General features: G+C 72.9%; 51 protein-coding genes and 1 riboswitch (1 of these 52 running past the window's edge). Of the genes, 13 read left to right on the plus strand and 38 right to left on the minus strand.

Annotated elements, in window-relative coordinates; genetic code table 11:
• Nucleotides 1-43: 43 nt before the first annotated feature.
• The 10 genes from AB0B14_RS33060 to AB0B14_RS33105 all read right to left on the minus strand — a co-directional run bounded on the left by AB0B14_RS33060 (nt 44) and on the right by AB0B14_RS33105 (nt 10,534).
• Nucleotides 44-973, minus strand: a complete 930-nt coding sequence (locus AB0B14_RS33060; protein ID WP_357073016.1) for a sporulation protein — start codon at nt 971-973, stop codon at nt 44-46.
• A 242-nt stretch (nt 974-1,215) separates the two neighbouring features.
• Nucleotides 1,216-2,280, minus strand: coding sequence for a hemolysin family protein (locus AB0B14_RS33065; protein WP_357073019.1), 1,065 nt, complete (start codon nt 2,278-2,280; stop codon nt 1,216-1,218).
• Nucleotides 2,277-3,632 (minus strand): hemolysin family protein, encoded by a 1,356-nt coding sequence (locus AB0B14_RS33070; RefSeq protein ID WP_357073022.1) that lies wholly within the window; start codon nt 3,630-3,632, stop codon nt 2,277-2,279. The genes AB0B14_RS33065 and AB0B14_RS33070 overlap by 4 nt, the downstream gene beginning before the upstream one ends.
• A gap of 171 nt (nt 3,633-3,803) precedes the next feature.
• Nucleotides 3,804-4,163, minus strand: coding sequence for a monovalent cation/H(+) antiporter subunit G (gene mnhG, locus AB0B14_RS33075; protein ID WP_357073270.1), 360 nt, complete (start codon nt 4,161-4,163; stop codon nt 3,804-3,806).
• Entirely contained in the window at nt 4,163-4,426 is a 264-nt protein-coding gene (locus AB0B14_RS33080; RefSeq protein WP_357073025.1) for a monovalent cation/H+ antiporter complex subunit F, read from the minus strand. Before AB0B14_RS33080 ends, mnhG begins: the two co-directional genes overlap by 1 nt.
• Entirely contained in the window at nt 4,423-5,034 is a 612-nt protein-coding gene (locus AB0B14_RS33085) for a Na+/H+ antiporter subunit E (protein WP_357073028.1), read from the minus strand. Before AB0B14_RS33085 ends, AB0B14_RS33080 begins: the two co-directional genes overlap by 4 nt.
• Nucleotides 5,031-6,536 carry a Na+/H+ antiporter subunit D gene (locus AB0B14_RS33090; protein ID WP_357073031.1) on the minus strand — a complete coding sequence of 502 codons (1,506 nt, stop codon included), beginning with the start codon at nt 6,534-6,536 and terminating at the stop codon, nt 5,031-5,033. Before AB0B14_RS33090 ends, AB0B14_RS33085 begins: the two co-directional genes overlap by 4 nt.
• Nucleotides 6,536-7,015 (minus strand): Na(+)/H(+) antiporter subunit C, encoded by a 480-nt coding sequence (locus tag AB0B14_RS33095; protein WP_357073034.1) that lies wholly within the window; start codon nt 7,013-7,015, stop codon nt 6,536-6,538. The genes AB0B14_RS33090 and AB0B14_RS33095 overlap by 1 nt, the downstream gene beginning before the upstream one ends.
• Complete coding sequence (locus tag AB0B14_RS33100) at nt 7,012-9,846, minus strand: Na+/H+ antiporter subunit A (protein ID WP_357073037.1); 2,835 nt, start codon at nt 9,844-9,846, stop codon at nt 7,012-7,014. Before AB0B14_RS33100 ends, AB0B14_RS33095 begins: the two co-directional genes overlap by 4 nt.
• Nucleotides 9,847-10,147: 301 nt before the next feature.
• Entirely contained in the window at nt 10,148-10,534 is a 387-nt protein-coding gene (locus AB0B14_RS33105) for a hypothetical protein (RefSeq protein WP_357073040.1), read from the minus strand.
• 177 nt (nt 10,535-10,711) lie between these two features.
• On the opposite strand from AB0B14_RS33105, the gene AB0B14_RS33110 reads away from it, so the two are divergent.
• Nucleotides 10,712-15,424, plus strand: coding sequence for a DEAD/DEAH box helicase (locus AB0B14_RS33110; protein ID WP_357525971.1), 4,713 nt, complete (start codon nt 10,712-10,714; stop codon nt 15,422-15,424).
• Nucleotides 15,425-15,594: 170 nt separating this feature from the next.
• Here AB0B14_RS33110 and AB0B14_RS33115 read toward each other — a convergent pair whose 3' ends face one another.
• Nucleotides 15,595-16,200 carry a hypothetical protein gene (locus AB0B14_RS33115; protein WP_357525974.1) on the minus strand — a complete coding sequence of 202 codons (606 nt, stop codon included), beginning with the start codon at nt 16,198-16,200 and terminating at the stop codon, nt 15,595-15,597.
• Between the two features lie 154 nt (nt 16,201-16,354).
• Here AB0B14_RS33115 and AB0B14_RS33120 point away from each other — a divergent pair, with 154 nt between their 5' ends.
• Together AB0B14_RS33120 and AB0B14_RS33125 are read left to right on the plus strand one after the other, a co-directional pair.
• A complete protein-coding gene (locus AB0B14_RS33120; RefSeq protein WP_357073049.1) occupies nt 16,355-17,155 on the plus strand; it encodes an SAM-dependent chlorinase/fluorinase in 801 nt (266 codons plus the stop codon).
• Between the two features lie 25 nt (nt 17,156-17,180).
• The gene (locus tag AB0B14_RS33125; RefSeq protein ID WP_357073052.1) at nt 17,181-17,423 is read left to right on the plus strand and encodes a CPCC family cysteine-rich protein; all 243 of its coding nucleotides are present in this window, start codon (nt 17,181-17,183) and stop codon (nt 17,421-17,423) included.
• A gap of 25 nt (nt 17,424-17,448) precedes the next feature.
• Here AB0B14_RS33125 and AB0B14_RS33130 read toward each other — a convergent pair whose 3' ends face one another.
• Entirely contained in the window at nt 17,449-18,717 is a 1,269-nt protein-coding gene (locus AB0B14_RS33130) for a hypothetical protein (protein WP_357525975.1), read from the minus strand.
• Between the two features lie 109 nt (nt 18,718-18,826).
• Between AB0B14_RS33130 and AB0B14_RS33135 the strand changes: the two genes are divergently transcribed.
• Nucleotides 18,827-19,630, plus strand: a complete 804-nt coding sequence (locus AB0B14_RS33135) for a DNA-formamidopyrimidine glycosylase family protein (protein ID WP_357526009.1) — start codon at nt 18,827-18,829, stop codon at nt 19,628-19,630.
• A 115-nt stretch (nt 19,631-19,745) separates the two neighbouring features.
• Nucleotides 19,746-23,363, plus strand: coding sequence for a hypothetical protein (locus tag AB0B14_RS33140; RefSeq protein WP_357525977.1), 3,618 nt, complete (start codon nt 19,746-19,748; stop codon nt 23,361-23,363).
• 27 nt (nt 23,364-23,390) lie between these two features.
• On the opposite strand, the gene AB0B14_RS33145 is transcribed toward AB0B14_RS33140, so the two are convergent.
• From AB0B14_RS33145 to AB0B14_RS33175, 7 genes are all read right to left on the minus strand, one after another.
• Nucleotides 23,391-24,176 carry a hypothetical protein gene (locus tag AB0B14_RS33145; RefSeq protein ID WP_357073060.1) on the minus strand — a complete coding sequence of 262 codons (786 nt, stop codon included), beginning with the start codon at nt 24,174-24,176 and terminating at the stop codon, nt 23,391-23,393.
• Between the two features lie 23 nt (nt 24,177-24,199).
• Nucleotides 24,200-25,072 (minus strand): PspA/IM30 family protein, encoded by an 873-nt coding sequence (locus tag AB0B14_RS33150; protein ID WP_357073063.1) that lies wholly within the window; start codon nt 25,070-25,072, stop codon nt 24,200-24,202.
• A gap of 200 nt (nt 25,073-25,272) precedes the next feature.
• Complete coding sequence (locus tag AB0B14_RS33155) at nt 25,273-25,707, minus strand: helix-turn-helix transcriptional regulator (protein WP_357073066.1); 435 nt, start codon at nt 25,705-25,707, stop codon at nt 25,273-25,275.
• Between the two features lie 268 nt (nt 25,708-25,975).
• On the minus strand, nt 25,976-26,536 hold the full coding sequence (locus AB0B14_RS33160; protein ID WP_357073069.1) for a CinA family protein: 561 nt from the start codon (nt 26,534-26,536) through the stop codon (nt 25,976-25,978).
• 128 nt (nt 26,537-26,664) lie between these two features.
• Nucleotides 26,665-27,255, minus strand: coding sequence for a CDP-diacylglycerol--glycerol-3-phosphate 3-phosphatidyltransferase (pgsA, locus tag AB0B14_RS33165; protein WP_357073072.1), 591 nt, complete (start codon nt 27,253-27,255; stop codon nt 26,665-26,667).
• Nucleotides 27,256-27,332: 77 nt separating this feature from the next.
• A complete protein-coding gene (gene rimO, locus AB0B14_RS33170) occupies nt 27,333-28,841 on the minus strand; it encodes a 30S ribosomal protein S12 methylthiotransferase RimO (protein ID WP_357525979.1) in 1,509 nt (502 codons plus the stop codon).
• A gap of 103 nt (nt 28,842-28,944) precedes the next feature.
• Nucleotides 28,945-29,868 carry an ornithine cyclodeaminase family protein gene (locus tag AB0B14_RS33175; protein WP_357525981.1) on the minus strand — a complete coding sequence of 308 codons (924 nt, stop codon included), beginning with the start codon at nt 29,866-29,868 and terminating at the stop codon, nt 28,945-28,947.
• 114 nt (nt 29,869-29,982) lie between these two features.
• A riboswitch (guanidine-III (ykkC-III) riboswitch) is annotated at nt 29,983-30,047 on the plus strand.
• A 61-nt stretch (nt 30,048-30,108) separates the two neighbouring features.
• Between AB0B14_RS33175 and AB0B14_RS33180 the strand changes: the two genes are divergently transcribed.
• A complete protein-coding gene (locus AB0B14_RS33180; RefSeq protein WP_357525983.1) occupies nt 30,109-30,423 on the plus strand; it encodes an SMR family transporter in 315 nt (104 codons plus the stop codon).
• An 82-nt stretch (nt 30,424-30,505) separates the two neighbouring features.
• Nucleotides 30,506-30,748 (plus strand): hypothetical protein, encoded by a 243-nt coding sequence (locus AB0B14_RS33185; RefSeq protein ID WP_357073084.1) that lies wholly within the window; start codon nt 30,506-30,508, stop codon nt 30,746-30,748.
• A 131-nt stretch (nt 30,749-30,879) separates the two neighbouring features.
• Here AB0B14_RS33185 and AB0B14_RS33190 read toward each other — a convergent pair whose 3' ends face one another.
• Nucleotides 30,880-33,336 (minus strand): DNA translocase FtsK 4TM domain-containing protein, encoded by a 2,457-nt coding sequence (locus AB0B14_RS33190; RefSeq protein ID WP_357525985.1) that lies wholly within the window; start codon nt 33,334-33,336, stop codon nt 30,880-30,882.
• Nucleotides 33,337-33,449: 113 nt separating this feature from the next.
• On the opposite strand from AB0B14_RS33190, the gene AB0B14_RS33195 reads away from it, so the two are divergent.
• Nucleotides 33,450-33,929, plus strand: a complete 480-nt coding sequence (locus AB0B14_RS33195; protein ID WP_357525987.1) for a YbjN domain-containing protein — start codon at nt 33,450-33,452, stop codon at nt 33,927-33,929.
• A gap of 80 nt (nt 33,930-34,009) precedes the next feature.
• A complete protein-coding gene (locus tag AB0B14_RS33200) occupies nt 34,010-35,668 on the plus strand; it encodes a YbjN domain-containing protein (RefSeq protein ID WP_357526010.1) in 1,659 nt (552 codons plus the stop codon).
• Between the two features lie 63 nt (nt 35,669-35,731).
• Here the strand turns inward: AB0B14_RS33200 and AB0B14_RS33205 are convergent, their stop codons facing one another.
• The 5 genes from AB0B14_RS33205 to AB0B14_RS33225 form a co-directional block, all read right to left on the minus strand.
• The gene (locus tag AB0B14_RS33205; protein WP_357073093.1) at nt 35,732-37,420 is read right to left on the minus strand and encodes a ribonuclease J; all 1,689 of its coding nucleotides are present in this window, start codon (nt 37,418-37,420) and stop codon (nt 35,732-35,734) included.
• Nucleotides 37,421-37,472: 52 nt separating this feature from the next.
• Nucleotides 37,473-38,399, minus strand: a complete 927-nt coding sequence (gene dapA / locus AB0B14_RS33210) for a 4-hydroxy-tetrahydrodipicolinate synthase (protein ID WP_357073096.1) — start codon at nt 38,397-38,399, stop codon at nt 37,473-37,475.
• Nucleotides 38,400-38,446: 47 nt separating this feature from the next.
• Nucleotides 38,447-39,187 carry an FAD-dependent thymidylate synthase gene (thyX, locus tag AB0B14_RS33215; protein ID WP_357526012.1) on the minus strand — a complete coding sequence of 247 codons (741 nt, stop codon included), beginning with the start codon at nt 39,185-39,187 and terminating at the stop codon, nt 38,447-38,449.
• A 211-nt stretch (nt 39,188-39,398) separates the two neighbouring features.
• Nucleotides 39,399-39,920 (minus strand): DUF2752 domain-containing protein, encoded by a 522-nt coding sequence (locus AB0B14_RS33220; RefSeq protein WP_357073282.1) that lies wholly within the window; start codon nt 39,918-39,920, stop codon nt 39,399-39,401.
• Between the two features lie 64 nt (nt 39,921-39,984).
• On the minus strand, nt 39,985-41,214 hold the full coding sequence (locus tag AB0B14_RS33225; protein WP_357525989.1) for a crosslink repair DNA glycosylase YcaQ family protein: 1,230 nt from the start codon (nt 41,212-41,214) through the stop codon (nt 39,985-39,987).
• 79 nt (nt 41,215-41,293) lie between these two features.
• Between AB0B14_RS33225 and AB0B14_RS33230 the strand changes: the two genes are divergently transcribed.
• Nucleotides 41,294-41,845 carry a GNAT family N-acetyltransferase gene (locus tag AB0B14_RS33230; RefSeq protein WP_357073102.1) on the plus strand — a complete coding sequence of 184 codons (552 nt, stop codon included), beginning with the start codon at nt 41,294-41,296 and terminating at the stop codon, nt 41,843-41,845.
• Here the strand turns inward: AB0B14_RS33230 and AB0B14_RS33235 are convergent.
• On the minus strand, nt 41,744-43,018 hold the full coding sequence (locus tag AB0B14_RS33235; protein WP_357073105.1) for a glycosyltransferase family 87 protein: 1,275 nt from the start codon (nt 43,016-43,018) through the stop codon (nt 41,744-41,746). The two genes, AB0B14_RS33230 and AB0B14_RS33235, sit on opposite strands and share 102 nt — an antisense overlap.
• Nucleotides 43,019-43,053: 35 nt before the next feature.
• Between AB0B14_RS33235 and AB0B14_RS33240 the strand changes: the two genes are divergently transcribed.
• Complete coding sequence (locus AB0B14_RS33240) at nt 43,054-43,638, plus strand: GNAT family N-acetyltransferase (RefSeq protein ID WP_357525991.1); 585 nt, start codon at nt 43,054-43,056, stop codon at nt 43,636-43,638.
• Nucleotides 43,639-43,798: 160 nt separating this feature from the next.
• Here AB0B14_RS33240 and AB0B14_RS33245 read toward each other — a convergent pair whose 3' ends face one another.
• From AB0B14_RS33245 to truB, 7 genes are all read right to left on the minus strand, one after another.
• A complete protein-coding gene (locus tag AB0B14_RS33245; protein ID WP_357525993.1) occupies nt 43,799-44,269 on the minus strand; it encodes a GNAT family N-acetyltransferase in 471 nt (156 codons plus the stop codon).
• A gap of 121 nt (nt 44,270-44,390) precedes the next feature.
• Complete coding sequence (dapB, locus tag AB0B14_RS33250; RefSeq protein WP_357525995.1) at nt 44,391-45,143, minus strand: 4-hydroxy-tetrahydrodipicolinate reductase; 753 nt, start codon at nt 45,141-45,143, stop codon at nt 44,391-44,393.
• 108 nt (nt 45,144-45,251) lie between these two features.
• Nucleotides 45,252-46,649 carry a pitrilysin family protein gene (locus AB0B14_RS33255; protein ID WP_357073117.1) on the minus strand — a complete coding sequence of 466 codons (1,398 nt, stop codon included), beginning with the start codon at nt 46,647-46,649 and terminating at the stop codon, nt 45,252-45,254.
• A gap of 47 nt (nt 46,650-46,696) precedes the next feature.
• Complete coding sequence (locus AB0B14_RS33260; RefSeq protein ID WP_357525997.1) at nt 46,697-49,099, minus strand: polyribonucleotide nucleotidyltransferase; 2,403 nt, start codon at nt 49,097-49,099, stop codon at nt 46,697-46,699.
• 226 nt (nt 49,100-49,325) lie between these two features.
• Complete coding sequence (gene rpsO / locus AB0B14_RS33265) at nt 49,326-49,595, minus strand: 30S ribosomal protein S15 (RefSeq protein ID WP_030337594.1); 270 nt, start codon at nt 49,593-49,595, stop codon at nt 49,326-49,328.
• Nucleotides 49,596-49,794: 199 nt separating this feature from the next.
• On the minus strand, nt 49,795-50,724 hold the full coding sequence (locus AB0B14_RS33270) for a bifunctional riboflavin kinase/FAD synthetase (RefSeq protein WP_357525999.1): 930 nt from the start codon (nt 50,722-50,724) through the stop codon (nt 49,795-49,797).
• Between the two features lie 62 nt (nt 50,725-50,786).
• Nucleotides 50,787-51,671, minus strand: a complete 885-nt coding sequence (gene truB, locus AB0B14_RS33275) for a tRNA pseudouridine(55) synthase TruB (protein ID WP_357526001.1) — start codon at nt 51,669-51,671, stop codon at nt 50,787-50,789.
• Nucleotides 51,672-51,829: 158 nt separating this feature from the next.
• On the opposite strand from truB, the gene AB0B14_RS33280 reads away from it, so the two are divergent.
• A complete protein-coding gene (locus AB0B14_RS33280; RefSeq protein ID WP_357073129.1) occupies nt 51,830-52,801 on the plus strand; it encodes a hypothetical protein in 972 nt (323 codons plus the stop codon).
• A 35-nt stretch (nt 52,802-52,836) separates the two neighbouring features.
• Here the strand turns inward: AB0B14_RS33280 and AB0B14_RS33285 are convergent, their stop codons facing one another.
• Nucleotides 52,837-54,162: an MATE family efflux transporter gene (locus AB0B14_RS33285; RefSeq protein ID WP_357526003.1), complete on the minus strand. Its 1,326-nt coding sequence runs from the start codon at nt 54,160-54,162 to the stop codon at nt 52,837-52,839.
• Between the two features lie 179 nt (nt 54,163-54,341).
• On the opposite strand from AB0B14_RS33285, the gene AB0B14_RS33290 reads away from it, so the two are divergent.
• The gene (locus AB0B14_RS33290; RefSeq protein WP_357526005.1) at nt 54,342-55,187 is read left to right on the plus strand and encodes a hypothetical protein; all 846 of its coding nucleotides are present in this window, start codon (nt 54,342-54,344) and stop codon (nt 55,185-55,187) included.
• Nucleotides 55,188-55,627: 440 nt separating this feature from the next.
• On the opposite strand, the gene AB0B14_RS33295 is transcribed toward AB0B14_RS33290, so the two are convergent.
• From AB0B14_RS33295 to rbfA, 4 genes are all read right to left on the minus strand, one after another.
• A complete protein-coding gene (locus AB0B14_RS33295) occupies nt 55,628-55,837 on the minus strand; it encodes a DUF6186 family protein (RefSeq protein ID WP_357073285.1) in 210 nt (69 codons plus the stop codon).
• A complete protein-coding gene (locus tag AB0B14_RS33300; protein WP_357073138.1) occupies nt 55,837-56,244 on the minus strand; it encodes a hypothetical protein in 408 nt (135 codons plus the stop codon). Before AB0B14_RS33300 ends, AB0B14_RS33295 begins: the two co-directional genes overlap by 1 nt.
• A 103-nt stretch (nt 56,245-56,347) precedes the next feature.
• Nucleotides 56,348-57,397 carry a bifunctional oligoribonuclease/PAP phosphatase NrnA gene (locus AB0B14_RS33305; RefSeq protein ID WP_357073141.1) on the minus strand — a complete coding sequence of 350 codons (1,050 nt, stop codon included), beginning with the start codon at nt 57,395-57,397 and terminating at the stop codon, nt 56,348-56,350.
• A protein-coding gene (rbfA, locus tag AB0B14_RS33310; RefSeq protein ID WP_357073144.1) for a 30S ribosome-binding factor RbfA crosses the window boundary here: on the minus strand, nt 57,394-57,671 show its 3' portion. Its footprint extends 223 nt past the window's final position; the window shows 278 of its 501 coding nt (coding positions 224-501); its start codon lies off the right edge, out of view; it ends in the stop codon at nt 57,394-57,396. Before rbfA ends, AB0B14_RS33305 begins: the two co-directional genes overlap by 4 nt.

The raw sequence follows: 57,671 nt of genomic DNA on the forward strand, positions 1-57,671 counted from the left end.
GGGGGGGGGGGGGTGGGGGCGGGGGTGGGGGTGGGTGGGTGGGTTAGGTTCCGTCGCCGCCGGAGCCTCCTCCTCCTACGCCGGCGCCGCCGGCGGTGCCGCCCAGGCCGTAGCCGGACTGGACCGGCTCGTCGGGGTGGCGACTGACGTGGGCGGACCCGGCGATCTGCGCGGACCAGTCGGCCTGGGCGGCAGCGGCGGCGTGCCTGTTGATCGCCTGGCGGATCCAGCCGTCGACGGTGGCGACCCAGTCCCGCCGGTCGGTGTCCGTGTGCCAGATCCGGAACCGGCTGATGCTCTGGTGGGTGATGCCGGCCAGCGCCAGTCGGCGATCCATCCAGAGGATCGCCTCCAGACCCGCCGAGTTGGTCACGAAGATCACCTCCAGCTCGGTGATCGGGCCGGCGTAGAGGGGTCCCACCCAGTAGCCCCAGCGCTGGTGCAGCGGCAGGGTGTGCTCGACCCCGGGCAACCCGCCCTCCTGCAAGCCGGACTGGCGGATCAGGAAACCGAGCGTGTCCAGCGCCGCCAGCACGTGCTGCTGGGTGGGGAGCGGATGCACGAAGACCGGCACCATGGCCCCCTGGTCGAGATCGGGATCGAGGGACACCTCGGTGCGCAGACCCATCCGCAGGCTCAGCAGCGGCACCCCGCCGAAGATGGTCACCGGGGTCTCCCACGGCAGCGGCAGCGCGAAGTCGACAGCCCGCCGTCGACCGGCCGGCACGACGAAGCGGCCGGCGATCGGTAGTTGGTGGAACTGCACGAGACGCCGGGGAGCCGCCGGGTCGTCCGGTTCGACGGTGGTGACCAGGCCGAGCCGGATGTGCCGCACCAGTACGTCCTCGGGGCCGGCCGCGAGGGTCACCCGCCCGGGCAGGCGCAGGCCCGGGCGGGTGCTCGGGTTGGGCAGCGTGGTCTGCACGGAGAGGCCGGTCCGGCCGGACTCCCGGGACACGCCTGTCAGCCGCACCGCGGGCCTCCTTCCGGACGGGGTCCCCGTCCGGAAGGAGGCCCCACCCGGCGCGCCTACCCGGTCGAGCTGACGTCAAGCCCGCCCGCGCCGAGCAGCGTCACCGCGCGGACCCGGCCACACCGACATCAGCGCGACCAGGCCCGGCACGTCAGCGGCAACCGCCGCCCCGGCGAGAGCACGTCAGCGGCAACCGCCGCCCCGGCAAGAGCACGTCAACGCAACCGCCGCCCCGGAGCACGTCAGCGCAACCGCCGCCCGCGCGGCACCGTGTCGGTCTCGTCGTCGAACTCCCCGATGACCTCCTCCAGGAGGTCCTCCAGGGCCACGAAACCGATCGGCCGGGCCGGGCCACCGCCGTTGCGTACCAGCGCGAGCTGCGACTGTCGGGCCCGCATCGCCCCCACCGCCTCGGTCACCGAGGACGTCGCGGGCAGGGTGAACGCGGGCGTCATCAGCTCCCCGGCGGTGGCGACCCGGCCGGTGGTGACCACCCGCACCGCCTCCCGGACGTGCACCAGGCCGCAGACGTCGCCCGCCTCGTCCAGCACCGCCAGTCGGGATCGACCGCTGTCCCGGCTGACCTGTTCGATCCGTTCGGCCGGGTCGTCCCGACGGACGGTGACCATGGTGGCGAACGGTTCCATCACCTGCGCCACGGAGGTGCCCTGCAACTCCAGCATGCTGGTCAACAACTGGTGTTGCTCGGCGCCGAGCAGCCCGTGCTCGCGGGACTGTTCCAGCAGGATCCTCAGCTCGTCCGGGCCGTGCACCTGGGCGAGTTGGTCCTGTTGGTTCACCCCGACCAGCCGCAGGATCGCGTTGGCCAGGGCGTTGAGCGCGGAGAGCACCGGCCGGGACACCCGGGCGAAGGCACGGAACGGCAGCGCGAGCAGCGTCGCCGAACGCTCCGCGTCGGTGATCGCCCACGACTTCGGTGCCATCTCCCCCACCACCAGGTGCAGGAAGGTGACCACCCCGAGGGCGAAGACCAGGGCGATCAGGTGACTGGCCGCGTCCGGCAGGCCCACCGCGTGCAGCAGCGGGCTGAGCAGGTGCTCGATCGCCGGCTCGGCCAGCGCGCCGAGACCCAGGGTGCACAGCGTGATGCCGAGCTGCGCGCCGGCCAGCATCAGCGACAGCTCGCGGACGCCGTCCAGCGCGGCGCGTGCCGCCCGACCGCCGTTCGCCGCGGCCTGCTCCAGGCGGTACCGCTTGCTGGCCACCAGGGCGAACTCGGCGGCCACGAAGAACCCGTTCAGCGCCAGCAGGATCACCGAGCTGAACAGCGCGATCCCGGGGCTCACGCGCTCACCCCCGGCTTAGTCAACTGCAACCGCACCGAGTCGGCCACGTGCCGGTCCACGGCCAGCACCTCGACCAGGGCCCGGGGCTCCGTCTCGTGGTCCTCACCGTCGGCGCCCTCGGGTAGCAGGCTGATCTCCAGCCGGTCACCGACCTCCGGCACCCGGCCCAGCTCCCGCATCACCAAGCCGGACAGGGTGTCGTACTCCGGGGCCTCGGGCAGCGCGATGCCGGTGCTGTCGGCGACCTCGTCGATCCGCCAGCGGGCTGGCACCACCCACGACCCGTCGTCCTGCCGGGCCGGCGCGCGGTCCGGCGGGTCGTCTTCGTCCCGGATCGGGCCGACCAGTTCCTCGGCGATGTCCTCCAGGGTGATCACCCCGGCGAAACCGCCGTACTCGTCGACCACGCACGCCATCTGCCGGTGCCCGGACCGCAGCCGGTCCAGCACCGTGGGCAGGGCCAACGTCTCCGGTACGAGCAGCGGCGGCCCGGCCACCGCGCTCACCGGGGTGGTGGCCCGCTCCGCCGGGGGTACGCCGAGCACGTCGGCGATGCCGACCACGCCGAGCAGGTCGTCGACGCCCTCCGCACCGCGCACCGGGAAGCGGGAGTGGCCGGTGTCCAGCAGCTCGACCACCCGGCTGACCGGCTCGTGCGCCCGTACGGTGTGCACGTCGACCCGGGGCACCATGGCCTCACCGGCGGTCAGCTCGCGGAAGTCCAGACCTCGGTCGAGCAGCGTGGACATCTCGGCGTCGAGGCTGCCCTCCTCGCGGGACTCGGCGATGATCTGTTCCAGGTCCGCCGGGGTGGCGCCGCTGGGCAGCTCCTCGATCGGCTCGATGCCGAACCGGCGCAGCAGCCGCACCGATGCCCGGTCGAAGAGCCGGATCACCGGCCCCGCGACGGCCAGGTAGAGCAGGGTGGATCGGCTCAGCGCCCGGGCCAGTTGCTCGGCTCGGGCGATGGCCAGGTTCTTCGGGGCCAGCTCACCGAGCACCATCTGCACGACGGTGGCGATGACCAGGGCCAACGCCACCGACAGCGGCAGGCTGACCGCTTCGCTGACGCCGGCCACGCCGAGCAGGTCGGCGAGACCACCGCCGAGGTACGGCTCGGCGACGTAGCCGACCAGCAGGGCGGTGACGGTGATGCCGAGTTGGGCGCCGGAGAGCACGAAGGAGAGCCGGCTGGTGACGGTCAGCGCCCGGGCGGCGGCCTGGTCGCCGTCGTCGGCGAGCTGGCGCAGCTTGCCCCGGTCCACGGCGACGTAGCCGAACTCCTGCGCCACGAAGTAACCGGTGGCGGCAGTGAGAAGAATGATCAGAAGAAGGCCGACGACGATCAGCACGGGTCGCTCAGGGCTCCCGGGGTCGTCGGGACGGGGAGATGCCGGGCACGACCCGGCTGGCTACTGCTGCCCTCCTGGGCAGAGGAGTCGATCATGCCGCTATTTTATCCGCGCTGGCTGGGACTCCGCTGGGGGTGGGCCGAAGGGGCAGCAACGTCCGGTTCGCCCCCGTCACGCCGCTCCGGTCGACCCGCCACCCGAGCCGTGTTCGGCCAGCTCGTCGGCGTCGAGCAGACTCCGGTCCAGCCGCCCCGACCGGTACGCGGCCCGCCCGATCATCTGCGCCGAGACCGGCGCGGTCGCCAACTGGAAGACCGCCACCAGCGCGACCATGCCCAGATCCGCCGGAGACCGCAGGCGCAACGCGATGCCCAACAGCAGCAGGAGCACCCCGAGCACCTGCGGTTTGGTGGCCGCGTGCATCCGGGACAACGCGTCCGGGAAACGCAGCACGCCGATCCCGGCGGCCAGGCCGAGCAGCGCGCCGGCCACCAGACAGGCGGCACCGAGCCAGTCCGCGATCGTCGCGATCACTGCTGCTCCCGAACGGCGAAGCGGACGAGTGACACCGAGCCCACGAAGCCGAGCAGGGAGAGCACCACCAGCACGGGCAGTGTGGTGGCATGCCCGTTGACCGCCGCCTCGGCGCCCACCGCGCCGACCATGGTGGCGAGCAGCATGTCCGCCGCGATCACCCGGTCCACAAGTGACGGACCACGGTAGAGGCGGGCCAGCGCGAGAAGCGCGGTCACCGACAGCAGGACGGTAAGGACGACGGCCAGGAACGTGGTCACGGGCTGGTACCCCTCTCGGATTCGTCGGTCTCGACGCGGCGCAGTTCGGCGTCGGAGCCCACCGCGCGGATGACACGCCGTTCGACGGTGCGGGTGCGTTCCCGGGCCACGTCCAGGTCCGCCGGCCCGTGGGTGTCGAGCACGTGCAGGTAGAGCGTCCCGGAGTCCCGGTCCACCTCCAGGATCAGCGTGCCCGGCACCAGCGAGACCGCCTCGGCGGTGAGCGCCAGGTTCAGGTCGGTGGGCACCCGCAGCCGGACCGCGATGATGGCCCCGCGCGGCCGGTAGCCGGGCTGCACGGCGATCCGGGCGACGTGCAGGCTCGCGCTGACCAACTCCACGGCGAACCGCGCCGCGAACACCAGCAGCCCCCGGAACCGCAGCCGACCGCCGTAACTGACCGCCGGCAGCGGGAAGAAGGCCAGCACCGCGCCGCCCACCAGCACACCGCCTGCCGCGTTGGCCCAGTTGACGTCGCCCCAGAGCAGGTTCCAGACCACCACCAACCACCCGAGTGCCGCCGTCTGGTCCCGCCAGCGCCCGAGCCGGCCGCGCCCCGACGCCGGCGGCCCGGGGGCGTCGCGGGCCGACTCGGAGGGGCCGGTCACGGCACGCCGTTCGGCAGCACGGCATCGACGTACGGGGTACGCAGGCGCAGGTCGGCAGCCGCGTCGGCGGTGACGTCGAAGAGCGGACCGGCCAGCACGGTCAGCGCCAGCCCGAAGGCGACCAGGGCCACCGTGGCCCCGACCATCAGCTTCGGCAACCGGACGGCCGGCTCGCTGGTGGCCAGTCGCGGCGCGCGCCAGAAGGCGATGTTCCACACCCGCGACGCCACGTAGAGGGTGAGCAGGCTGGTCAGCGTGCCCGCCGCGACCAGCGCCCAGGGCAACGGACCGCCGGCCGCCACCCCGGCCTGGAGCAGGCCGAGCTTGCCGAGGAAACCGGAGAACGGCGGCACCCCGGCGAGGTTCATGGCCGGGACGAAGAACAGGACACCGAGCAGCGGCGCCACCCGGGCCAGCCCGCCGATGCGGCGCAGGTCGGTGCTGCCGGCGCGCTCCTCGACCAGCCCGGCGACGAGGAACAACGTGGTCTGGATGGTGATGTGGTGCACCACGTAGAAGATCGCGCCGGAGAGGCCGGCGGCGGTGCTCAACGCCACCCCGAAGATCATGTAGCCGATGTGGCTGACCAGGGTGAACGAGAAGAGCCGCTTCAGATCGGACTGGGCCACCGCGCCGAGGATGCCGATCACCATGGTCAGCCCGGCGACGACCATGAGCAGCACGTCGGCGTGCCCACCGGGAAACAGCAACGTCTCGGTGCGGATGATCGCGTAGACGCCCACCTTGGTGAGCAGACCCGCGAAGACGGCGGTGACCGGGGCCGGTGCGGTGGGATAGCTGTCCGGCAGCCAGGCCGACAGCGGGAAGACCGCCGCCTTGATCGCGAAGGCCAGGAGCAACATCAGCTCCAGTGTCAGTCGTACGCCGTCGGGCAGGTCGTCGAGGCGCCGGGCGAGCTGCGCCAGGTTGAGCGTGCCGGTGGCCGCGTACACCAGACCCACCGCCGTCAGGAAGATCATCGAGGAGAGGATGCTGACCACCACGTACGTCGACCCGGTCCGGATCCGGGCCTCGGAGCCGCCCAGGGTGATCAGCACGAAGCTGGCGGCCAACAGGATCTCGAAACCGACGAAGAGGTTGAACAGATCACCCGCCAGGAACGCGTTGGTGACGCCCGCGGTGAGCACCAGGTACGTCGGGTGGAAGATGACCACCGGTGAGCTCTCCCCGGTCTCGCTGCGCCCCTGGCCGATCGAGTACAGCAGCACGCAGAGGGTGACCGCCGACGAGACCACGAGCATCAGCGCGGCGAGCTGGTCGGCGACCAGCACGATCCCGAACGGTGCCGGCCACGCCCCGACCGCCACCACCACCGGCCCGTGCCGGTACGCCTGCACCAACAGCAGCACCGCCACGGTGAGGGTGCCACCCAGGCAGAGCACGCTGACCACCCGCTGCAGGCGGGGCCGCGCGGCCAGCAGCAGGGTCAGCGCCGCACCGAGCAGCGGCACCACCACCGGCAGCGGCACCAGGGTGCTCATCACGCCTCCTCCCCGCGGCGCAGTCGGCGGCGGGCGGGCTCGGGATCGACCTGCTCCGGGTCGTCACCCGGCCCCTCCCCGCCGAGGTCGGCGGTGCCCACCTCGTCGCGCACCGCCCGGCGGATGATCTGCCGGTCCTCCAGGTCGTCGGGCACCTCGTCGTCGCCGGTCAGATACCAACTCCGGTACGCCACCGCGAGCAGGAACGCACTCAGCCCGAAAGTGATCACGATGGCGGTCAACACCATCGCCTGCGGCAGCGGATCACTCATCCGCTCGATCGGGCCGGTCCCGACGATCGGCGCCGCACCGGGCCGCCCGCCCAGCAGGATCAGCAGATTCACCCCGTTGCCGAGCAGGATCACCCCGAGCAGGATCCGGGTCAGGCTGCGCTCCAACAGCAGGATCACCCCGCACCCGACGAGCACCGCGACGGCCAGCACCAGCACCAGCGTCGGTCCCGCGCCGGTCGCCGTCATGCCCTTTCACCCTTGTCGACGGCCAGGCCGCCGGTGGCCGTCCCGGTGGCCTCGATGTGCCGGTCCACCTCGGCGCCGAGGCTGCGCAGGATGTCCAACACCAGCCCGATCACGACCAGGTACACGCCGATGTCGAAGAAGAGCGACGTGACCAGGTGGGCGTCACCGACCAACGGCAGGGACCCGTCGACCTTGGCGCTCTCCAGCACCGACCCGCCGACCAGCAGACCCACCACGCCGCTGCCCACCGCCACGGCCAGTCCGGCGCCCAGGATCACTCCGGCGCCGATCGGGGCCGCCTCGGTCAACTCGTACCGGCCGCCGGCCAGATAGCGGACCACCAGGGCGAGACCCGCCACCAGACCGCCGGCGAAACCGCCCCCCGGCGCGTTGTGCCCGGAGAAGAGCAGGAACAGGGAGAACAGCACGACGGTGTGGAAGATCAGCCGGATGACCACCTCCAACACGATCGAACGGCGTTCCTCGTGGAGAGTGGGGCCGCCCCGCAGCCACACCGGCCGACCGGGTCGGTTCACCCGCGCATCCGACTCGGGCCGACGCGGTCGCGGCCCGGTGCGGGACCGCTCGAAGATCAGGCTGGCCACCCCGGTCGCGGCCACCACCAGGACCGCCAGTTCGCCCATCGTGTCCCAGGCCCGAATGTCGACAAGTGTCACGTTGACCACGTTGCGGCCGTACCCGTGGGCCACCGCCAGATCCGGAAAGGCGGCGGAGATGTCCGGTGCCCGGCGGGCACCGGCGGCGGTCAGGGCCAGCCCGGCGGCCACCACGCCCACCGCCACCCCGACCGCCCGGCGGGTCCACCGGCTGCGGCGCAGCGGGCGGGCCGAGAACCGCTGCGGCAGGCGACGCAGCACCAGCACGAAGACCGCGATCGTCGCGGTCTCCACCAGGAACTGGGTGAGCGCCAGGTCGGGTGCCCCGTACAGGACGAACAGCATCGCGGTGCCGTAGCCGGTCATCCCCACCAACAGCATCGCGGTCAACCGACGGCGGGTGCCGACCGCCAACACCGCGGCCACCGCGATCACCAGCACGACCACCGGTTGGAGCAGGTTGTCCCAGAGTGGGAGCCGAGCCCGCCACGGGCCGGCGGAGAGCATCGCCGCACCGGGCACCAGCACGAGGGCGACCAGGATGACGCCCAGATACTGCGGCAGGGAGCCGCGCTGCGTCGTACCGGTGACCTCGATGGCCAGTCGGTCGAACCGGCCCACGACCCACTCGTACCCCTGGTTGCCACCCACCGGCGAACGCAGCCGGGCCAGCACCGGGGTGAGCGGCCCGCGCACGGCGAAGAGCAGGCCACCTCCGGCGAGCGCCAGCGCGGACAGGCCGAGCGCCGGGGTCGGCCCGGACCACAGCGCCAGGTGCGCGTCGACCCCACCGAGCAGATCGGCGTACGGGCGCAGCAGGTCGTCCAGCACACTCGCGGCCGGGCCGGCGAGCAGACCGAACCCGGCCAACACCGCCGGCGGCACCAGCAGCGACGCGGCGATCGGGTCCGGTCGGGTCGGTGCCACACCCGGGCGGTCGGCGAACGCTCCCCAGAGGAAACGTGCGCTGTACGCGACAGTGAGCACCGTCCCGGCGACCAGACCGGTGAGCAGCACCGGCTGGTCGGTGAACGCCCCGAACACCGCCTCCTTCGCGACGAAGCCGACAAGCGGCGGCACACCCGCCATCGACGCCGCGGCCAGCACCGCGACCACGAACAGCGGTGTCGACCAGTGCCGCAGCCCGGACAACTCGCCCAGGTCACGGGTGCCAGCGCCATGATCGATGATGCCGACGACCAGGAACAACGCCGCCTTGAACAGGGCGTGCGCCAGGAGCATCGCGGTGCCGGCCAGCGCGGCGTCCGGGGTACCGGAGCCGGTCACCGCGACCAGCAGGCCGAGCTGACTGACCGTCCCGTACGCCAGCAACAGCTTCAGATCGGTCTGCCGCAGCGCGGCCCAACCGCCGAGCAGCATGGTCGCCACGCCGGCGATCTGCACCACCGGCCGCCACGGCCCGACCGTGGCGAGCACCGGCGCGAGCAGTCCGACCAGGTAGACGCCGGCCTTGACCATGGCGGCGGCGTGCAGGTACGCGCTGACCGGCGTCGGCGCCGCCATCGCGACCGGCAGCCAGGAACTGAACGGCAGCACCGCCGACTTGGACAGCGCACCGGCCAGGATCAACAGCACGGCGACCGCGAGGTACGCACCGCCGGGCGGTGGCTGGGCGGCGATCGCCGACCAGCGGTAGGTGCCGGCGTGCTCGCCCAGCATGATGAACCCGACGAGCATGGCGAGCCCGCCCAGCGTCGTGACGGTCAACGCCTGCGCCGCCGCCCACCGACTGGCACGCCGCTCGGTGCTGTGCCCGATCAGCAGGTACGAGAGGATCGTGGTCAGTTCCCAGCCGACGTAGAGCAGTAGCAGATCGTCGGCGAAGACCAGGACGAGCATCGCGCCGGCGAAGGCGACCAGCACACCGACGTAACGTGCCAGTCCGCTCGACCCGGCGCTGAAGTAGTGGGCGCTGTAGACCAGCACCAGCGCGCCGACACCCCCGATCAGCAGCGTCATCAGCCAGGACAGCGTGGTGAGCCGGAACGCGAGGTCGAGGCCCAACTGCCGGATCCACGGGTACGTCTCGACCACCGCCCCGCCGTCTCCGACGGCCGGGGTGTGGGCCAACGCCCAGCAGAACGCGGCGGCCGGTGCCAGCGCCAACGGGTAACACGCGCGTCGACCCCACCACCGGACGAGCAGGGGTGCGACGAGGGCCCCCACGAGGTGAAGGACGAGCAGTACCAGCACCTGCGCTCCTGATCGAGGTGGCCAGCGCCCGTGCAGCGGTGGCGCCTAGGGCCTGTTTCACCAGGGCGGTCGAGCCGAGGCGGAGTCCGGGCGGCGATCCGGCAAGGCGCGGTTTCGTCCGGATACCGGTGTCGTATCCGGACGAAGCCGCAACGCCGCCGGTCGTCGTCCGGGCCCGCCGCAGGCCGGCCAGTCCTGGTGAAACAGGCCCTAGCAGCGATCAGACGTCAGTTCGTCGCCCGCCGTGCGGTTTTGCCGGAATTCACCCACAGAGCCCGAAACGCGGCCCTCGTCCGCGGGGTCAGCGGTGTAGGGCGTTGTTGCGGGGGTGGGGGCTGTCGGGGGTGGGGCGGTCGTGGCCCAGCTCGGCGAGGAGGTCGACGCGGCCGAGTTGGCGTGCGACCCGGTCGACCACCCGCTCGGCGGCGGCCAGCGACCGCACCGAGAGCAACCGACCCCGACTCTCGCGGCGCAGCACGAAATAGTGGACGGCGACGCGTACCTGGCCACGATCGGCGGCGCTGGCCTGGGCGGTGCACAGGACCAACTCCCGCAAGCAGTGGGCGAGGCGTTCGGCGAGCTCAAGCTCGGGGCCGTGCAGGCCCGCACGGAGGGCCGCAAGGTGGCTGTCGACCTTGCGAATCAGCACGTCGGTGCCGGGTTCGATGGTGTGCTGCTCGCCGGCCATCAAATCCCCTCACCCCGGTTCGCGTTGGCAGTGAAGTTACTTTATGTTGCTCCTTAGAAGCAAGCAGTTAAGTCAGACTTAACGTATTAACCGCACGTTCCATGCTTTTTACTTTTGTCCGGCACATTCCACTGTCGGCCGGTCGTCGTTGTCGTACGGGCGGGGCAGGATGGACCGGTGACCGGGGCAGACGCAGACACCGGCGCGGTGCTCGCCGGCTTCGGCCCGGCCACCCGCGCCTGGTTCGAGGCCGCCTTCGCCGCACCCACCGCCGCCCAGACCGGCGCCTGGCGGTCGGTCGCCGCCGGCCGCAGCGCCCTGGTGGTCGCACCCACCGGTTCCGGCAAGACGCTCGCGGCCTTCCTCTGGTCACTGGACCGGCTGGCCCGCGAGCCCGCGCCGGCCGAGGCACGCCAGCGGTGCCGAGTGCTCTACGTCAGCCCTCTCAAGGCCCTCGCCGTCGACGTGGAGCGCAACCTGCGCGCCCCGCTCGCCGGCATCCGGCAGGCGGCCACCCGGCTGGGTGTCGCACCTCCCGACATCACCGTCGGCATGCGCACCGGCGACACGCCGGCCGACGAGCGGCGCGCCTTCGCCCGCACCCCACCGGACATCCTCATCACCACGCCCGAGTCGCTGTTCCTGCTGCTCACGTCCGCCGCCCGCGACTCTCTGCGCGGCATCCAGACGGTGATCGTCGACGAGGTGCACGCGGTGGCCGGCAGCAAACGCGGCGCCCACCTCGCCCTCTCCCTCGAACGCCTCGACCAGCTGCTGCCCGCACCGGCCCAGCGCATCGGCCTCTCCGCCACCGTCCGGCCGATCGACGCCTGCGCGCAGTTCCTCGGCGGCGCCCGCCCGGTCGACGTGGTGCAGCCGGCCACCCCGAAGACCATCGAGGTCAGCGTGCAGGTCCCGGTGGAGGACATGACCCGCCTGGACGAGCAGGAGCAGCCACCGGAGGACGACCTGGGCGGCCCCGGGCCACGCCGCGCGTCGATCTGGCCGGCCGTGGAGGAGCGGGTCTTCACCCTCATCGGGCAGCACCGCTCGACGATCGTCTTCACCAACTCCCGCCGCAGCGCCGAGCGCCTCTGCGCCCGGCTCAACGAGCTGGCCGCCGAAGCGCTGACCGCCGAGGCAGGGGCCTCCGGAGCGGCGGTCGCCGGAGCAGGTGCCTCCGCCTCGGCCGAGGGCGCGATCGGCGTACCCGAGGGGTTGTCGGCGGGTGACGACCCGGCGGCCGACGACGGCCCGGTGCCCGGCGCGCAGCGGTGGGGTGGTCCCGCCGGTCCGCTGCGCAACCGGCCGCCGGCCGAGATGCTGGCTCAGTCCGGCGCGGCCACCGGCGCGGCGCCGGTGATCGCCCGCGCCCACCACGGCAGCGTCTCCCGGGAGGAGCGCAAGCACATCGAGGAGGCGCTCAAGTCCGGCCAGCTCCCGGCCGTGGTGGCCACCTCCAGCCTGGAGCTGGGCATCGACATGGGCGCGGTCGACCTGGTGGTGCAGATCGAGGCGCCGCCGAGCGTGGCCGCCGGGCTGCAACGGGTCGGCCGGGCCGGGCACCAGGTGGGTGCGGTCTCCCGTGGGGTGGTCTTCCCCAAGCACCGTGGCGACCTGCTCTCCTGCGCGGTGGTCGCCGAGCGGATGACCGACGGCGCGATCGAGGAGTTGCACTACCCGCGCAACCCACTGGACGTGCTGGCCCAGCAGATCGTCGCGATGGTGGCGCTGGAGCCGTGGCCGCTCGGCGACCTGGCCGTGCTGGTCCGGCGGGCCGCGCCGTTCGCCGAGCTGCCCGACTCGGCGTTGCACGCCGTGCTGGACATGCTCTCCGGCCGTTACCCGTCCACCGCGTTCGCCGAGCTGCGTCCCCGGTTGGTCTGGGACCGGGCCACCGACCTGCTCACCGGTCGTCCCGGCGCGCAGCGGCTGGCGGTGACAAGCGGCGGCACGATTCCCGACCGGGGGCTGTTCGGGGTCTTCCTGGCCGGCGCGGAACGGGCCGCCCGGGTCGGCGAGCTGGACGAGGAGATGGTCTACGAGTCCCGCGTCGGTGACGTGTTCCTGCTCGGTTCGTCCTCGTGGCGCATCGAGGAGATCACGCCCGACCGGGTGCTGGTCTCGCCCGCCCCGGGGCAGGCCGCGCGGATGCCGTTCTGGAAGGGCGACCAGTTGGGCCGGCCGGTGGAGCTGGGCCGCGCCATCGGTGCCCGGGTGCGCACCCTGCTGCGGCAGAGCGACGAGGCGGCGCTTGCCGCCTTGCGCGACGGCGGGCTGGACGACTGGGCCGCCGGCAACCTGATGGCCTACCTGCGCGAGCAGCGGGAGGCCACCCGGTCGCTGCCCGACGACCGCACCATCGTGGTCGAGCGGTTCCGCGACGAGCTGGGTGACTGGCGGCTCGCCGTGCACAGCGTCCTCGGTGCCCGGGTCAACGGGCCGTGGGCCCTGGCGGTGGGCCGCCGGCTGGCCGAACGCTACGGGGTGGACGCCCAGGTGATGCCCTCCGACGACGGCATCGTGGTGCGCCTCCCGGACACCGCCGACGAGCCGCCCGGCGCCGACGTGGTGGTCTTCGAGCCGGACGAGATCACCCAACTGGTGGAGGAGTCGGTCGGCACCTCGGCCCTCTTCGCCGCCCGCTTCCGCGAGTGCGCCGCCCGGTCACTGCTGCTGCCCCGCCGTGACCCGCGCCGCCGCCAGCCGCTGTGGCAGCAGCGGCAACGCGCCGCGCAACTGCTCGACGTGGCCCGCGAGTACGCGGACTTCCCGGTCACCCTGGAGGCCGCCCGGGAGTGCCTCCAGGACGTCTTCGACCAGCCGGCGCTGGCCGGGTTGATGCGTGACCTGGCCAGCCGGAAGGTGCGGCTGGTCGAGGTGGAGACCAACGCGCCGTCGCCGTTCGCGCGGTCGCTGCTCTTCGGCTACGTCGGCGCGTTCCTCTACGAGGGGGACGCCCCGCTCGCCGAGCGGCGCGCCGCCGCGCTCGCCCTGGATTCCACGCTGCTCGGCGAGCTGCTCGGCCGGGTCGACCTGCGCGAGTTGCTCGACCCCGCCGTGCTCGCCGAGACCGATCGGCAGCTGCGGTGGCTGACCGAGCAGCGCCGCCCGCGCGATGCCGAGGACGTCGTCGAGTTGCTGCGGGTGCTCGGTGACCTGAGCGACGCCGAGTTGACCGAGCGGGGTGTGCCGGAGACCTGGCTGACCGAGCTGGAGGCCACCCGCCGGGTGCTGCGGGTCCGGATCGCCGGCGAGCAACGCTGGGTGGGCATCGAGGACGCCGCCCGGCTGCGCGACGCCCTCGGCGTGGCGTTGCCGGTGGGGGTGGCCGAGGCGTATCTCGCCCCGGTGGCCGATCCGCTCGGCGACCTGGTGGCCCGCTACGCCCGCACGCACGGCCCGTTCGCCGCGGCCAGCTGCGCGGCCCGCTTCGGGCTGGGCGTGTTCGTGGTCGAGCAGGCGCTGCGCCGGCTCGGCGCCACCGGGCGGGTGGTCTCCGGGGAGTTCACCCCCGATTCGGCCGGCGCCCAGTGGTGCGACGCCGAGGTGCTGCGGATGCTGCGCCGCCGCTCGCTCGCAGCGCTGCGCCGGGAGATCGAGCCGGTGCCACCGCGCGCGCTTGCCACGTTTTTGCCCCGCTGGCAGCAGGTCGGTTCGTCCGCCCGAGGGGTGGAGGCGCTCGCCGCGACCGTGGAGCAGTTGCAGGGCGCGGCGGTGCCGGCGTCCGCCCTGGAGCGGCTGGTGCTGCCCGGCCGGGTCGCCGACTACTCCCCCGCCCAACTCGACGAGCTGTGCGCCAGCGGGGAGGTGCTCTGGGCCGGGTCGGGGGCGATCTCCGGGGGCGACGGCTGGGTCACCCTGGCCTACGCGGACGCCGCGCCGCTGCTGCTCCCGCCACCGGACGAGGCGTTGACCCGCACCCCGCTGCACGACGCGGTGCTCGACGCGCTCGGTGACGGGCAGGCGCTGTTCTTCCGGCCGCTGGCCGACCGCGTCGGCGCGACCGACGACGCCGCCCTGACCGGGGTGATCTGGGACCTGGTCTGGGCGGGGCACCTGACCAACGACACCCTCGCCCCGTTGCGCGCGGTGCTCGGCGCCGGCGGGGCACACCGCTCGCGGCCGTCCGCGCCGCGCACCCGCTACCGGCGTCCCGGTCGGGTGGCGCTGCCCACCCGGGGTGGCCCGCCGACCGTCGCCGGTCGCTGGTCGCGCCTGCCCGAGCGGGACGTCGACCCGACCCGCCGCGCCGCCGCGCTCGCCGACGTGCTGTTGGAGCGGCACGGGGTGGTCACCCGGGGCGCGGTGATGGCCGAGCAGGTGGTCGGCGGTTTCTCGGCGGTCTACCCGGTGCTGTCGGCGCTGGAGGAGCGCGGTGCCGCCCGCCGGGGCTACTTCGTCGAGGGGTTGGGAGCGGCGCAGTTCGCGGTGCCCGGTGCGGTGGACCGGCTGCGCGCACTGGCCGAGCCGATGGACGGCACCCGGGGTCGGGGCGCACCGGCCACCGTGCTCGCCGCCACCGACCCGGCCAACCCGTACGGCGCGGCTCTGCCCTGGCCGGAACGGGTTGTCGACTCCGGCGACGGGGCCGCCCCGGCGACCGGGCACCGGGCCGGCCGCAAGGCCGGTGCGCTGGTGGTGCAGGTCGGCGGTGACCTCGTGCTGTACGTGGAACGCGGCGGTCGGACACTGCTGTCCTTCAGCGACGACACCGACACGCTCGCGGCGGCCGGCAAGGCGCTCGCCGACGCCGTCCACTCCGGCGCGTTGGGTGCGTTGTCGGTGGAGCGGGCCGACGGCGAGGCGGTGCACTCCTCGCCGCTGCGCGACGCGCTGACCGCCGCCGGCTTCCGGGCCACCCCCCGTGGCCTACGCCTGCGCGGCTGACCCGCCACCCACTCGCCGTTGAGGAGGGGTCCAGCTCTCGGCCGGCCGGCCGGGCAATGCTTGTTGGGCGATGCCGCGGAGACCTTGATGTCGCTGAGTCATCAAGATGACTCACCGGCATCACGCTCAGCAGAACGACATGCCCCCGGCCGCGAGGTCGGGCTCGGTGCTCAACGCAGGCCGTTGAGCACCTTCTCGTAGCGCGGGCGGTCGGCGACCGGCGTCTTCGCCTCCAGGTAGTTGAGCACCACGGCGCCCCGGCGGTACGACTGGCCGCCCCAGGTCTCCGCGATGTCACCGGCGCTCGTCTCGTCCGGGAAGACGTACACCGTGACGGCGTCGGTGGCGATCAACTCGGAACAACCCAGGCCGAGCCCGTCCGGCCCGCAGTCGACCGAGCGGTCCAACGGGCGCGGCACCTTCAGGCCGGCGGCCCGGAACGCTTCGACGACCTGCTTCGCCCCGGGCGCCCCGGCCGGACGTTGGGGTAGCACCACCGGCGGTGGACTGGCCGGTCGGCGCTGCGTGGGCCCCTGCGGGGCGACGGAGGGTGCGGCCGGCGGGGGTGCCGCACTGCCGGTGCCGGGCCGGGCCACCGAGGGCGTCGGCGCGCTCGGCGCAATGGCGGCCGTCGGGGCCACGGCGGGCGACGCGGCCGACGCGGACGAGGCGGTGGGGGCCGCGCTCGACGGGTCGGCTTCGTCACCGCCGCAGCCGGCGGTGAGGGCGACGGCGGCCAGCAGGACCGCGACAGCGGGCAGGCTCCGAGGGGTCACCAGGGCAGTCTGCCCGGCACCGCTCGACGGCGGGAGTGGCCGGTCGGTCAGCGCGCTGTCCCATATCCGCCAGCCACCGGTGGAGGACCGTATCCCGCCGCACGACGAACTGGTCCTGGAACGGCGCACCGACGCCGAGGATTAGCCTGCGGGCATGCCCGCCACGCCCTGGATCTCGCTGACCACCGATTACGGCCTCACCGACGGCTTCGTGGCCGCCTGCCACGGGGTGATCGCCCGACTCGCACCGGCCGTCCGGGTCATCGACGTGACCCACCTGGTGCCACCGGCGGACGTCCGGCGGGGCGCTGCCGTGCTGGCGCAGACGGTGCCGTACCTGCCCGTGGGTGTGCACGTGGCGGTGGTCGACCCGGGGGTGGGTACCGCCCGGCGAGGAGTCGCACTGGCCACCCCGGGTGGGCTGCTGGTCGGTCCGGACAACGGGCTGCTGCCGGACGCCGCCGACGCTCTCGGCGGGGTGACCGCCGCGGTGCTGCTGACCGAGCCGCGCTGGCTGGCCGACCGGGTGTCCGCCACGTTCCACGGGCGGGACGTCTTCGCGCCGGTGGCGGCCCGGCTGGCGCTCGGCGCGCCCCTGGTCGAGGCGGGGCCGCCGGTCGACCCGGACGACCTGGTCCGGCTGCCGGCACCGACGCTGACCTCCGACGACGACGGCTTCACCGCCGAGGTGTCGACCGTGGACCATTTCGGCAACGTCCAGCTGGCCGCACCGGCGCACCTGCTCGACCCGTTGCCGGCGGCGCTGCGGGTGGGGCCGCCCGGTCCGGAGCCGACCCGGCCGGCCGTCCGGGGCCGGACGTTCGGCGACGCCCCGGCTGCTGGCCTGGTGGTGTACGTCGACTCGGCCGGTCTGGTGGCGATCGCCATCAATGGCGGGCGGGCGGTGGACCTCCTCCGGGTGGCCCCGGGAGACGTCCTACGGGTTTCCCGCTGATATTCGACTGTGGAATGCTGCCCCGGTGGGTGAACAAGTGGTTCCCGTGGGCTGTCCCTGCTGTGCATCCCGGACCGGCGGGGGGACCTGCCCGGTCTGTTTCTGGACCGACGACGGCCAGACCGACGCCGACGCCGACACGGTCCGGGGTGGCCCCAACGGCGATCTGAGCCTCTCGCACGCCCGACTCAACTACGCCGTCTACGGTGCCAGCCACCCGCGCTACCAGGACATGGTGCGCCCGGCTCGCCCCGACGAGCGCCCCTGAGGACACCCGGCGGGGCGGGCACGGGTCAGCAGACCGGCACGACGCCTCCGTACACCGTCGAGATGTACGCGTGGCTGACGTACTGGCCGGTGGCCAGCCGGTCCCACCGGGTGGTGGTGCCGTAGGGCCCGGCCACGGACTGGCCGGTGACGTAGCACTGGATCGGCACGTTGGCGAACCGGGCGGCGAGGCCACGGCTCGGGTACGACGTGCTGGCCCCGGTGCGGATGGTGAGCGGCCCGTCACCGACCACGCCGCGCAGCCCGCCACCGGTCCACAGGTAGGCGACATCCACCCAGGCGTTGGTGGTCAACTGGAGACCGTCCCAGAAGGTGCCGTCGGCCAGGTCGATGGCGGCCGGGTTGAGCACGGTCCTCCCGAACTGGTCCCGCCCGCCGTTGAAGCCGGACTGGTAGGCGGCCTGCGCCTCGGGTAGACCCTGCCCCAGGATCTTCCAGTTCTCGCGCACCGCCGCCGGGTTCCAGTAGTCGTCGCGGGTGTTCCACGGGCCGACGTCCCAGACCGGGGCGTACTCGCAGCGGGAGCCGGTGGTGGTGCAGACCCGCACGGAGTAGTCGCCCGAGTTGAGCGGGGACAGGCTGCGCCGCGACGGTAGCGCCACGAAGTGGTCCCGGGGCTGCACGGTGCGGCCGTTGGCGGTCTGCTGGCCGACCAGGCCGATGCGGGTGGCGTACACCCGGTAGGTGAGGCCCGGCGTGGCGACGGCGACGGCGGCGGTGGCGGTGGCGGCGGTGAGCTGGACGGCGCGTACCGTCGCGGTGGCACCGCCGGTGGGCGCGGTGAGCACCACGCGGCTCTGCACCCGGCTCACCGGCCTGTCGAAGGTCGCGCCGGCCGTGGCGGACCGCCACTCGGTCCAGCCGCTGGCCCGCCAACCACGGACCTGGGCCTCGACTGTGGCGCCCGTCGGCACGTCGGCACTGACCTGGGCGCGGACCTGGTTGGCCGGCCGGCTGAGGGTCCGCGGAGCGCTCAGCAGCAGCCCCTCCGCGGCCGCGCTGTGCGGGCTGCGCGGGCTGCGTCCGGCGGACCGGGCCTCGCGCAGCCGCAGCCCGGCGGCGGTACGCCGGACGTTGACGTCGTCGCGGTCGACGACGGACAGGTCGACGTTCCACCGCTCGCCGCCCGGTGCGGCGGCGGTGGAAGTGGGCAGGATTCCGGCGGCGGAGGCGGCCGGGACGGGGTTGGTGATGGGTAGGAGCGTGGCGATGAGGGCGAGGGTGACGGAGGCGACGAGGGAGAGGGATCGAGTACGACAATGCAGCCGTGACATAGGCATTCTCCTCAGAACTCCCTGACCCTCGCATGTCCGGAGATCAGGAGGAACCTGTGTACAAATAGCGACACATGCGAATCCTGCTCGGATGAGGGAGAATGGCGGGGTGCCCGAAGGCGACACCGTCTGGAACACCGCGCGTGTGCTGCACCGCGCGCTCGCCGGCGCGCGGATCACCACGAGTGACTTCCGGGTGCCGCAGTTGGCGACCACCGACCTCAGTGGCTGGACCGTCCGCGAGTCGGCCAGCCGGGGCAAGCACCTGCTGCTGCGCCTCGCCACCCCGGACGACGCGCACTGGACTCTGCACTCACACCTGCGGATGGACGGCGCCTGGCGGGCGTACGCGCCGGGGGAACGCTGGACCGGCCGGCCCGCGCACCTGATCCGGGTGGTGCTGCGCAGCCCCGGCGCGGTCGCGGTGGGCTACCACCTGCACGAGATGACCCTGGTGCCGACCGCGGAGGAGGACGAGGTGGTCGGGCACCTCGGCCCCGACCTGCTCGGGCCGGACTGGGACCCGGCCGAGGCGGTCCGCCGACTCGCCGAGCACCCGGAGCAGACCATCGGCGAGGCGTTGCTCGACCAGCGCAACCTGGCCGGGGTGGGCAACCTCTACAAGTGCGAGGTGCTGTTCCTGCGCGGTGTGTCGCCGTGGACGCCGGTCGGCCAGGTGCCCGACCTGCCCGGCCTGGTGAGCCTGGCGCAGCGGCTGCTCGCCGCCAACCGCGGTCGGTGGACGCAGAGCAGCACCGGTTCGCTGCACCGGGGCCAGACCAGCTACGTGTACGGGCGCCGCGCCCAGCCCTGCCGCCGCTGCGGCACCGCCATCCGCAAGGAGGAGTTGGGTGACCGGGTCACCTACTGGTGCCCGGTCTGTCAGCCCGCCCAGATACGGACGATTGGGTAATTCCTATCTGGCCGTCGGAGTCGCATGCTGCGATTGAGTGCTCACCGATCGTCAGCAGAGCGCCGAGGCAGCCACGCCGGGGTGGCGACTCTCGCGCTCCGACCCGGGGAGAGTCATGGCGCTGTTCCGCAGACTCCGCTCCACCTTCTTCGAACGGGCCACCCGTGCCACCGACGGCCACGTCAACGGCCGGACGGCGTCCGTGCCGGCCGCGCGTACCGCCGTGGAGACCGCCCCGGCGCCGAGCCTGGACCCGGCCGTGGTGCCCCGCTGCTTCGGCCCGGTGCCGAACTTCGCCCACAGCCCCCGCCCGACGCGCGACGCCGACGGGCGGGTGGTGCCCGGGACCGGACTGCGCAAGTTCGTGGACCCACTGCCCATCCCGGGCCAGTGGGCCGGCAGCGACCTCGGCGGCCACCTGCCGGTGGCCGTGCCGGACACGATCAGCTATCCGGGGTGCGACTACTACGAGATCGGCGTGCAGGAGTACGCGCAGCGGCTGCACCGGGATCTCCCCGCCACCCGGCTGCGCGGCTACCGGCAGCTCAATCCGGGCACCGACTCGACGGGCCACAACACGGTGGCACCCCCGGGGCGGCCCTGGCACCTCGGTCCGATGATCCTCGCCCGTCGGGGCCGACCGGTCCGGGTGAAGTTCATCAACCAACTCCCCACCGGCCGGGCCGGTGAGTTGTTCCTGCCGGTCGACGACACGATCGAGGGGGCTGGCCTCGGCCCGCTGGACGGGCCCGCCCCGTTCCCGCAGAACCGCGCGGTGCTGCACCTGGCCGGGGCACAGACCGGCTGGACCAGCGCCGGCAACCCGGGGCAGTGGATCACTCCGGCCGGGGAGATCACCCCGTACCCGAACGGTGTGGGGGTGACCCACGTGCCGGACATGCCGGCGCCGGGTGCCGGTGCCACCACCCTGTACTACCCGAACGAGCAGAGCGGCCGGCTGCTGTGGTGGCACGACAACACCCTCGGCCTGGCCCGGCTCACCGTCTACGGCGGGCAACTCGCCCTCTACCTGCTCACCGACCCGGCCGAGGACCAGCTCGTCGCCGACGGGGTGCTGCCGGGCGACCAACTGCCGCTGGTGATCGAGGACAAGACGTTCGTGCCGGACGACGCCCAACTCGCCACCGAGGACCCGACCTGGGACCGGGACCGCTGGGGTGCCCGGGGAAGCCTCTGGCACCCGCACGTCTACCAGCCGCGGCAGAACCCGTACCGGTCCGACGGGCGCAACCCCACTGGCCGGTGGGACTACGGCCCCTGGTCGCGCGACCCCGCACCGGACGACACCCGTACCGACGGCTGGGTCGCCAACCCGCACCACGACCCGGTCGACGCGCCGGACGAACCGCCGTCGCGCCCCGGCGTGCCGCACCCGTCCGCCGTCCCCGAGGCGTACGGCGACACCCCGCTCGTCAACGGCGTCGCCTACCCGTACCTGGAGGTGGCGCCGCGCGCGTACCGGTTCCGGATCCTCAACGCCTGCCTGGACCGCAGCCTCAACCTCCAGCTCTACCGGGCCTGCTCCGACGCGGCCATGTGGGCGGCCGACGGCACGCTCGCCGACGCCGAAGCCGGGGAGGTGCCGATGGTGCCCGCCGTGCGGGCGGCGGACCGGCCGACGGGGTGGCCCACCGACGGGCGCGACGGCGGTGTGCCGGACCCCCGCGCCGCCGGCCCGGAGTTCGTCCAGATCGGCAACGAGGCCGGGCTGCTGCCCGCCCCGGTGGTGCTGCCGAACCGACCGGTCGGCTACCGCTACGACCGGCTCGACCCGACCGTGCTCAACGTCGACGGGCACACCCTGCTGCTCGCCCCGGGTGAGCGGGCCGATGTGCTTGTCGACTTCGCCGCCGTGCCGCCGGGCAGCACGCTGATCATGTACAACGACGCCCCGGCGCCGCTGCCCGGCTTCGACCCCCGCTACGACCAGCACACCGACGCCCCGGACCGGACGGCCGAGGGTGGGCCGCCGGGCACCGAACCGGGGTACGGCCCGAACACCCGCACCCTGCTCCAGTTCCGGGTCACCGGGACGCCCGCCCCGCCGTACGACCTGGGTCGGCTGCGCGACCGGCTGCCCGGGGCGTACGCGGCCAGCCAACGCCCGCCGATCGTGCCGCAACCGGCGTACGATCCGGCGTTCGGCACCCGCACCGCGTCGACGACCACCGTTCCGGTGCACGCCACCTCGGTGACGATCACACCGACGGCCGGCGCGGACCCGGTGACACTGCCGATCGCGGTCAAGGCCGCACAGCGGGTCTTCGAGCCCGACCACGGCCGACTGACCGGCCGACTCGGCGTCGGGCACCCGCACGCCGGGCCGCTCGACCCGCCGGCCCTCCCCCTCGGTCCGACCGACCCGGTCACCGAGGTGCTCTTCGCCACCGACCCCGCCGTGCCGGTGGGCAGCGCGACCGACGGCACCCAGCTCTGGCGGATCAGCGGCGACGTGCGGCAGACCGAACCGCTGCATTTCGGGGGCTGCGACGTGCAGGTGGTCAACCGGGTCGGTTGGGACGGCACGCTGCGGTTCCCGCACCCCACCGAGCTGGGTTGGAAGCAGATCGTCCGGGTCAACCCCCGCGAGGACGTGGTGGTGGCGCTGCGCCCGGTCGCCCCGACGCTGCCGTTCAAGCTGGGCGACAGCGTCCGGCTGCTCGACCCGGGCCGGCCGGCCGGTGCCCGGACCGGGTCGACCCCGATCAGCCCGGTAGACGGGCGACCTGCCACCGTGGTCAACCACCTGGTGAACCTCGGCTGGGAGTACCGCTGGCACAGCCAACTCGCCGGCCACCGCGACGGCGGGATGACCCGACCACTGGTGCTGCGGGTGACGCCGAAGGCACCGACCGGGCTGACCGCCACACCGGTGCCGGGCTCGGCCACCGCACTACCCGCGATCGGGCTGGCCTGGACCAGCAACGGCGGCCGGCCACGGGCCACCAGTCATCTGCTGCAACGGGCCACCGACGCGACATTCGACGGCGAGGTCACCACGATCACCGTCGCGGCGGCCGCCACCCGGTACACGGACGCGTCAGTAACCCCCGGCGTGACCTACCACTACCGGATCCGGGCGGAGAACGCGGTCAGCTACTCGTCCTGGTCGAACGGCGTACCCGCCGCGGTGCACCTGGCCGCGCCGAGCGGACTGGTCGCCACACTGCCGCCCGCCGCGCCGCTGCGCGTGGCCCTGCGCTGGACGAACCGCTCGTTCGCCACCGGCATCGACGTGCAGCGGGCCACCAACCCGACGTTCACCAGCGGGCCGGGCACCACGGCGATTGGTGCCGGCGACAACCACCTGGACGTCACGATCGCGCCGGACACCACCTACTACTACCGGGTACGGACCACGTATCTGGGTGCCGCCTCGGCCTGGTCGACTGTCGCCACGGTGACCTCCCCGCCCGCGCCGGGCACCCCGAACGAGGTGCGCGCCACCGCCAGCGCACCGGGGCCGGACACCGCGACGGTGATTCTGGCCTGGGCGGCGAGCACCCCCGCCGGCCCGGGGTCCGGGTTCATCGTGCAGCGGGCCCTGGACCCGGCGTTCGACCGGGAGGTGGCCACCTTCACCGTGACCGGGCGTGGCTTCAGCAACACGGGACTGGCCCGGGGCGTGACCTACCACTACCGGATCCGGTCGTTCAACGTCGTGGGCAGTTCGCCGTACACCGGCCCGGTCCTGGTCACGACGCCACCGTGACCCGCCGGTGGGCGCGGTGCGGGTCGCTCAGCGGGTCGGCGCGCGCAGCGGGGTGCCGACGGTACGCAGCTCGGCCAGGGCCCCGGCCACCCCGTGCAACAGGTCGGTCGCCTCGGTGAGCCGGTCCGCGGCCGGGTGGGTGGGCTCCGGTCGGGCGTCCTCGGCGAGATAACCGGCGGCGGCCACCACCAGCCGTTCGTAGGCCGCGACGCCACCCTCCAACTGGGCGGTCAGCACGCCGTGCGCGTCGGCCAGCGGTGGACGGGCGTCGGCCGGCGCCAGCCGCAACGCCCGTTCGACGCTGGCCACCCGGGCGGCCAGGTCACGCAGCGACCGGTCGGCGGCGGCGGCCTCCAGCACCGCCGGCTCGGCCAGCCCGGTGAGCCGGGGGGCCATGCCGGCCAGGGTGAGCGCCGCCCGGTCGAGTCGGGCCCACTGCTCGCCCGCACTGGTGCCGCGCAGGGCGATCCGGGAGCGGACCCGGCGAACCTCGGCGAGCACCCCCGGCCCGACCGGCAGCCGCTCGACGGCAGCGATCAGCCGGGCTCGGGACCGGGCTGCCGCCTCCGCGGGGTCGAGCGCGGGAGGTGCCGGCTGGGCGGCCAGGGCGCGCACGTCGATCCAACGCCAGGCGGCGAGTGCCACCGCACTGCCCGCGGCGCCGGCCCAGGCCGCGTCGGGCAGACCAAGGCCGGCGTACGGGGTCAGCACCGCCGCCGCGCCGCCGAGCCCACCGGCCAGCACACTCCACCGTCGGGCGGACCGGCGAAGCCGACCCAGTTTGCGGAAGTACCGCGTCCGCTCGTCTGCCACCCTGACCTCCTCGGTCCGGTCGTTCAGCCGGCGGCGGTCGGGTCGCCGGTGCCCCGCTCACGAGCCATGCTGGCGCGCAGCTCGTCCAGGCGGGCGGCGGCCGTCGGGTCGGTGGCCGGGCCGGCCTTCTCGGCCTGCGGCACGGCCGGTCGTTGCCCGGCGCCGCCGAGCTGCTCCCCCGCCATGCTGGACCGGATCTGCTCCAGCCGGGCCGAGCCGGCCGAGTCGATCGTCGCCTTCTGGATCTCCAACATCCGACCCTCGACGGAGTTGCCCGCCAGCTCGGCGCGACCCATCGCGTTGGCGTAGCGCCGTTCGATGCGGTCGCGCACCTCGTCCAGCGACGGGGTGTTGGTGGGCGCGGTCAACGACGACATCGACTCCAGCGAGCGGGCCACCGTCTCCTGCATCTTGGCCTGCTCCAGCTGGCTGAGCAGCTTGGTGCGCTCGGCGAGCTTCTGCTGGAGGATCATCGAGTTGTTCTCGACCGCGCGGCGGGCCTGGGCGGCGGCACCCAGCGCCTGGTCGTGCAGGGTCTTCAGGTCTTCGGTGGCCTGCTCGGCGGAGACCAACTGGGTGGCCAGGGTCTGCGCCGACTGCTCGAACCGCGCCGCCTCGGCCTCGTCACCCTTGGCCCGGGCCTGGTCGGACAGCACCAGGGCCTGCCGGGCGTTGCCCTGCAACCGCTCGACCTCGGTCATCTGCCGGGACAGCTTCATCTCCAGCTGACGCTGGTTGCCGATCACCGCGGCGGCCTGCTGGACCAGCGCCTGGTGCTGCCGCTGGGCATCCTCGATGGCCTGCTGGATCTGCACCTTGGGATCGGCATGCTCGTCGATCTTCGCACCGAAGAGTGCCATCAGGTAGTTCCAACCCTTGACGAACGGGCTCGCCATCTCCGCGGTATCCCCTCAGTAGCGTAGCTCCACCACGGCCGGCCGGGCCCGATGGGCCAACCGACCACCACCGCCGGTCTCCATCGTCCCAGCCGGACGCCAACGAGGCATCCGTACCGGGCGGTCGACAGCACCGGCAGCTCCTGTGGGCCACCCTACGCGGCCGGAGCCAGCCCACCCATGGTCAACGGACCACGGTCTCAGGCGGCGCAGACCACGTCCCGGTCGCGCTCGGTCGGGCGGACGCGGGTGCTGCGCAGCGTGGCCTTGAGCGGCGAGTCCTGACGGACCGAGACGGCGACCTTGCCATCGGAGGTGACCTGACGGACACCCCGGCCGGTGCTCTTGGCCGCGGCCTCGGCCGACTCGTCCTGCATCGAGACGAGGACCTCGGGCATCTGCTCGGCGAGCGCCACGGTGTCGCTCACCTCACGCAGAAGCTCGGACAGTCGGGCACCGAGGGCGTCGCAGATCGCGGCGAGCAGCTCGCTGGACGGCTCCTTGTGCCCCCGCTCGATCTCGGAGAGGTAGCCGAGGCTGACGTTGGCGGCGGTGGAGACCTCACGCAGCGTGCGCTGCTGGCCCTGCCGGCGCGCCCGCAGTGCGTCACCGATCACCCGGCGTAGCAGGATCATCGCACCTCCCCCTGAGGGATACCTCGCGCCCGGCGCTGGGCGGCCGGCCGCGGCGGACCGCGCCGACCCCGAAACGTCGGAGCCTTCCCGCAACCGTACCCGTTACGAGCCCCGCCGACATCCCGCCCCGCCCGTCGGATCGCCGAGACGGACTCACTTCGCGCGGCACCGACCGCTCCCAGCCGCCCCGGATGCCCCGGATGTCCCCCGGCCAACTCGCGGGCAGCGCGGCTTGCGCGGTGTCGGCGGCGTGGATCGGATCTCCCGGCTAACTCGCGGGCAGCGCGGCGTGCGCGGTGTCGGCGGCGTGGATTTGGTCGGCGAGCAGCCGCAGCGCCTCGACCACCGCCGCGGCGCGGACGTGGTCCCGACCGCCGTCCAGGTCGAGCTGTCGGACCTCGGCGCCGTTCGGGCCGGCGACCGCGACGTAGACCAGGCCGACGGGTTTGCCGTCCTGCGGTTCCGGGCCGGCGACGCCGGTGGTGGCCACTGCCCAGTCCGCGCCGCAGCGCTGGCGGCCACCCGCGGCGAGGGCCGCCGCCACGTCCGGGTCCACCGGCCCCCGCTCGGACAGCAGGTCGGCGGGGACCCCGGCCAGGGTGCCCTTCAACTCGGTGGCGTAGACCACGAGGCCGCCCCGGTAGATCCCGCTGACCCCGGCGATGTCCACGATCGATGCGGCCAACAGCCCACCGGTGAGTGATTCGACGGTGGCCAGGGTCTCGTGCCGCTGGGCGAGTCGGTGCACGACTCCGGCTGCCGCACTACCCGCCTCGGCATCGTCCGCCACACCATCCGCCGGCCGTTCCAGACCCGTGTCCCGCTGCATCAACCCATCCTCCCCCAACCCCCCTTCCCCAACCCCACCCACCCAATCGCGTTGATCATGGGGTTATAGCCGCGACACGCCGCTCCGAATGGCAATAACCTCATGATCAACGAAGCGGGGGTGGGGGGTCAGCGGGGGCGGCGGAGGCGGAGGGCTTGGGCTATGTAGTCGAAGCCGGTGGCGACCGTGACCAGGACGGCGGCGGCCATGATCCACGGGCCGACGGCGGCGAGGGCGGCCGGCATCGGCCAGAGGTACCAGGCGATGGCGAGGATCTGGAGCGCGGTCTTGACCTTGCCGCCTCGGCTGGCGGCGATCACGCCGTGCCGGATCACCCAGAACCGCAGCCCGGTGATGCCCAGCTCGCGGACGAGGATCAGCGCGGTCACCCACCAGGGCAGCCGGTCATACCAGGACAGCAGCACCAGCGCGGCCCCGGTGAGGGCCTTGTCGGCAATCGGGTCGGCCACCTTGCCGACCGAGGTGACAAGCCCGAACCGGCGGGCGATCCAACCGTCCACCAGGTCGGTCGCCGACGCCACCGCGAAGATCAGGCACGCCGCCATCCGCCAGCCGGAGTGGGTCATCCCGGACATGACCACCGAGGCGGCGAAGACCGGCACCAGCGCCAGCCGCAGGGCGGTCAGCGCGTTGGCCGCGTTGACGACGGGCACCACGGCGACCACCCGGGCCGGAGTCGACTCCGTCGCCCCGGTCACCGCCGCACTCCGCTCGGGCCGCCGTGGCGTTCCCGGCACCGCACCACTGGGCTCCCCCGCTCCGCCTGGGCCCACCGTCACCGTGCCGCGCCGGGCGCCGCCGAGATCATCTCATCCGGCACCGCCAGCAGGTCGACCCCTTCGGTGCCGGTCACCGTCGCGCGTACCAGATCACCCGGTCGCAACGCGGCGAGGTCGACCCCACCCTCGGCCGGGGCGACCAGGGTGGTGGAACCGTCCACCTCCGGCGCCTGGTGCGCCGCCCGACCCTCCACCAGGCCGTCCGCGATCGAGTCGACGAGCACCTCGACAGTCGAGCCGAGCCGGTCCTCGGCCCGCTGCGAGCACAGCTCGTCGGCGAGCGCGCTGAGCCGGTCGTAGCGCCGCTTGATCGTCGCGGCGGAGACCTTGCCCGGCAGGCCGGCGGCCTCGGTGCCGTCCTCGTCGCTGTAGTCGAACATCCCGATCGCGTCCAGCCGGGCCTCGGTCAGGAACCGGACCAGCTCGTCGACGTCGGCGCGGGTCTCGCCGGGGAAACCGACGATGAAGTTGCTCCGGGCGCCCGCGTCCGGGGCCAACGCGCGGGCACCGGCGAGCAGCTCCAGGAACCGGTCGGTGGAGCCGAAACGCCGCATCCGGCGCAGCACCGGCTCGCTGGAGTGCTGGAACGACAGGTCGAAGTACGCGGCCACGCCCGGGGTGTTGGCGATCGCCTCGACCAGGCCGGGTCGGGTCTCGGCCGGCTGGAGGTAGCTGGCCCGCACCCGGACGATGCCGGTCACCGCGGCGAGCTGCGGCAGCAGCTTCTCCAAAGCCCGGGGATCGCCGAGGTCCTTGCCGTACGAGGTGGAGTTCTCACTGACCAGCACCAACTCCCGGACGCCGGTCTTGGCCAGCCACTCCGCCTCGGCGAGCAGCTCGTCCGGCGTACGCGAGACGAACGCCCCACGGAAGGCGGGGATGGCACAGAACGCGCAGCGCCTGTCGCAACCGCTGGCCAGCTTCAGCGAGGCCACCGGGCCGGTGTCCAGTCGGCGGCGCAGCACCTGGCGCAGGTGTGCGGGGGTGTGCTCGTCGGTGTCGACGACGGTGCGGCTCACCGTGCCGTGCCCGGGCAGCGACACCTTGCTGTCGCGGCGCTGCACCGGGGTCAACGGCAGCAGCTCACGCCGGTCCCGGGGGGTGTGCGCGGTGATCTGCTCGCCGGCGACGACGGCGTTCAGCCGGGCGGCGATGTCCGGGTAGTCGTCGAAACTCAGCACCGCCTGCGCCTCGGGCAGACTGTCGGCCAACTCACGGCCGTACCGCTCGGCCATGCAGCCGGCCGCGACCACCTTGGCGCCGGTCCCGGCGGCGGCGAGCAGCGTCTGGATGGAATCCTGCTTGGCCTTCTCCACGAAACCGCAGGTGTTGACGACCACCACGTCGGCGCCCTCGCCGTCGGTGGTCACCTGCCAGCCGTCGGCGTGCAGCCGCGCGGCCAGCTCCTCCGAGTCGACCTCGTTGCGGGCGCAGCCCAGGGTGAGCAGGGCGACGCGACGGCCCTCGGCGTGGTCAGAAGGAGAAGGAGAGGTGGCAGACACCATCCGAGGGTACCGGGCCGGCCGGGGAAGCCCACGCACGCGGGGCTTCGGCGACGGCCGGGCACGCGCGGGACGCCGCATCGGTGTGCTCGGTTTCCGGCGGCGGTCAGCGCGCCACGGCGCCGATGCGGGTCAGCGCATCGAGCAGGAACACCTCGGTGCCGGCCAGGCCGGTGGAGCAGAAGACCGAGATCTGGTCCGTGGTGGTCCGGCCGGGGACCGCGCCGGCCAGGATGCCACCCAGGTCCCGCAACCGCCCGGCGTACGGGGGTGTGGCCGCGAGCATCGGCGGCTGGTAGTCCGCCGCCTGGGCTGGCGAGTCGGTGACCAGCAGTTCGGCGGCGTCCAGCAGGTCGGTGCCGAACTCGCTGCGGTCCCGCTGCTTGAAGCCGACCGCGTTGAGGTGCGTGCCGGGGCTGAGATCGGCGGCGCGGAGCACCGGGGTCGGGCTGGTGGTCGCGAGCACCACGATGTCCCGCCCGGTGACGGCCGAGCCCGGGTCGGCCACCGTGCGGGCCGGCACACCCAGCTCGGCGCGGATCCGGGCGGCGAGGGCGTCCCGCCGCGCCGCGGAGCGGCTGTGCACCACCACCTCACGGAGGGAGCGCACGGCGGCGGTCGCCCAGACCTGGGTCCAGGCCTGCCGGCCGGAGCCGATCACGCCGAGGGTGGCCGCGTCCGGACGGGCCAGGGCGTCGACCGCCAGGGCACCCAACCCTCCGGTACGACGGGAACCCAGCTCCTCGCCCACCGCCACCGCCCGGATCGCCCCGGTGCCCGCGTCGTGCAGCACCACCACCTGCTCGCCCTGCGGGTGGCCGAAGGTGTCGTAGGAGCGAAAGCCGTACCACTCGCCGACCAGGTGCCCCGCGGTGAGCACCAGCCGCCCACCGCCCAGCGGGGCGGCGGCCCGGGGCGGGGCCACGAGGCGTCCCTCGTACGCGGCCAGGAGGGCGGCACGCATGGCGTCGACCGTGGTGGCGGCGTCCAGTGCGGCGGCGACCTCACGGTCGGCATAGATCAGCGTCATGGCCGTCATTCTGCAAGTTAGAGTCAAGTTCAGGTCAATCCGGGGTGGCCGGAGTCACTGGGCCCTCGACACCCGACCCGTCCACCCCGGCGGTCGGCCGGTGCTAGCGTCGGCCTCGGTGGCCCGTGGCCACCCCGGACGAGTGGTGGGCGTACCCGGTGAGGCCAAGACGCCCCGCGACGAGCAGACCCCGACTCGTCCCGGCGCCGGCGGCCCGGGCACTCCCGTGTGAGGTGGACGATGGCCTGGCTGGTGCTGGTGATCTCTGGACTGCTGGAGACGGCCTGGGCGGTGGCCCTCGACCGCAGCGCCGGCTTCAGCCGGCTGGGCCCGTCCGTGGTGTTCGCGGTGACGCTGGCCCTGAGCATGGCCGGGCTGGCGTACGCGCTGCGCGAGATCCCGGTCGGCACCGGTTACGCGGTCTGGGTCGGCATCGGCGCGGTCGGCACCGCGCTGGTCGGGATGCTGGCGCTCGGCGAGTCGGCGAGCCTGCCCCGGATCCTGTGCCTACTGCTGGTGGTCGCCGGCGTGATCGGCCTGAAAATCTTCCACTGAGGAGTCACCTCGGCAGGCGTGGTCACGACCCACAGTGGGTAGTGATCGATTCGTCACGACAGGCTCTCACCCGGAGGACGACATGGCCGACCTGCCCAGCACCGCCCGCCCCCGCGCCAACGCCGCCCGCATCCTCACCATCGTGGGCTTCGTCTTCGCGGTTCTCGCCCTGCTCATCTCCCCGATCATCTTCGGCGTGCTCGGCATCGTCGCGGGCATCGTCGGCGCGGTGCTGGGTGACAAGCCCCTGGGCTGGTACGCCGCGGCGGCCAGCGTTGTCGGCGCGATCATCGGCACCATCATCGCCGCCGCGTTGCTCAACTGAACGCTTCCCGAGTCACGGGCCCGCCGGATTCCGGCGGGCCCGTGGCGTTTTACTGGGCCCGCCGCGTTTCCCCGGGCCCGCCGCGTTTCCTCGGGTCGTTCGCGATTCCCCGGGTCGCGTCGTCCCGCCGGTCAGTCCACGTCGCCGCGCAGGCCGACCAGGACCTCGTCCAGCTCGTCCGGCTTGACCAGCACGTCACGCGCCTTCGACCCCTCGGACGGCCCGACCACTCCGCGGGTCTCCATCAGGTCCATCAGGCGGCCCGCCTTCGCGAAACCGACACGCAGCTTGCGCTGGAGCATCGACGTCGAGCCGAACTGCGAGGTCACCACCAACTCCACCGCCTGCACCAACAGGTCCAGGTCGTCGCCGATGTCCTCGTCGGTCTTCTTCTTGGTCTCCTGCGCGGGGGCCAGCACGTCCTTGCGGAACTCCGGCTCGCGCTGGTCCTTGCAGAACTTCACGACATCGGCGATCTCCCGCTCGGTGACCCAGGCACCCTGGATGCGGACCGGCTTGGAGGCCCCCATCGGCAGGAAGAGCCCGTCACCGCGGCCGAGCAGCTTCTCCGCGCCCGGCTGGTCGAGGATGACCCGGGAGTCGGCGAGGGAGGAGGTGGCGAACGCCAACCGGGACGGCACGTTCGCCTTGATCAGACCGGTCACCACGTCGACCGAGGGGCGTTGGGTGGCCAGGACCAGGTGGATGCCGGCCGCGCGGGCCAACTGGGTGATCCGGACGACGGAGTCCTCCACGTCGCGGGGCGCGACCATCATGAGGTCGGCCAGCTCGTCCACGATCACCAACAGGTACGGGTACGGGCGCATCTCCCGTTCACTGCCCGGCGGTGCCTTGATCTCGCCGTTGCGGACCTTGCGGTTGAAGTCGTCGATGTGCCGGACCCCGTTGGCGGCGAGGTCGTCGTAGCGCATGTCCATCTCGCGGACCACCCAGTCCAGCGAGTCGGCCGCCTTCTTCGCGTTCGTCACGATCGGGGTGACCAGGTGCGGGATGCCCTCGTAGCCGGTCATCTCGACCCGCTTCGGGTCGATCAGCAGCAGGCGTACCTCGTCCGGGGTGGCCCGGGTGAGGACGGAGACCAGCAGGGTGTTGAGGCAGCTCGATTTTCCGGCGCCGGTGGCCCCGGCAATCAAAATGTGAGGCATCTTCGCGAGGTTGGCCACCACGTAGCCGCCCTCGATGTCCTTGCCGAGCGCCACCACCATCGGGTGGTGGTCACTCGTCGCCGCGCGTGAGCGCAGCACGTCGCCGAGGGCGACGTTCTCCGGGTCGGTGTTCGGGATCTCCACGCCGACCGCGCTCTTGCCCGGGATCGGGCTGAGGATCCGTACGTCCGGCGACTTCACCGCGTACGCGATGTTGCGGGAGAGCTGGGTGATCCGCTCGACCTTGACGCCGTGGCCCAGCTCGACCTCGTACCGGGTGACCGTCGGGCCACGGGTGAAGCCGGTGACCGCGGCGTCCACGTCGAACTGGTCGAACACGCCGGTCAGCGCGGCGATCACCTCGTCGTTGGCCTTGCTGCGGGTCTTCGCGGCGGCACCGGCGCTGAGCATGTTGGCCGGCGGCAGCGTGTAGTCCCCGGCCAGCCCGGTCAACGCGAGCTGCTCGGCCCGGGTCGGCGCGGGCGAGTGCTCCGGCGGCTCGACCGGCGGCCGGCGGCTCGCCGGCACCTTCGCCGGGGCCTTGCGCGGCAACACCATGGTCTCCTGGAGGTCCGCGCCGTCCAGATCCTCGAAGTCGTCCGGGTCGAGCGGCGGCGGCGTCCGCTTCGCCGGTCGCCTCCGCGCCGGCTTCGCGGCCGGAACGTCTTCTTCCTCGTCGGTCTCCGGTGCGGCGACCAACCCACCGGCGAGCAGGCCCAGGCGCTCCGGGATCTTGTTGATCGGTGTCGCGGTCACCACCAGCAGACCGAAGAGCAGCAGCAGGACCAGCAGCGGCACCGCCACCCAGGCGGTGACCGCGCGCTCCAGCAGCCCGCCGATGCCCGCGCCGACCAGGCCACCCGCGAAGTCCCGCTGGAGCGGGTTGGCCGGGGCCTGCCCGATGTGCAGCAGCGCGGCGGTCGAGACGAGCAGTGAACTCCAGCCGATCAGGCCGCGGCCCCGGTGCTCCGGATCGGCGGGCTGACGCATCAACCGCCACGCCCCGATCATCAACAGCACCGGTACGACCACCGAGATCGCACCCAGGAACAGCCGGATCGTGTCGGCCAGTCGCGTGCCCACCGGGCCCGCTCCGGAAAGCCAGAGTGCCACGGCGGTGAGCAGGGCGAAGCCGAACATCAGCAGCCCGGCGCCGTCGCGGCGGTGCTCCGGGTCCAGGTCGCGGGCGGAGGCGGCCTGCCGACCGGCGGCCCGCACCGCCCAACCCATCCCGTGGGCCACGCCCATCCACAGTGCGCCCACCGCACGACCCACGTAGACGGCCGCGCCGGGCCGTGCCGGCGCGGTACGACGCCGGACCGGTGCCCGGGTCTTCTTCGCCGGTTGACGGGCACGACTGTTGGTGCCACCGCGCGGCGACGCGCCGCGCCGCCGGCTCGCCTGAGAGGTACGGCCCGCCATAGAGTCACGGTAACGGTGGGGCCGGGCAGATCCCCGCTTTTCCGGGCCGTGTCCGCGCGTCGAAACACGGACCCCGCCGCCGGTCGTGATATCCGCCTCAGAAGGGATGCCCCATGGCGTCGCCGGAAACCGAGGGCGATCCAGATGATCCGCTGGCCGGGCACCCGGGCGCGCTGCGCCCACTGACCGGTGAACTGGTCGCCGCGGTGCTCGCCGCCCGCGGCCGGTCCGTCGGCCTGACCGTGGCCGGCGAGTTGGTGGGCCACTTCGACGACAACACGATCTGGTTCCTCCGCCTCGGCGGGGACGGCGAGCTGCTCCAGGTCCGCACGATGGTGACTCCCACCTTCGGCATCGAGCAGGTGCCCGCCCTGTACGCGTTCTGCAACTCCTGGAACCACGACCGGCTCTGGCCCAAGGCGTTCGTGCACGTCGACGACGACGGTCGGGCTCGGGTCTACGGCGAGGTGGTCACCGACCTGGAACGCGGGGTCACCCCGCACCAACTCGACCAACTGCTCGACTGTGGCATCTCCACCGGCTGCCAGCTCGCCGTGGCCGTCCGTCGGCTGCCCGGCGCGGTGCCGTCGTGACCGGCCGGGACGAGTTCACCGGCAGTCACACCGACCGGGCCGGCGAGGCCGGCAGTCCGGCCCCCCTCCGACGGCCGCCCGTGCAGCGCGACCCGACGCTGGTGAGCGCGCTCGCCGACGCACGGGACCTGCCCGACGGGCCGGCCCGGCTGCTGGCCCTCGAACGGCTCGCCGAGCGGGCCGACGCGTCCGGGGACCTGCGGTCCGCCCTGGACGCCCGGTTCGCGCTGATCGAGGCGTACCTGTTGCACGGCGAGCGGTGGCGGCTGGTCGAGCCGGTACGCCGGTGTCGAGCCGCCGCCGACTACCGGCCCGAGCTGCTCACCGAGGACGAGGCTGCCCTGCTGCTGCGCCTACAGCGGTACGCCGTGGAGGCGCTGCTCGGCACCCCTCGGGTGGGGCTGGACCAGACCCGGTCCCTCCTGGACGACCTGGCCCACCGGATCGGGGCGGACGGCCCCGAGGCGGCGACCGTCGCGGAGCTGCGCTGCCGGATCGCCGACCACCTCGGCGACGAGCCCACCGCCCGGCACTGGTACCAGCGGTGGGCGGGCACGGTCGGCGGACCGTCCGGCGGCTGCCCCGGTTGCGCCCCGGCCCGCCGCGCCGAGCTGCTCGCCGGCTGGGGGGAATGGCGCGCCGCGCTGGCCGAGCTGCGGGAGCCCACCGACGACCCGCTGGGTTGCACCGACCAGCCCGAGCGGGCGCTGGTGGCCGGGCTGCTCCCCGCACTGCGCGTCGGCGAGGCCGAACGGGCCGCGGTGGCGCACGTGCGGGCGTACCGGCGGCACCGACGCGAGCGCGGGGCCTTTCCCCACCTCGCCGCACACCTGCGGTTCTGCGCCCTCGGCGGGCACCTGGAACGCGGGCTGAGCATTCTGGCCGAGCAGCTACCCCGGTTGGACCGGCCCACCGACGACCTCGCCGCGATGGAGTTCGCCGCCGCCGGGGCGCTGGTCTGCGCGGTGGCCGTCGAGGCCGGGCTCGGCCTGCGCACGGTGCCCCGCCCGGCGTACGGTGGCCGGCCGGCCACCCACCTGGACGTGGCCACCCTCGGCGCACTGCTGCTCGCGATGGTCAACGAGCTGGCCGGCAGCTTCGACGCCCGCAACGGCACCGGCCACCACTCCGGCCGGATGGCCGCCTGGCTCGCCGAGCGCCCGCTGGCGGCTCCGGTGCCCCTGCCCGCCGACGACGGAGCCGGCGACGACGAGCCCGCCGACGACGGAGCCGGCGACGACAGTTCCGGCGACGTTGGATCCGGCGACGGCGGTTTCGGGGACGTCGGATCCGGCGGTGCGGCGCGCGACTCCGAGACCGCCACCGACGAGCGAGAGCTGGTGACGCTCACCGTCGACCTCATCACGGCCGCCCTGGATCGCCGCGGGGACCGGTACGTCGTGGAGGAGGGCGACCGGGTGGTCGGCCGGTGGGACGGGGTGGTGATCCAGTTCCGCCGGGCCGGCGAACGCGGCGAGGTGCTGCACGCCCGGGCCATGGCCACCCGGCGGCTGCCGGCGACCCGCCGCGCCGAGGCGTACGCCTTCTGCAACGCCTGGAACCACGACCGGCTGCTGCCCAAGGCGTACGCGCACGATCTCGGCGGCGAGTTGGTGCTGGCCGGCGACGTGGCCACCGACCTGACCCACGGGGTGGCCCCGGCGCAGCTCACGGTGCTGGTGGACGCCGCCATCACCACCGGCGTCGCCTACGCCGAGGCGGTCACCGCGCTGCCCTGACACCCCGGGCGCGGCGACGCCGGCCCACTCCGAACGGAGTGGACCGGCGTCAGCGGGACAAACTCAGACCTCGACGACGGTGGGCACGATCATCGGGCGACGACGGTACTTGTCGTTGACCCACCGCCCCACGGTCCGGCGGACGATCTGCTGGAGCTGGTGCGGGTCGGTGATGCCGTCCGCCGCGGCCCGGTTGAGCGCCTCGGTGACAAGCGGGACCACCGGGTTGAACGCCTCCGGGTCCTCCGAGAATCCCTTCGCGGACAACGTGGGGCCGGCGACCACCTTGCCGGTGACCGAGTCGACGACCACGGTGGTGGCGATGAAGCCGCCGTCACCGAGGATCCGCCGCTCGGTGAGCAGCGACTCACTGACGTCACCGACGGCGAGGCCGTCCACGTAGACGTACCGGCTCTTCACGTGCCCGACCAGGCTGGCGCGGCCCTCGACCAGGTCGACGACGTCGCCGTCCTCGCAGATCACCACCCGGTCGGCGGCGACCCCGGACTCGATGCCGAGTCGGGCGTGGGCGCGCAGGTGGCGCCACTCGCCGTGCACCGGCATCAGGTTGCTGGGCCGGACCACGTTGAGCAGGTAGAGCAGCTCCCCGGCGGGGGCGTGCCCGGAGACGTGCACCTTGGCCACGTCCTTGTGCACGACGACCGCGCCCGCCCGCGCCAGGCGGTTGATCACCCGGTAGACCGAGGTCTCGTTGCCCGGCACGAGCGAGGACGCCAGCACGACTGTGTCGCCGGGCGCGATGGTGATGTGCCGGTGGTCGCCGCTGGCCATCCGGCCCAGCGCGCTCATCGGCTCACCCTGCGAGCCGGTGGACATCAGCACGATCTCGTCCGGCGGCAACGTGGTCGCCTCGTCGATGCTGACGACCAGGCCATTCGGGATGTTGAGCAGGCCGAGGTCCCGGGCGATGCCCATGTTGCGGACCATGGACCGGCCGATCAGCGCGACCTTGCGGCCGTGCTCCGCGGCGGAGTCGAACACCTGCTGTACGCGGTGCACGTGCGAGGCGAACGAGGCCACGATGATCCGGCCCTTCGCCTTCGCGAAGATCGAGTCGAGCACCGGCCCGATCTCCCGTTCCGGGGTGACGAAGCCGGGGATCTCCGCGTTTGTCGAGTCGGAGAGCAGCAGGTCGACGCCCTCGGCACCGAGCCGGGCGAAACCGGCCAGGTCGGTGATCCGGCCGTCCAGCGGGAGCTGGTCCATCTTGAAGTCGCCGGTGTGCAGCACCAGGCCGGCGGGGGTGCGGATGGCCACCGCGAGGGCGTCCGGGATCGAGTGGTTGACCGCGAAGAACTCACACTCGAACGGGCCGAGCCGCTCCCGGCCGCCCTCCCGCACGGTCAGCGTGTACGGCTGGATCCGCCGCTCGGCCAACTTCGCCTCGACGAGGGCGAGGGTGAACTGTGATCCGACCAGCGGGATGTCGGGTTTGTGGGCGAGCAGGTACGGCACCGCGCCGATGTGGTCCTCGTGGCCGTGGGTCAGCACGATCGCCTGGACGTCGGCGAGCCGGTCCAGGATCGGGCCGAAGTCGGGCAGGATCAGGTCCACGCCCGGTTGCTCGACGTCGGGGAAGAGCACCCCGCAGTCGACGATCAGCAACTTGCCGTCGTATTCGAAGACGGTCATGTTCCGACCGATGGCGCCGAGCCCGCCGAGCGGGATGATCCGCAGGCCACCTTCGGGCAGCGGCGGGGGTAGTTCCGCCTCGATGTGCGCCTCGGTCACTCGTCCACCTCATTCTGCGACGCCGTCACTCGGCGCCCATCGTGTCGTTCGATCATTCGGGCAGCTCCAGGCCCGCTGCCGCGAAGTCCGCGCGCAGCTGGGCGATCTCGTCGTTGGTGGCGTCCACCAGCGGGGGTCGCACCGGGCCGGCCGGCAGACCCAGCGACGCCAGGCCCGCCTTCACCAGGATGGTGCCCTGGGTACGGAAGATGCCGGTGAACAGCGGCAGCAGCCGCCGGTGCAGGGCAAGCGCGGCCGGCATGTCCCCCGCGTCGTACGCCTCGATCATCTGTGCGGTCAGTGCCCCGGTGAAGTGCGTCGAGGTCCCGACCACGCCCACCGAGCCGACGGCCAGCGCCGGCAGGGTGAGGGCGTCCTCGCCGCAGTAGAAGGCGAGGGCGGTCCGGCTGGTCACCCAACTGGTGGCGGTCAGGTCACCCTTGGCGTCCTTGACCGCGACGATCCGGCCGTGCTCGGCGAGCCGGACCAGCGTCTCGGTTTCGATCGGCACACCGGAGCGGTGTGGGATGTCATACACCATCACCGGCAGGCCGGTGGCGTCGGCGACGGCGGTGAAGTGCCGCAGCAGACCGCTCTGCGGTGGCTTGTTGTAGTACGGGGTGACCACCAGCAGACCCTGCGCACCCGCCTTCTCGGCGGCCGAGGACAGCTCGATGGTGTGCCGGGTGTCGTTGGTGCCCACCCCGGCGATGACCTTCGCGCGGTCTCCGACGGCCTCCACCACGGCCCGGATCAGGCGTTCCTTCTCCGCGTCGGTGGTGGTCGGCGACTCGCCGGTGGTGCCGTTGACCACCAGCGCGTCGTTGCCCTGCTCGTCGACCAGGTGGCTCGCCAGCCGGGCGGCGCCGTCGAGGTCGAGCGAGCCGTCGGGGGTGAACGGGCTCACCATGGCCGTGAGAACCCGGCCGAAGGGGCGGGACACCGGTCGGGCCGCGGCGTCGGGGTGGTCGTGCGTCATACCCTCCAACCTAGCGGACGACCAGCCGGGGCCCGCCAGGGAAGGGCTCAGGACGCCTCGTGCGGGCTGGCCGCCACCTCGGTGCCGTCCGGCAGCGTGGAGATCACGAAGTCAGCGAACACGTTCGGGGCGACACCCTGGAGCTGGCGCAGGCACTCCACGGCCAGCTCACGGATCTCCACGTCGGCGTGCTCGGTGGCCCGCATCGCGACGAAGTGCCGCCAGGCCCGGTAGTTGCCGGTGACCACGATCCGGGTCTCGGTGGCGTTGGGCAGCACCGCGCGGGCCGCCTGCCGGGCCTGCTTGCGGCGCAGCGTCGGGTTCGGCTCGTCGGAGAAGCGCTGCTCCAGGCCCTCCAGCAACTCCGTGTACGCCTGAACGCTCGCCTCGGCCGCCGCCACGAACTTCTTGTGCAGCTCCGGGTCGTCGGCGATGACCGCCGGCTCGACCATGGCCGCGTCCCGTTCCGGGACGTAGCGCTGGGACAACTGGGAGTACGAGAAGTGCCGGTGCCGGATCAACTCGTGGGTGAAGGAGCGCGACACCCCGGTGAAGTAGAACGTGACCGAGCCGTGCTCCAGCACCGACAGGTGCCCGACCTCGAGGATGTGCGCCAGGTAGCCGGCGTTGGTGGCGGTCGCCGGGCTCGGCTTCTTCCACGACTGGTAGCAGGCCCGGCCGGCGAACTCGGCGAGCGCCTGGCCACCCTCCGCGTCGGTCGACCACGGCACGTCGTCCGGGGCCGCGAACTGGGTCCACGCGATCAACTTGACCTGGGGCTGCACCATCTCCGGCATTCCAGGGACTGTAGTGGCGCGGCCCCTCCCGGCCCAACTCAGGCACGCCCCCTGCAATGTCGATCACTCCGTCAGCGACGCGGGTGTCCACCCATCCACCGGGTTGATCGACTCGACTTCCTGAAACTCGGGGTGTCCAGGTGGGCCGGTTTCCTGAAAGGCGAGTCGATCATGAGATGGTCGGGCGTGGGCGGCGGCGCGCTCAGACGTAGAGCGAGGTGAACGGTGCCCAGGGCAGGTTGCGCAGCACCGAGAAGGCCAGCCACACACCGAGGAAACCAACGATGACCTTCGAGCTGATCTGCAGCTCCGGCAGCCGCCAACCGAATGCCTGGTTGCCCGCCCAGGCCACGAAGAGGTACGCGAGGAACGGCAACGCGAAGACGAACAGGAAGTGGTGTCGGGCAGCGGCCGGCAGGTCGGCGTGCAGCACGTACCAGAGTGCGCGGGTGCCGCCGCAGCCTGGGCAGTCCAGCCCGGTGGTCAGCTTGAGCAGACAGGTGGGTGCGGCATCCGGGGCGGCGTGGGCCGGATTGCTGAGCAGCGCGTAGCCCATGCCCGCGGCGACGCAGCCGACTGCGGCCAGCGGCACCGCCCAGCGCGGTGAACGCTCGTAGAGGCGCAGCACGAACCGGGTGAGCCGATCCGGCTCCGGCGCTCGGTAACCACCGGGCGGGGTCGTCGGCCAACCAGCCGGACCCACGCTGGCCGCATCGGCCGGCACGGTGTGCACCGCCCCGGGGGCGGGCTGCGGCTGGTCGAACGGACCGGGGACGCTCGTCACGCGCTCACGGTACACCGGGCATGCCGGCCAACGCGGCGGTGAGCGGACCGGCCAGGTCGCCGGCCTGCGGCGGTGCCACCGCGTCCAGGCCGAGCCAGCCGGCGAGCCGGTGCAGCTCGGCGGCGAGGGCCGCCGCGGTCTCCCCCGGGTCGGCGCCGGGTTCGAGCCAGGCGGCCGGCACCAACAGCACCCCGGCCTTGCGGTCGGCCTTCAGGTCGACCCGGGCGGTGAACCGGTCGCCCTGGAGAAACGGCAGCACGTAGTAGCCGTAGACCCGCTGTGGCGCGGGGACGTAGATCTCGATCCGGTAGCTGAAACCGAACAGCCGCTCGGTGCGGGCACGTTCCCAGATCAGCGGGTCGAAGGGGCTGACCAGCGTGTTGCCGCGAATCCAGCGGGGCAGCCGGGCGGACGCGTGCAGCCACGCCGGCTGGCGCCAGCCCGCCACGGTGACCGGCACCAGCTCGCCGGCCTCGGCCAGCTCCGCGACGGCCTGCCGGGCACCGGCCAGCGGCAGCCGGAAGTAGTCGCGCAGCTCCGGCTCGCCGGCCACCCCGAGCGACCGCGCGGCAAGTGCCACAAGCGTGCGGTACGCCTCGGCGTCGGTCGGGGTGGGCGCGGCCAGCACCGCCGCGGGCAGCACCCGCTCGGGCAGGTCGTAGCGGCGGGCGAAGGAGGTGCTGCGCTCCGCGGCGGCCACCTCGCCGGCCCAGAAGAGGAACTCCAACGCCTGCTTGACCGCCGACCAGTTCCACCCCCAGTTGCCGGTTTCCCGGGGCGCGTCGTGCTCGATCTCGGCGGCGGTCAGCGGACCTCGGGCGGCCACCTCGGCACGGACCCACGCGACCAGCTCCGGCTGCTCCTGGGCGATCCGCCGCATGCCGCCCCAGGATTCGCTGTGCGCCCGGGCCATCCGCCAGCGCAGCATCGGATGCAGCTCGACCGGAACCAACGACGCCTCATGACCCCAGTATTCGAACAGCTCCCGCGGGCGCCGGTAGGCGGCCTGGTCGAGCAGTGTGGTCGGGTAGGGCCCGAGCCGGCTGTAGAGCGGCAGGTAGTGCGCGCGTTGCAGCACGTTGACCGAGTCCATCTGGATCAGGTTGACCCGGTCGAGCACCCGACGCAGGTGTCGGCGGGTGGGCACGCCGGCGGGCGGCGGGTCGGCGAAGCCCTGGGCGGCGAGCGCCACCCGGCGAGCCTGGGCGAGCGAGAGTGATTCCGGTGCGGCCATCGTCGGCGACCTTAATTCATCGGTACGACGCCGGTGCGGGAAGTTGGACGGGAGGGCCACCTGGGCATAGAACGGTGCAATGCTGACCATCCGCCGGGAGGAGCCGGACGACGCCGAGGCGGTCGCCCGGGTGCACGTGCACGGCTGGCAGGCGGGCTACGCCGGCTTCATGCCCGACGAGGTGCTCCAGCGACTGAACGTGGCGGCCTGGGCGCAGCGCCGCCGCGACGTGGGCACCGCCGATCCGGAGCATCCGTTCACCACCCTGCTCGGCGAGGTGGACGGGTTGGTCGTCGGCTTCACCACCTTCGGGCCGTACCGCCGCAACCAGGACCGGGACGACCTGGACCCGACGGTCGGCGAGGTGGTGGCGCTGTACGTGGAACCGGCCTGCTGGGGTGACGGCACCGCCGTCGCCCTCCTGTCCGCCGCCCGGGTGGGGCTCGGCGAGCGGGGCTGGACCGAATACCACGCGTGGGTGCTGGCGGACAACCGGCGGGCCCGCCGGTTCGGCGAGCGGGCCGGGCTGTCAGCGGACGGTGAGCGGTCGACCTACCATGTGCCGCTCGCCGGTGGGCAGCCCCCGGTCAGCCTTGTCGAGCTGCGCTACGCCGGACGCCTCGACACCTGACCCGCGCGGGGTCAGCCAGCGGCGGATCGGCAGGAAGGCCAGCAGCGCCAGGCTGATCCACACGTAGGCGTTGCTGCCCAGGAAGCCGCCGACGCCGGTGAAGTCCTTCTCCCAGAACCAGACGGTCCGGCTGATCAGCAGCGCGTACCCGATGGTCGCGGCGACCAGCAGGACGCGCCGGCGGCGGCCGGCCGGCGCGGCCATCGCATTGTCGACGAGCAGGATCAGCGCAGGCAGCAGCCAGACCAGGTGGTGCACCCAGGTGACCGGGCTGACCAGGCACATCACCGCACCGGTCAGCGCCAGGCCGGTCGCCTCGTCACCGGCCGCGACGGCGGCCCGGGACCGCCACGCCCACAGGGCCAGGGTGCCGAGCACGAGCAGCAGCCAGAGCAGGGTGCTCGGGTGCTGCGGGTCGAGCCGGGCGACCACCCCGCGCAACGACTGGTTGGAGACGAAGGCCAACTCGCCCACCCGCCCGGTGTTCCACAGCGCCTCGGTCCAGAACTCCCGGGACGCGTCCGGGAAGAGCGCGCCAGCCAGCAGCGACACCCCGGCGGCCGTGCCGCAGGCGGTGAGAGCCGCCCGCCAGCGCCCGGTCACCAGCAGGTAGACGATGAAGACGCCCGGGGTCAGTTTGATCGCGGTGGCGAGCCCGATGCCCACCCCGGCCCACCGGTTGCCGGCCGGCAACAGCCACAGCAGGTCCACCGCCACCAGGAAGAGCAGCAACGTGTTGACCTGGCCGAAGTTGACGGTCTCCCGCATCGGTTCGAACGCGGCGGCCAGGCAGAGCGCCACAGCGAGCGCGAACCACCGGGTCCAGCCGGCCCGGCGGGCGATCGGGTCGACAAGCCACCAGATCAGCACCGTGGTGCTAACCACGCTGGCGAGCACGCTCACCGCGATCGCGGCCGACCACGGCAGGTACGCCATCGGCAGCATGACCAGCGCGGCGAACGGCGGGTAGGTGAAGCCGTACTGGGTGCCCGGCTTGAGGTAGTCGTAGATCTCCCCGCCGTCGTGCACCCACCAGGTCAACGCGCCGTAGTAGACCTTCAGGTCGAAGAAGCCGTGGCGTACCGCCGCGACGGCGAGGAACGCGGTGACCGCCGCGGCGAGCACCACCACCCCGGCGACCTGCGCGGTCGTCCTCCTGGCACCCTGCGCCACCGTCGCCTCCCTCGCCCTGCGTAGGCTTCCGTCCCATGGCTCTCGGGTACGTCCGCCCGGCGCGTCCTGAGGACGCCGGCGAGATCGCACGCATCCAACTCGCGACCTGGCGGGTCGCGTACCGCCGGATCCTGCCTCGGCACGTGCTCGACAACCTGGACGAGGCGTTCCTCGCCCGGCGGTGGAACGCCGCGGTGCTGGAGCCGCCCTCCGGCGCGCACCGGGTGCTGGTCGCCGTCGAACAGGCCGAGCAATCGTATCTGGTGGGGTTCGCCGCCTCCGGGCCGGCCGACGCGGAGGCGCTGGCCCCGGGCGAGCCGGCCGCGGCGCTCGGCCCGGACGTGGCAGCGGTGACCGATCTGCTGGTGGAGCCGCGCTGGGGTCGGCGTGGGCACGGCAGCCGGCTGCTCGCCGCCGCCGTCGACCTGTGGCGGGAAGACGGCCTGAGCCGGGCGGTGGCGTGGGCGTTCGAGGGCGACGAGGCGACCCGCAAGTTCCTCACCAGCACCGGCTGGGAGCTCGACGGCGCGGCCCGCGCGCTGGACGTGGACGACATGCTGGTCCCCCAGGTACGCCTACACGTGGGCGTCCCGCCCGAAAAGGTCCCAACCGAAGACTGAACCCGCCCCGCCCCCGCCCCGCCCGCCCGCCCGCCCCGCCCCGCCCCGCCCGTCGATCATGGAGTTGTGGTGGGCGAAAGCTCCACGTGGGCCCCTTTTGTGAGGCACCACAACTCCATGATCGACGCAGGCCACGGCAGGGAGTGCAAGATCGCGGGGGTCAGCGGGTTTGTTCGGCGATCACCTCGTCGTCGTCGAGGGCGCCGGTGGGGTGGAAGCCCAGCGCGGTGTACAGGGCGGCGGCCGGGGTGTTGTCCGGGTGGTACGAGAGGCGCACCGGGGGGTTGCCGTCCTGGGCCGCCAGCCAGGGAGCGAGGGTCCGCACCGTCGCCCGGCCGACGCCCCGGGCCTGTTCGGCGGCGTCGATCAGCATTCCGCCGATCCAGTGCGAGCCGTCGTCGTCCACGCCCCACATGACGTGGCCGACGACGGTCTCGTCGGCGTACACCGCGAGCGACGTCCACACCTCGGAACGCAGACTGAGCAGCAGGTAGCGGGCCCCCAGCGCGGCCACGAACCGGCGCTGGTCGTCGCGCGGGGCGACGTCGGCCACCGCACGCCAGTTGTCGTCGTCGACCGGCCGCAGCGTCACTCGCCTCCCGATCCGGTCCAGGTGTCCCTCATCGATCATCCGGCGGATGCTACCCGGCTCGCTCCCGCAGATCGTGGACACTTTCCGTCAGCACGGCCGAACGGAAACTGCCCAAGATCTGCGCTGTGCGGAGACCGGGAGGGGCGGAGGAACGGACCGGTCAGTCGAGCAGGGCGTCCAGGGCGACGGTGAGGCCCGGACGGTTGCGCACCGCGCGGACGGCCAGCAGCACGCCCGGCATGAACGACACCCGGTCGTACGAGTCGTGCCGGATGGTCAGCGTCTCGCCGGTGGTGCCGAACAGCACCTCCTGGTGGGCGACGAGGCCGGTGGCGCGCACCGCGTGCACGCGTACCCCCTCGATGTCGGCACCGCGCGCACCCGACACCTCGTCCTTGGTGGCGTCCGGTACCGGGCCGAGGCCGGCGTCGGCGCGGGCCTGGGCGATCTGCCGGGCGGTGTGGGTGGCGGTGCCGCTCGGGGCGTCCAGCTTGCGCGGGTGGTGCTGCTCGATGATCTCGACGGACTCGAAGTATCGGGCGGCCCGCACGGCGAACTGCATCATCAGCACCGCGCCGATGCCGAAGTTCGGGGCGATGACGACGCCCACCCCGGGCTTGTCGGCCAGCCAGCCGCGCACCTGCTCCAACCGCTGCTCGGTGAAGCCGGTCGTGCCGACCACCGCGTTGATGCCCTGCTCGACGCACCACCGGAGGTTGTCCATGACGACGTCCGGGGTGGTGAAGTCGACCACCACGTCGGCACCGGAGGCGGCGGAGAGGTCGTCGCCCTGGTCGATCGCCGCGACCAGTTCGAGGTCGTCGGCGGCGTCGACAGCCCTGCAGACCTCGATGCCCATCCGGCCCCGGGCACCAAACACGCCGACCCGGGTCTTCTCCTGCTCGTCAGTCACGCGGCACAACCTATCCCAATCGGGGCGCGCCCCTCTGGCCGGATCCGGTGCGCTCCACCGGCCGGGACGCCCCGACGGGGACGCCCCCGCCGCGCCGGGCGGCAGGCCTCAGACGGTGAAGTCGCCCGCGCCGAACGGGCCGACCACGGCCAGCGACATGGGCCGGCTGAGCAGCTCGGCGGCGAGGACGTTCACGTCCTGCACGGTGACCTCGTCGACCCGGCGGAGCAGTTCGTCGACAGGCATCAGGTCGCCGTAGAGCAGCTCACCCTTGGCCAGTCGGCTCATCCGGGAGCCGGTGTCCTCCAGGCCGAGCACGAACGAGCCCTTGCTCATCCCCTTGCCCCGGGCCACCTCGGCCTCGGTCAACCCGTCGGCGGCCACCCGGGCCAGCTCGGCGCGGGTCAGGGCCAGCACCTCGTCCACCTTGCCCGGCGCGCAGCCGGCGTAGACGGCGAACAGGCCGGTGTCGGCGTACTGGCTGGCGTACGAGTAGACCGAGTACGCGAGGCCGCGCTGCTCGCGGATCTCCTGGAAGAGGCGGCTGGACATGCCGCCACCGAGCACGTTGTTGAGCACCCCGAGGGCGAAGCGCCGCTCGTCGAGGCGGTCGATGCCGGGGCAGCCGAGGATGATGTGCGCCTGCTCGGTCTCCTTCGGCTCCACCAGGGTGGTCGCCGGCTTGGTGCGTACCGCCGGGGTGGCCGCGCGGTGCGGCGCCGGCGTGGCCGGGTCGCTGTCCAGCGGAGTGCCCCGCACCGCCTGGCGGACCATCTTGACCACCGCGGCGTGGTCGAGGTTGCCGGCGGCGGCGATGACGATCTGCGGCGCGGTGTAGCGGCCCCGGTAGAAGCTCTGGATCTGCTTGCGGGTCATCGGCGTGACGGTCTCGGCGGTGCCGGAGATCAGCCGACCCAGCGGGTGGTCGCCGTAGACGGCCTGGACGAAGAGGTCGTGCACCTCGTCACCGGGCTCGTCGTCGTGCATGGCGATCTCTTCGAGGATCACGCCGCGCTCGGTCTCGACGTCGGCGGGCTCCAGCAGCGAGTCGGCGACCAGGTCGCACATCACGTCGACCGCGAGCGGCAGGTCCTCGTCGAGCACCCGGGCGTAGTAGCAGGTGTATTCCTTCGTGGTGAACGCGTTCGTCTCACCACCCACCGCCTCGATCTGCGAGGAGATCTCCAGTGCGGTGCGCTTGTGGGTGCCCTTGAAGAGCAGGTGCTCAAGGAAGTGCGCGGCACCGGCCTGCGGGCCGCTCTCGTCCCGCGAGCCGACCGCCACCCAGACACCGAACGAGACACTGCGCATCGTCGGGATCGCCTCGGTGAGGACGCGCAGGCCGCTGGGCAGCACGGTACGTCGTACCGTGCCACCCAGCGGGTCGTCGCTGAGCGTCCGGGTCACCGCGCGGGCGGTGCCGCCGGAGCGGCCCGCCCCATTCCCCGGGGACGCAGCCACCCCCCGTCGATCCGGTGGAAACGGTGCGCTGATGGCCCGACTCACGTCTTGCTCCCGGTTCGACGAGGGGTGGGTGATGCGATGGACGACGGTCAGCTGTGCCGGGTCCGGCGGCGCGGACGCTCGCCGCCCTCGCCACCCTCGCCGCCGCCGCCGTTGCCGCCCTCGCCGCCACGCTCCGGGCCACGGCCACCGCGGTCGCCGCCCCGGTCGCCGCCACGCTCGCGGTCGCCGCGGTCACGCGGACCCCGGTCGCCCCGGTCCCGACCAGCCGGCCGGTCGCCGCCGGCGGCCTCACCGGCGGCCGGAGCCTCGGTGCCCTCCGGGCGGACCTTGTCGAGGTAGATCTTGCCGCGGGCGTCGATGTCCGCGATCTCGACCTCGACCCGGTCACCGACGTTGAGGAAGTCCTCGACGCGCTCGACCCGCTTGCCGTCGCCCACCTTGGAGATGTGCAGCAGGCCGTCACGGCCCGGCAGCAGCGAGATGAACGCACCGAACGCGGCGGTCTTGACCACCGTGCCGAGGAACCGCTCGCCCTGCTTGGGCAGGGTCGGGTTGGCGATGCCGTTGATCCGGTCGACGGCCGCCTGGGCCGACGGGCCGTTGGTGGCGCCGACGTAGATCGTGCCGTCGTCCTCGATGGAGATCTCGGCGCCGGTCTCGTCCTGGATCGCGTTGATGGTCTGACCCTTCGGGCCGATCACCATGCCGATCTTGTCCACCGGGATCTTGACGGTGGTGACCCGCGGCGCGTAGTCCGACATCTCGGCCGGAGCCTCGATCGCGGCCTTCATGACACCGAGGATGACCTGCCGGGCCTCGTTCGCCTGCTGCAGCGCGGAGGCCAGCACGTCCGACGGGATGCCGTTGAGCTTGGTGTCGAGCTGGAGCGCGGTGACGAACTCCGGGGTGCCGGCGACCTTGAAGTCCATGTCACCGAACGCGTCCTCGGCACCGAGGATGTCGGTCAGCGTCACGTACTGGGTCTTGCCGTCCACCTCGTCGGAGATGAGCCCCATCGCGATGCCGGCGACCGGCGCCTTCAGCGGGACACCCGCGGAGAGCAGGCCCAGCGTCGACGCGCAGACCGAACCCATCGAGGTGGAGCCGTTGGAGCCGAGCGCCTCCGACACCTGCCGGATGGCGTACGGGAACTCCTCGCGCGACGGCAGCACCGGGATCAGCGCACGCTCGGCGAGAGCGCCGTGGCCGATCTCGCGACGCTTCGGCGAGCCGACCCGGCCGGTCTCACCCGTCGAGTACGGCGGGAAGTTGTAGTTGTGCATGTAGCGCTTGCGGTTCTCCGGGGACAGCGTGTCCACCATCTGCTCCATCCGGAGCATGTTCAGAGTGGTGACGCCCAGGATCTGGGTCTCGCCCCGCTCGAACAGCGCCGAACCGTGCACCCGGGGCAGCACGCCGACCTCGGCGGTCAGGGCCCGGATGTCGCGCGGGCCACGCCCGTCCATACGGACCTGCTCGCGCAGTACGCGGTTGCGCACCTCGGACTTGGTCAGCGACCGGAAGGCGGCGCTGAGCTCCTTCTCCCGGCCCTCGAACCGAGCGCCCAACTCCTCGGCGACGCGGGCCTTGACCCGGTCCAGGGCCTCCTCGCGGTCGGCCTTGCCGGCGATGGTGATCGCCTCGGCGACCTCGCCACGAGCCAGGTCGGAGACGGCGTCGTACACGTCGTCCTGGTAGTCCAGGAAGACCGGGAACTCGGTGACCGGCTTGGCGGCGACCTCGGCCAGCTCGCTCTGCGCGCGGCACAGCTCACGGATCGCCGGCTTGGCGGCCTCCAGGCCGCTGGCGACGACCTCCTCGGTCGGGGCGGTGGCACCGGCCGAGATCAGGGCGACGGCGTTCGGGGTGGCCTCGGCCTCGACCATCATGATCGCGACGTCGCCGTCCTCGAGCGTGCGGCCGGCCACGACCATGTCGAAGGTGGCGCGGGCCAGCTCCTCCAGGGTCGGGAAGGCGACCCACTGGCCGTCGATGTGGGCGACGCGGGTCGCACCGATCGGGCCGGAGAACGGCAGGCCGGAGAGCTTGGTCGACATCGACGCGGCGTTGATCGCCACGACGTCGTACGGGTGCTGCGGGTCGAGCGCGAGGATGGTCTCGACGACCTGGACCTCGTTGCGCAGGCCCTTCACGAAGGACGGGCGCAGCGGCCGGTCGATCAGCCGGCAGGTGAGGATCGCGTCCTCGCTGGGACGACCCTCGCGGCGGAAGAACGAGCCGGGGATGCGGCCCGCGGCGTACATCCGCTCCTCGACGTCGACGGTCAGCGGGAAGAAGTCGAACTGCTCCTTCGGGTGCTTACCGGCGGTGGTGGCGGAGAGAACGACCGTCTCGCCCAGCTGGGCGATGACGGAACCGGCGGCCTGGCGAGCCAGCCGGCCGGTGGAGAAGGTGATCTCGCGGGTGCCGAAGGACCCGTTGTCGATCACGGCGGTGCGGGATTCGGTGCCGAGTTTGGTCTCGGTCATGTGCTGTCGTGCTCCTTCGCGTCGTGGGCCCACGACATCGGGGAGCTGCTCAGCCGGCCGGTCTTCGATCGAAGCGCCCGGGTGGCCGGCGTGATGCCGGGTTCCCGGGGGCCACTACCGGAGACCGGTACGCTGACCGGCTCCCTCTCGGGTGGTCGCGCGGCCCGTGTTTCTTCAGGTGGGACGCCGTACGGGGGAGCGGCCGAGCGGCCACTCCCCCGTCACGTCACCGGCGCAGGCCGAGCCGCTCGATGAGCGACCGGTAGCGGGCAATGTCCTTCTTCTGCACGTAGTTGAGCAGCCGACGGCGGCGGCCGACCAGCAGCAGCAGCCCACGGCGGCTGTGGTGGTCGTGCTTGTGCACCTTCAGGTGCTCGGTCAGCTCGGCGATCCGCTTGGTGAGGACCGCGACCTGGACCTCCGGCGAACCGGTGTCGCCCTCGGCGGTCGCGTACTCCGCGCGGATGCTGGCCTTGGCTTCCTGGTCGAGCGCCATGTTCTCCCTGTTTCGATGGGTTGATCAAGTAGGTGTCCGTCGTCCCGATGGACCGGGAACGGACCGGTACCTCGCACCCGCGGCGTCGAGCAGGCACGCGAGGCCCCACGCCGGTCACCCGACGTTTCGGCAAGACTACCAGCACCCGCCGGTAACACCCGGCGAAGGGCCTCGGCGGGGCCCCGTCAGCCCTCGGCGATCAGGCCAGCGCACGCCGGGTGCGCTCGACGTCCTGGTTCATCTGGGCGATCAACGGCTCGATCGAGTCGTACCGGATCTGACCGCGCAGGTGCGCCACGAAGTCCAGGGCCAACCGCTCGCCGTACAGGTCGCCGGAGAAGTCCAGCGCGTACGCCTCCACCCGCCGCTCCCGCCCGGAGAAGGTCGGGTTGGTGCCCACCGACACCGCCGCCAGCAGCGGCTCGTGCTGCCCGCGACGGATCAGCCGGGCCGCGTACACCCCGTCGGCCGGGACCGCCGCGTACCGGTGGCAGAGCAGGTTGGCGGTGGGGAAGCCCAGCTCCCGCCCCCGCTGGTCGCCGCGGACCACGACGCCCTCCACCCGGTGTGGGCGGCCGAGCGCGGCGGCGGCCGCGCCGACGTCGCCCGCGTCGACGCAGGATCGGATGTACGTGGAGGAGAAGACGGTGCCGTCCTCGGTGACCAGCGGGCTGCCCTCCACCCCGAAGCCGAAGGTCTGACCGAGCCGCTCCAGCAGCGCCACGTCGCCGGCCGCCCGGTGCCCGAACCGGAAGTTGCCGCCGACCACCACCAGCGCGCTGTGCAGGTGCTCGACAAGCACGTCGTGCACGAACTGTTCGGCGGGCAGCCGGGAGAACTCCGGGGTGAACGGCACCACACAGAGCACGTCCACGCCGAGTTGCTCGATCAGCTCGGCCTTGCGGGCCTGCTCGGTGAGCACCGCCGGATGCGAACCGGGGCGGACCACCTCGGCCGGGTGCGGGTCGAAGGTGACCACCACCGACTGCACGCCCAGCTCACGGGCTCGGGCCACGGTGTGGCCGATGGTCGACTGGTGCCCCTTGTGCACGCCGTCGAAGACGCCGATGGTGACGACCGAGCGTCCCCACCCACCGGGCGCCGCGTCGTACCCCCGCCACCGCTGCATGCCGTTCCTCTCTGCTGTCCCGACACCGCCGGCCGGGGCCGGCGGGCCTGCCTTGCGACCCGTCAGGCCGGGGCGAGCACGATCTCCGCGCGGGCTCGCCCGTCCCGCTCGCTGACGATAGCGATCAGACCGCCCGCCGGTCCGAAGACGGCGTACGGCCCGACGATGCCGGCCGGGTCCAGTGGCCCGCCGTGGCCGAGCACCTTCGCCTCGTCGGGCGTGGCCTCCCGGCGCGGGAAGAATCGGTCGGCCGCCGCGTCCAGTGGCAGGTTCACCACGTCCGGGGCGCGCTGCTCCAGCTCGTCGAGGGTGGCCGCCTCGGCCAGGGTGAAGCCGCCGACCGCGGTGCGCCGCAGCGCCGTCAGGTGGCCACCGACGCCGAGCGCCAGGCCCGCGTCCCGGGCGATGGCCCGGATGTACGTGCCGGAGGAGCAGGTCACGTCCACGTCCACGTCCACCACGTCCGGCTCGGTGCGGCGGATCGCCAGCACCTCCAGGCGGGAGATGGTGACCCGCCGCGCCGGCAACTCGACGCTCTCCCCGTCGCGGACCCGCTTGTACGCCCGCTGCCCGTCGATCTTGATGGCGCTGACCGCGCTCGGCACCTGGTCGACCTCGCCGCTGAGCGCGGCCAGCGCCGACCGGATCGCGTCGTCGGTGACCAGGCCGGCCGGGGTGGTGGCGATGACGTCGCCCTCGGCGTCGTCGGTGACGGTGGCCTGACCGAGCCGGATGGTGCCGGCGTAGCTCTTGCCCGCGCCGATCACGTAGGTCAGCAGCCGGGTGGCCCTGCCCACACCGATCACCAGCACACCGGTGGCCATCGGGTCGAGGGTGCCACCGTGCCCGACGCGCCGCGTCTTCGCCAGCCGGCGGATCCGCGCCACCACGTCGTGCGACGTCATGCCGCCGGGCTTGTCGACCACGATCAGACCATCGGTGCTCACGTCGGCCAAGCCTGCCAGACCGCCAGTTGGCCACGGTCGTCGCGGGGTGGTTCACGGCCGGGGCGCCACACGCCGCTGGCTCGATCGCGGAGGGGACACCAGGACGTCGCGGCGAATGCGAAGATCACTCGCCCGCTCCCGTCTAGCCAGGACGACAGATGACCAGCGAAGAGCCCGACGGCCCGCCCGTCACCCCGGCCCGCCACCCGGGTGCCGCCGAACCTGAACAACTCACCGTGGCGGGCTGGCTGCGCGAGCCGGTGACCGAGCGTGCGCTGACCAGGGCGGAACGGCTGCGGCTCGGGTGGGAGCAGCACGCCGGAAAGGTGCTCGGCTGGACCGCCGCGCTGGTCACGCTGACGCTTGTCACGGTGCTGGCCTGGCAGGGCATCAACCTGGCGCGGGACGAGTCGAACTCCCGGCCGGTCGACGGGAGCGGCAACGCCCTCGGCCCATTCGCCGGCACTCCGGCGGAGACGTTCGCCGTGGGCGAGGCGGGGATCACCCTCCCGACAGCCCGGGCCGTCGCGCCGTTCACCGCCCCGCAGGTCGCGGACGCGCTGACGAAGGTCAAGCAGGCGCTGATCCACGGTCGGCTCGAGCCGTCCATGCTCGCTGGTGACCCCGCGAAGTTCATCGCCCTGCTGGCACCGGACGGTCGGCACCAGATCGACAAGCACTTCGTGGCCGGGGACAACCTGGACTACGCCACCCGCATCGACCCCGCCGCCGACCCGCGGTTCGACCCCGCGGCGGGCATCCGCGTCAGTGGCACCATGGAGTACCGGTCGGTCACCGACGACGGTGTCCGGAACCTGGAGATCACCACCCGGTTCCTGTGGGTGTACCCCTTCGCCCTGCCCCGACCGCAGGCACTATCGCCCGGCACCGCGCTCGTCACCATCCGGGACGAGGTGGTCTGGCAGGTGCCGCACCCGGACGACGTCCTGGCCACCTCGGCCGGCCTGTGGTTGACAAGCACCGACGTCAACGTGCTCAACGCGACCTGCGCCGCGATCCTCCGGGGAATGATCGACCTGGAGATCGGGTTCGAAATGGGCCTGCCAGGGGGATCGACCACAGACATCTACGACCCGAGGTGGAATCCCGACGAAGCAGAGACCTGCTGACCCCACCCCCGCTTTCCGCGACCTTACAGTTGGGGTCAGCGGACGGCCCCGGGCACCGCCCAGTTGCCGGTGCGCAGGCGCAGCAGCAGGGCGACCAGCCGGATCACCACGAACAGGGTGAGCCCGGCCCAGATCCCGCCCAGCCCGAGGTCGAGGGCGTACGTCAGCCAGATCGCCGGCAGGAACCCGCCGAGGGCGGCCACGATGGTGAGGTTGCGCAGGTAACGCACGTCCCCCGCGCCGATCAGCACGCCGTCGAGGGCGAACACCACCCCGGCCAGCGGCAGCATGAGCACGAACCACGGCCAGGCCGTCATGGCCTGCGCGCGTACCCCGGCATCGGAGCTGAACCACGACGGTACGACGCCGGCGCCGGCGGCCACGAGCAGCGCGAAGCCGACGCCGCAGATGCCGCCGAGCAGCCCGATCCGGCGGGCGAGCGCCCGCGCGCCCGCGTCGTCGCCGGCGCCGAGCGCGGCACCGACCAGGGACTGGGCGGCGATCGCGAGGGCGTCGAGCACCAACGCGGTGAAGAACCAGAGTTGCAGGGCGATCTGGTGGGCACCGACGGCGGCGGCACCGAACCGGGCGGCGACGGCGGTCGCGGAGAGGAAACTGGCCTGGAACGCCAGCCCACGGATCAGCAGGTCCCGGCTGAGCACCAACTGCTGGCGGATCACCCGGGGGCGGGGTCGCAGCGGCACCCGCTCGGCGGCCAGCGCCGCGGCGAAGAGCGTCCCGCAGAGCGTCTGCGCGACGACGTTCGCCACCGCCGAACCGACCAGACCCAGCCCGCCGGGATAGACCAGCAGCGGGCAGAGCAGCGCGGAGAGCAGGTTGGGGCCGAGCACGAAGAACAGCGGGCGGCGGGTGTCCTGCACGCCGCGCAGCCAGCCGTTGCCGGCGGCGGCGAGCAGCAGGCCGGGGGCGCCGAGGGCCGCGATCCGCAGCCAGTGGGCGGCGGCGTCGGCCACGTCGCCGGCACCACCGGCGAGGGTACGCGCGAGCGCGCCCCCGCCGAACTGCATGCCGATCGCGATCAGCAGGCCGACACCGAACGCCAGCCAGGACGACTGGACTCCCTCGGCCACCGCGGCGGCCCGGTCACCCGCACCGAAGCGACGGGCGGCGCGCCCGGTGGTGCCGTACGCGACAACGGTGCCGACCCAGGCGGTGAGCGTCATCACCGTGCCGCCGACGGCGAGCGCGGCGAGCGGCACCCGGCCGAGGTGGCCGACCACCGCCGTGTCGACAAGCACGTAGAGCGGCTCGGCGGCGAGCACCACGAGGGCCGGCAGGGCGAGGCTGGCGATCCGCCGCGGCGAGGCGGCTCGGTGGGTGGGGACGGCGGTCTGGTTCATCGCCGCCGATCCTGGCATGGCTGCGGTAAGGAGCACAAGGGCGCTGGTGACTTACGGGTCCACCTCGCGGCCGGCTCGGCGGACGTCGACGCGCTCCCTGTCGTCGGCATCCCGGCTTGCGGCGCTCACTACCCTGTCCGAGGCTCCCACGCGGGGGCACCACGACAGCGATAGGCCATATGACAGTGAGCGACAGTTACCCTCCGCCCGACCCGAACGTCACCCCCTGGAGCGGCCCCCCGGCCCCACAGCAGGGTGGCTACCCGCCGTACGGACAGCCACCACCCCAGCCGCACTACGGCCCACCACTGCCGCCGGCGCCGAACAAGTCGAACAAGGGCCTGATCATCGGGCTGGTAGCCGGCGCGGTGGTGGTCATACTCGCCATCTGCGGCGCGGGAATCGGCATCCTGGTCGCCTACGGTGGCGACGAGCCCGAACGGGGCACGTCCGCCACCCCCACTCCTGGCGCCGGCAGCACTCCGGGCACGGGGGCCGTCCCCACGCCGGGGCAGGCGGATCCACCGAACAACAACTCGATGACCGCCCGCTACTCCAGCGACCTGGCGAACGTCTGCGAAGGCAGTCCGATCCTGAACGCGGCGCCCTACGGCGGCCCCGCCAGCGCCAAGGCGTACACGTTCTCGAACAACCCCGACCGACCGACGTCCTGGTCGTCGACGTACGTCCCCGCGAACAAGTCCTACTACGCCAAGAGCGCGGACTACCAGAAGGTGTCGGTGGTCGGCTGCCTGAAGTTCGTCGAGGGCAGCCAGGGCGCCCCGAAGAAGTGTCAGTACAAGGACAAGGCGGAAAAGCAGGTCAGCGTCGACTACGTCTCGTCGCGCTACACCCTGACCTTCTACGCGACCAGGACCGCCGAGAAGATCGGCGACGGCGGCACCGTGACCGCCCCGACGAACAGGTGCCCGAGTTTCATCTCGTACGACAAGACCACCATGCGGGCGTACGCGGCGCCGGACTCCGGCACCATCGAGGCGGCCCTGGACACGTTCCTGTCCTGAACGACTCGACCCCCACTGGCGGCCGGACGGTGACGCCGTCGGCGCGACGCATCGACGGCGTCACCACCGGTCGAGAAAGGTCACTGACGGGTGTCCATCGACGTCTGCAGGGCGCGGCGGGCCTGCTCGCGGGCGTCGTCCGTGGTCTCGGGCTTGGGCTTGTTCGGCATGGTGGTGGTCCTTCCAGGGCGCGGGCCACCGGCCTGCGGCAGCCCCTCACGGGCGGTCGTGCTGAGCGCCCCACGGCGGTCCGGGATTACCGGAGCGGCCGGCTGGGCAGCGTGAGCCCGGGTCGATCCGACCCTGAAGGGAGGCGGCACGAGGTGTGGCGCCACCACCCATGACCTGCGCCGCCACGCGGCACCGGCCTTCTCCCAAGTTATCGTTCAGGTTCACATGCTGCGCTCGTTTCCCGCCATTTGGACAGGCGGCGACCCGGCTCAGCGGGCCAGGAAGTGCCAGCCCAGCCACCACCAGAACCCGAACAGACCGATTCGGCCCACCGGCACCGGGCCCACCTCGTACCGCATCACGTACGCGCAGACCTCGCCCAGTGTGGGAATGCGGGAACCCTCCCGCCGGGCCATCCACTCGACCACCGCGAAGAGCACCAACGCGGTGAGGAAACCGCCGATCGCGAGCGCCCGCATCATCGCCGCACCAGCCCCCAGAAAGCGGCCAGCCAGGCGAACCACACCGCCGACCGGGTCAGCTGATCCTCCAGGAGGGGGTCGGCCAGCCGGGAGAAGGTGGGAAAGTCGTCACCGACGGCCAGCACGAAGGTCACCCCCTCGAAGACCCCGAAGACCACCACCGGCACCGCCCACCACACCGCCCCCGAGCCCAGCCGGCGCGGCGCCGGTCGACGAGGCACCCGATTGCTCAGACCGAGCCAGATCAGCACGCCACCGGTGCCAAGGGTGAACAGATTGGCCTCGGTGGAGAACGACGCGAACCGGCCGCCGACGAGCGACAGGCAGACGAGGACGGGAACGGAGACGGCGGGCCGGTCCCAGGCGCGGGGGGCCTCCACGGTGAGGTCGTGCGGCTGCTCCATCCCGCAATTCTTCCCGGTCTCACGGAGCGCGGGAAGACCAACACTCCCCGGAGCTGACCCTGATCTTCCGGACCGGGCGAGCGACGGCAGCCGTAGGAGGGCGTCAGCCGATCAACGCCGCGTCCAGTTGACCGCGGATCGACTCGACCACCTGCTCGACGGTGCCCCGACCGGTGAACCCGGCCGCGAACGTGTGACCACCACCGCCCAGCGTGACCGCGACCCGGCTGACGTCTACCGCGCCCTTGCTGCGCATCGACACCGCCCACTCGCCCGGTGTGACCTGCTTGACCACACAGCTCACATCCGCCTCGGCCGTGCACCGCACCGAGTCGATGAGCGCCTCCAGCACGTACGGACGCTGGTCGTGCCGGGCCAGGTCGTCGAGCGTGGCGAAGGTCCAGACGAAGCCTCGGCCGCCGGCAGCCGCCGGCTCCAGCCGGGCCCGGCCGAGCACCTCACCGAAGAGACGCACCGCCCCGAACGGTCGGGTGTCGAAGACCCGCCGGGAGATGTCCCCGGGCGAGATGCCGGTCGCCAACAACCGGGCGGCCATCTGGTGCACCGCCGGGGTGGTCGCCGCGAAGCGGAACGACCCGGTATCCGTGGTCAGCGCCACGTAGAGGCACTCCGCGATGGCCGGATCCACCACCACCCCGAGCCGGGCCAGCAGTTGCTCCGCCACCACCGACGTCGCCGCGGCGCCCGGGTCCACCAGGTTGACCGTGCCGAAGCCGGAGTTCGAGGCGTGGTGATCGAGCACCAGCGCCGCACCCGCCGACGACAACCGCCCGGCCAGCTCACCGAGGCGCGACTCGCTCGCCGCGTCGAAGCAGATCACCAGGTCCGGTGCCGGGTCGGCGGCGTCCGCCGGGACCAGCAGGTCCAGCCCGGGCAGCCCCCGGAACGGCTCGGGCACCTCCGGTGGCCCCGGGAAGGTCGCCTGCACCTCGCGGACCCCGAACTGCCGCAGACCCAGACCGAAGCCGAGCATGCTGCCCAGCGCGTCGCCGTCCGGGTTGACGTGGCAGATCAGCAGCACCCGGGCGGTCGACGGGAGAGCCCGCACCAGCGCCTCGGCGGCGGCCCAGTCCGTCTCGGCGGGGCCGACCCCGGCCGCCCCGGCAAGCGGGACGCTGGCGGTGCTGGTCACCGCGTTTCCCCACCCCGCGGGGCCCCCGTGACGTCGGTGGCCGCGTCGGCCTCGTCCGCCTCGTCACCCTCATCCGTCTCGTCGTCGACCCGGTACGGCTGCGCCTCGCCCGCGTACTTCGCCTGGGCGGCGAGCCGCTGCACCTCCGCGTCGGCGTTGCGCGCGGCGGCGAGCAGGTCGTCGATGTGCTTGACCTGGTCCTGCACGTCGTCGAGGACGAACGTGAGGGTCGGCGAGTGCCGCAGCCCGAGGGCCTTGCCGACGGTGCTGCGCA

This window comes from Micromonospora sp. NPDC049171 (assembly GCF_040648275.1).
Lineage (GTDB): Bacteria > Actinomycetota > Actinomycetes > Mycobacteriales > Micromonosporaceae > Micromonospora.

Bases quoted from the DNA above. Each gene is read 5' to 3' on its own strand.
- thyX (WP_357526012.1), bottom strand. From the start codon at position 39,187: ATGGTGCAGCCCCAGGTCAAGTTGATCGCGTGGACCCAGTTCGCGGCC.
- AB0B14_RS33180 (WP_357525983.1), top strand. From the start codon at position 30,109: ATGGCCTGGCTGGTGCTGGTGATCTCTGGACTGCTGGAGACGGCCTGG.
- AB0B14_RS33190 (WP_357525985.1), bottom strand. From the start codon at position 33,336: ATGGCGGGCCGTACCTCTCAGGCGAGCCGGCGGCGCGGCGCGTCGCCG.
- AB0B14_RS33105 (WP_357073040.1), bottom strand. From the start codon at position 10,534: ATGGCCGGCGAGCAGCACACCATCGAACCCGGCACCGACGTGCTGATT.
- AB0B14_RS33155 (WP_357073066.1), bottom strand. From the start codon at position 25,707: ATGATCCTGCTACGCCGGGTGATCGGTGACGCACTGCGGGCGCGCCGG.
- AB0B14_RS33120 (WP_357073049.1), top strand. From the start codon at position 16,355: ATGCCCGCCACGCCCTGGATCTCGCTGACCACCGATTACGGCCTCACC.
- AB0B14_RS33160 (WP_357073069.1), bottom strand. From the start codon at position 26,536: ATGCAGCGGGACACGGGTCTGGAACGGCCGGCGGATGGTGTGGCGGAC.
- AB0B14_RS33225 (WP_357525989.1), bottom strand. From the start codon at position 41,214: ATGGCCGCACCGGAATCACTCTCGCTCGCCCAGGCTCGCCGGGTGGCG.
- AB0B14_RS33175 (WP_357525981.1), bottom strand. From the start codon at position 29,868: ATGACGCTGATCTATGCCGACCGTGAGGTCGCCGCCGCACTGGACGCC.
- AB0B14_RS33130 (WP_357525975.1), bottom strand. From the start codon at position 18,717: ATGTCACGGCTGCATTGTCGTACTCGATCCCTCTCCCTCGTCGCCTCC.
- AB0B14_RS33240 (WP_357525991.1), top strand. From the start codon at position 43,054: ATGGCTCTCGGGTACGTCCGCCCGGCGCGTCCTGAGGACGCCGGCGAG.
- AB0B14_RS33150 (WP_357073063.1), bottom strand. From the start codon at position 25,072: ATGGCGAGCCCGTTCGTCAAGGGTTGGAACTACCTGATGGCACTCTTC.
- dapA (WP_357073096.1), bottom strand. From the start codon at position 38,399: ATGACGCACGACCACCCCGACGCCGCGGCCCGACCGGTGTCCCGCCCC.
- AB0B14_RS33245 (WP_357525993.1), bottom strand. From the start codon at position 44,269: ATGATCGATGAGGGACACCTGGACCGGATCGGGAGGCGAGTGACGCTG.
- rpsO (WP_030337594.1), bottom strand. From the start codon at position 49,595: ATGGCGCTCGACCAGGAAGCCAAGGCCAGCATCCGCGCGGAGTACGCG.
- rimO (WP_357525979.1), bottom strand. From the start codon at position 28,841: ATGGTGTCTGCCACCTCTCCTTCTCCTTCTGACCACGCCGAGGGCCGT.
- AB0B14_RS33270 (WP_357525999.1), bottom strand. From the start codon at position 50,724: ATGCAGCGGTGGCGGGGGTACGACGCGGCGCCCGGTGGGTGGGGACGC.
- AB0B14_RS33300 (WP_357073138.1), bottom strand. From the start codon at position 56,244: ATGGAGCAGCCGCACGACCTCACCGTGGAGGCCCCCCGCGCCTGGGAC.
- AB0B14_RS33090 (WP_357073031.1), bottom strand. From the start codon at position 6,536: ATGAGCACCCTGGTGCCGCTGCCGGTGGTGGTGCCGCTGCTCGGTGCG.
- AB0B14_RS33260 (WP_357525997.1), bottom strand. From the start codon at position 49,099: ATGACCGAGACCAAACTCGGCACCGAATCCCGCACCGCCGTGATCGAC.
- AB0B14_RS33195 (WP_357525987.1), top strand. From the start codon at position 33,450: ATGGCGTCGCCGGAAACCGAGGGCGATCCAGATGATCCGCTGGCCGGG.
- AB0B14_RS33230 (WP_357073102.1), top strand. From the start codon at position 41,294: ATGCTGACCATCCGCCGGGAGGAGCCGGACGACGCCGAGGCGGTCGCC.
- AB0B14_RS33185 (WP_357073084.1), top strand. From the start codon at position 30,506: ATGGCCGACCTGCCCAGCACCGCCCGCCCCCGCGCCAACGCCGCCCGC.
- AB0B14_RS33285 (WP_357526003.1), bottom strand. From the start codon at position 54,162: ATGAACCAGACCGCCGTCCCCACCCACCGAGCCGCCTCGCCGCGGCGG.
- AB0B14_RS33095 (WP_357073034.1), bottom strand. From the start codon at position 7,015: ATGACGGCGACCGGCGCGGGACCGACGCTGGTGCTGGTGCTGGCCGTC.
- AB0B14_RS33280 (WP_357073129.1), top strand. From the start codon at position 51,830: ATGACCAGCGAAGAGCCCGACGGCCCGCCCGTCACCCCGGCCCGCCAC.
- AB0B14_RS33140 (WP_357525977.1), top strand. From the start codon at position 19,746: ATGGCGCTGTTCCGCAGACTCCGCTCCACCTTCTTCGAACGGGCCACC.
- AB0B14_RS33295 (WP_357073285.1), bottom strand. From the start codon at position 55,837: ATGCGGGCGCTCGCGATCGGCGGTTTCCTCACCGCGTTGGTGCTCTTC.
- AB0B14_RS33290 (WP_357526005.1), top strand. From the start codon at position 54,342: ATGACAGTGAGCGACAGTTACCCTCCGCCCGACCCGAACGTCACCCCC.